We start from the raw sequence: 57,671 nt of genomic DNA, 5'->3' as shown, positions 1-57,671 counted from the left end.
CCTCCAGATGCTTCGGCCGCGTCACGGCCTTTTCCATCGCGCGCATGCACTGCGCGACGTTGGTCAGCGCGAGGATGCCGGTGATGCTCTGGTTGTCTTGAGTGTCGCCCTTGGCCATGCGGTGCTCCTATTCGGCGTGCGTGCCGGTGATGTCGTGCTGCGGGAGGCGGCCGAAGGCAAGGCGCACTTTCAGCTCGCCGCGGTATTCGGCGGTGCTCTGGTACCGGCGCAGCCACTGCGCGTCGGCGTCGTTGACGTCTTCATGCGCGGCGATGCGCGCCTCGATCTGCATCGCGCGGTCGAAGCGCGCGGCGATCTGTTCTTCGGTGCTCAGCGGCTGCGGGGCATGGACGCGCGGCGCGGCGGCGGGGCGCGTCTGCAGTTCGGCGAGGATCTCGGTCGCACGGCCGTCGAGCTGCGGCGCGGCGACGGTGATGCGCGGCGCGACCGGCGGCGGCAGCGAGTGGCCGACGGCGAGCGGCGACGGCTCGGCATGGCTCGGCAGTACCGAGCGTGCGCGGGCCTCGTTCTCAGCGAGCCGCAGCAATTCGCGTTTACGCTGGCCTTCGAGCCGCTTCTGCTGCGCCTCTTCGATACGGCTCGCTGGCAGCCACGCCTTCTTCTCGACGAGACGCGCGTCGCAAATGAAGCGGCCGGAGAGGTCGAAGCACGACACGCGCTCGTCGTCGTGCAGGCTGAACTCGACGATCACCTGCCGCGTCTCGTAGTCCGCGAGCGTCGGCTCGCGGTACCAGCGGTTATCCAGGCGCACGCCCCAGCGCTGCACGGTACAGGTCTTGCGCGGACGGATCACGGCTTCGGCCGGAATCTCCAGCGGCGTCTGCTGCAGCTCGGCCCACAGTTGGTCCGGCGTCAGACCGTCCGTGCCGCTGTGCGGCTCGTTGTTCCAGGCTTCGATGTAGGCGCGGATCGCCGCGATGTATTCCTGCAGCGTCGGCAGACGCAGCAGCTTGGCTTTGACCTTGGCGCGCAGCTGGCGCAGGTCATCGTCCGTGCGCACTTTGCTGGTGTGCGTGTCGAAGCGCTTGCCGCACCGTTCCTCGAACCAGCGAAACCAGCCCTCCTGTAGGCCCTTGCCCTTGGCGTTGCCGGCGATCGCCAGCTGCGGCTGGATCGAGAACTTGGCGAGGAAGCCGGTGACCTCATCGCTGATCAAACGCGCCTTGAAGCCGGAGCCCGGATCGGTGTGCACGATGGCCGGCACGTGGTTGTGCGCGACGAGCGCCTGGCTCAGCGAGAAGAGCGTGGTCTGCGTCGACTCGCTCTCGGAGATCCACCAGCTGACGATCTTCTGCGAGCGCACGTCGATCCACGTCGTCAGCTCCGGGCGGAACGGGTGGCCGGTGTTCGGGTGCGCGACGTAGACGTCGCAGCAGTGGCCGTCGCCCTCGTACACGAAGCCGACCGGCAGCACGCTGGCATCGCGGATGACGTGCGGCTTGATGTTCTGGTTGTAGTAGTGCTGGCCGACGCGCTTGCGGCCCGTCTCCGTGCAGCTGCTCGGCGCCTTCTTGAGGTAGCGGCGCACGAGATGCTCCTGCGCGCTGTCGAAGCCCTCTTGCCGCAGCCACCACGCGACGGTGGCGTACGCCGGCTTCGTCGGGCGGTTGTACAGCTCCAGCGCGCGCGCCTCCCAGCCGTAATCCTGGCGCACGCGGCCGGTGTACTTGGGCGCGAGCGCGACGATGTTGCTGCCGCCGGTCGTGTACTGCTCCAGCCAGCGGTCGATGGTCTTCCAGCTGGGCAGGCCCTCGGCCGTGCTCGCGAGCCACTGCGCCGCGCCGCGGCGCGACACGCCCTGCTGCATGCGCGCCAGCGCAGGGCGGATGATGGCGAGGCAGCGCTCGGCTTCCATGCGCGCCCAATCAGGCAGATCGCGCAGTTGCTGCGCGGCGCTCGGCACCGCCGGCAGCTGCGGCTCGGGCCGCAGCATCGGCAGCGGGCGCGAGAACTGGAGGACGGCGGCCATGCGTCACTGCCCGGGCGACTGTAGATCGAGCGGCTGCAGCCCGAGCGACTGCAGGTGCGCCGCTTGACGCTTCAGCTGATATTCCAGGCGCGCGCGGCGGGCTTCGTCGATTCGGCTCTGTTGGTAAAAGTGCCGACCCATCCGCTCCGCTGAGTCCGAGGCTAGACCGTCCTTGCGCTTCGCGCCTCGATGCTGCGAGAGCAGGCCGTTGAGCCCCAGTTTTTGTACCGCGCGCAGCCAGCGTTCCAACGTCGCCGCCTGTGGCGCATCGGGGGTGCAGGTATGCAGCCACTCCGCAGCGGCACGAACACTGCACCCTTGATCGATACGGATCAGCGCCGGCCTCAGCAACTGATTGCGGCGTGCAGCTGCGGCGAGCGCGAGATCGACAGTAGAGAGCGACATGTCAGGCCCCCTTGCGCTTCGCGCCGCGCTTGCCGGGCGTGGTGTTCTCGCGCTCGTCCTCGCGCTGCTTGGCCTTCGACTTCGCCACCGCCACGATGCGCTCGCGCCATTCATTGAGCAGCTGCAGCTCGGGTGGCGTGAGCTGATCGTCGAGCGTGATGGCGCCGGCGACTTCATCGCCGTACTGCTCGCGCACCGCGTTCATCAGCGCGAGCGCGCGGCTGACGACGGCGCCCACGGAGACGTAGACGTTCTTCGCGGCGATGGGTTGCCACTTCGAGGCCAGCGGATGCTTCACCTCGGCAAAGAGATGCTGGCCGGCAATGGCTTCGAGATTCTCAAGGCCGAACATCATTTCGTCGCTGATAGCGAGTGCTTCGTGGCGCACGGCGCGCGCGAAGGGCGGCAGGTCCGAGTCGATGAGCGCGCGTTCGGCTTGGCGGTCGAGCTGTTCGACGCGGCCCTTGAGCATGTCTACGCGGTTCTCGGCGTTGATCCGCTTATGCTCGGACGCTTTCAAGCGCTCCTTGAGCTGCCGCACCGAGAGGCCGACAAACTCCTCCGTCTCGCCTGACTCGATGATGTCCTCGACCACTTCCGGGTCCGCCTGTGCCAGCGCGAGCACTTTGGTGTACGGCTGCGCGGCCAGCTTCTTGGCTTCCGGCTCCGGCAGGCGGCCGAGGAATTCGGAGAGCTGCATGGCATACCGCACCGAGCGCTCTTCCAGCCCGGCCTTGCGGATCGCTTCCAGGAAGCCGCCGTGTCCGATCTTGTCCTTGGCGATCTGCCAGCAACGGCCGGCGCGGGCCATCTCCATGCCCGAGCGGGAGAATGAGCGGATACCCTCCTCGAAGTAGGCGCCCGCATCCGGCAGATCCGGAACGCGCAGCAGCGCGTCCACAAATTGGACAACGTTTTCCGATTTGACCTCTGCGACTGCGGTCGCTTTCTTCGTCATGGTTTCCTCTCGCTGTTCAGAAGGCCCCGGCGGCCGTCGCCGCCGGGGAGTTGCCCGGCCGCGGGGGTGCGGCCGGACGGGGGGAGCTGTTTGTGATTGGCGCGCTCAGTGACGACGGCGAGCGTCATTAGGGCCAGCGCCTCGGCGCCGTAGTCGTCGGCCTTGCGCAACTGCTCGATTGCGTTGAGCGCCGCCGCGCGCTGCTGGTGCTGTGCGTGCGCGGCGCGCTCGCGGAGCTGCTGGGGCGTGAGCCCGCGCAGCAGTGATCGTGTGGAGTAATCCCCCATGCCCCGTCGTCCTTATGTGTGTTGTCGAGTGAGTGCGCGTTCTTCGCGCTTGATCGCGGCGCCGGCGATGCGCAGCTCGCCGATGCGCTTTGCCGCGGCCTCGTGGGCATCCATCAGCACGCGCCCCAGCGGCTGCGCCATCACGCGCAGCGGCAGGTCGCACCGCGTCGCAGCGCAGAACGCGGGGATGAAACGCGCGGGGAATTCCTTGTATTCCTGGCTCGCGGCCGTCCAGGCGTCGAGCTGGCGATAGGTGATCTTCTTGCGCAGCTCCGGCATCAGCCGGTTCATCTCGTCGACGACGCGCGAGCGCGTCATGCCCCGCTCGCGGGCGAGCTTGAGCGCGGCGGTCAGCGCCGCGAGCAGCTCGTAGTGGATGTCGAGATCCGCCGGCAGCTGGGGCTCGTCTTCCAGTCGCTGGAAGAAATCCCCTTGAATGCCGGTGAAAAGATCTGCGGTCTCTACCCGTGACGCAGCGGCCGGCTTGTGGGACGATTTGTTCATGCGGATCTCAGCTCCGACCATTTCTGGCTTTCTTCGCCCGGTAGTAGCGCTGCCTCGCTGCGCGCTGGATGGCTTGCTGCATGTCGACGCGCAGGCGCTCCAGTACTTCGCTGGCACAGCGCCATTCGCGGACGCGATCAAGGAGGTGAGCTTTGGCGTGCGGGTCGGACTCTGCGAGCGCGCGGTCGATGAGCCGCCGCTCTTCACCACTAACAGCGGCATCAGCCATGTCGATCCGCTTGAGATCGGCCTTGGAGAAGCGGATCGCAGCTGTATAGAAGGTGTCGTCGGTCATACCGAAGCTCAGGCACGCCGAGTTACTGGACGCCCACGACCATGCTCACCACGGCCCGGGAAAACTTCCTGTACGTCTTTGCCGATGGTGTCGGCGACTACCACTGCGGCGCGCAAGGAGAAGCCGTGCCCGTTGACAGTGTTCTTCATGGAGCTGCTCGGCACGCCTTTCGCGCGAGCCAGCTCAATAACGGTGTAACCCTTACGGATTAACTCGATGCGAATTTGCAGTGGCGTCATAACCGGCAACCCAATTGGCCCTGTTGGCTCGTGTTGGGCTAATGATGGTGCAGAAATCTGCACCAGTCAAGTGTCATGAGTGCAGATATCCGCCCAACTGGGGAGCGGCTGCGCGAAGAGCGCACAAGGCTTGGCTTGAGCCAGCCGGCATTCGGGGAGATAGCGGGCGCTGCAAAGCGCACAGTTATCGATTGGGAGAAGGGTGTTTCTTCGCCGACAGTGATGCAGTTATCTGCACTTATGGCCGCAGGCGTTGATGCCCTTTATGTGCTCACTGGCGTTCGGGCCGAACTCGATAGCAACTTGCGGCCTGCCATCGATGCAGCCGAAGCGGTAGCGATAGTGGTAGAGCTACTGGATGAGTTCGACCTTCAAGGGAAGTTGGCTATCGATCAGATAAGGATTCTTGCGAATTGGATCGTGGAGCAACGCGCAACGAAGGACGAGGCAAGAGCATTTGTCGCGGGGGGGCGCGCGCTATCCATTGGCCAGCTGAACAGTGCACCGACAAAGGGTGGTAAATAGCGGCGCCAGCGGCTTGATGGACCTCACAGATGGCGAGGTATAGGCGGTGCATGCTGTAACGCTTGCGCGATGGTCAGTCACAAAGTGTCCGGGAGCACGCATGAAGATCGCGATCGCGGTAGTTGTCTCACTGGCCATCGGGCTGGCGATCGGCAGCACAGCGATGTTTGAATTCGCAAAGATGCCGTCGCGTCAGGACCAACCAGGCATGCCGCAGGCGGAGATGCATGCGGAGCCGGCAACGGAGCAGGCGTCGGTAGCGGCGCCCAAAACCCATGTATATGCAGTGCGTGAAAAGCTCGAATATGGCTACGAGCGTGCGCTGAGCCAGAACGATACATCTGCCGGTACTGCAGTCGCGCCCCTGGTCATGGCCCGCTATCTCGGGAAGCGGGGAAATATCCATCAAGTCCTTGTGGGCAAGGGGGTCGGTTCAATGCTCGTTCAATGCGAGACGCCTTGTGAGTACCTCAAGATCGCCACCTACTACAACGGTCGCTATCGAGACGCGACCTTCATACGCAATGAGCCGGGCATCGTTGCGAGCGGCATCATGGACGACGCCATGAGCGGAGAACTGGAGCCGTATTACGCGGAGAACTCCTATCCGACTTACACCGGCAGATACCGCAACAAGAAGGAGATCATCACCAAGACCACACAGCGATGGTCACTGTGGGTCGACGACGATGGCAACGTCGACCGCAAGGAAATCTCGAAAGAGGTTGTCGAGGTAGCAGAGCCGTAGACGAGTAGCGCTGCCGTGCAGAGTTCGCTGCAGGGGATTCGGTGAGCCAGCCGACGAACGGTAGTCACTGCGGCTTGCATCGTGACTAGTCCCGATTTATGATGGCCTCACGGTGATCAATCACCGCCGCCCACCGGGGGCGAGTTCCCGGGAGACCTCGAAAGGAGCGTTACCCATGAAGAAGTTCGTCAAGTTCCTCGGAAATGCCGCCATCGCGGGCAAGCAGGTTGCGGTCTACAAGACGGAGAGCGGCTATCAGCTGGAAGCGGAAACTGTTGGCGGCCACGCTGTCCGCTACGGCTACCGCGACGGCGAAGGCAAGATGCAGTACCGCACGGTCCCGTCGCTCACGCTGAGCGACGAGGGCTATGACGCGTTCTGCGATCGCATCGGCCACGGCTGCGCGTCCGCGCAGGATGTCCGCATCACGCAGCGCGCGCTCATCGCGATGGGCTTTCCGAGCGACGCTGAATGACGCAGTTCCAGCGTCGCACCCACCGCGCCCGCCGGCTCTTGGAGTCGGCGGGTAGCTTCTACCCGCAGGCCTGGCAGCAGTTCGACGCGTTCCGGCGCGACCGCGGCGCCGCGGCGGATTTCGACTGGCCAGACTGGTGCTACATGCCGATCGCCGCCGGCTACGCGATCGCGAGCGGCGGCGGCCGTCTGTCGCTCGATCGCGCATCTCACCCCGCGATCATCACTGCGCTGGCGACCTGGCGCATGACGCAGGGCATCTATCGCTACGATGCGACGCTGCGCGATGAAGTGCTGCGTACGCCGCTGGACGGCGACCTGCCGACGGCTCATCTGTACCGACTCCCGGAATGGTGTGTCTATATCGAGACCGACCCTGAAACGACTCGATGGAGCGAGCGCCCCCTGCATGGCTTTTTCGTGCACCTCGAATACGATATCGCGCGCAATGGCATGCCGGAGTTGCGGCTGCTGCTCGATTGCGCTGACGATCCGCGGCAGCCGTTTGCCGATGATTCGCTTGTGCCGATCCCTCTCATCATCACGGCCCCGGACCTGCAGACCGCTATCGGCATGACAGTCGCCAGCGGCTCGCGCCAGGCCGCGCAGCTCGGCATACAGCTCGGCGCCGCCGCCGATGATGTCGCCACGCAGACCGCGCCGACGATCGCGCCACTCGTCTCGCTGCTGCTGTACCTCTGCGCTGATCCCGACATCACACGTCGCGGCACGCCGGCGGTGCCGAGCAATCCGCAGCCCGTGCGGACCCGCCGCGACGGCTGGCGGCTGTTTCCCGCTGACGGCCCGGCCGAGTGGGACGTCGGCGTGCGCCTCGGCGCCGCGTTGCGCGCAGCCGCAGCGCGCGGCAGCGCCGGCGGTGACGAGACCGGCCGCCAGGTTCGCGCGCATGTCCGCCGCGCGCACTGGCACACGATCCTGAGCGGTCCACGGCTGCGCGATGACAAGACCGAGATCCCGGCCGCACAGCGGCGGCGCGATCTGCGCTGGCTGCCGCCGACGCCGGTCAACGTCGACGACTACAATGCGATGCCGGCTGTCGTGCGGCCCGTTAAGAGTTGATCATGCCGATGCGAAAGCAGCCCAAGACCGACGCCGAGCGCAAAGCACTGCAGCGCGAGCGCGGCCGGCAGGTAGCGATCATCTTGCGCGATGAGATTGCGATCGCCGAGCTTGACCGGCTCGCTGCACAGCACGGCTCGCAACGTGCCGCGCTGGAGCATCTGCTGATACGCTCCGCACGCCGCTGACCCTTCGCCCCGCTTCGCGCGGGGCGAAACGTTTCCCCGGCTGTTCGAAGTTCACGCGCGCGCGATGCTGCGCCGCATGGACGCCTACATCTCCGTCATCGCTCCCAAGTACCAGCTGCCGCCGCAGCTCGTCTCGGCCATTGTGCTCAAGGAGTCCGGCGGCGATCGCTTCGCAATGCGCGTCGAGCCGGCTTACCCGTATCTGTGGGACGTTGCGCGAAATCAGCCGTACAAAGTCAGCACATCGGTCGCGGCTGATCGCAACCCGGCGCCGCTGTTCAATGCGCCGCGCGGGCATTCGATCCGTACGGAGTGGATCGGCCAGCAGACGAGCTGGGGCTTGATGCAGATCATGGGCGCGGTCGCGCGCGAGCTGGGCTTCACCGGCTTTTTCCCCGCGTTGTGCGATCCGATGACCGGCCTCGACTACGGATGCCGGCACCTCGCTGCGCTCATCAAGCGCTTCTCCGCGACGCATGGGCTTCGCGGCGCGGTCGCCGCGTACAACGCCGGCTCTCCCCGCTACCAGGGCACCGCGGGGCGTTTCGAGAACCAGGACTACGTCGATGCCGTCGAGCGTCTCGGCGGCTTCAAGGGGCTTTGAATGGGCACTCTGAACCGTGCGGCGTTCACTGCCGCAGTCGTCATGGGCCTCGGTCTCGGGGCCGGGCTCCCGCTTTCGCAGGTGATGCTCAGCAAGCCGGCGATCATGCGCGGGCAGTCGATGCCGCGCATCTATCGCGGCGGCCTGCTCGGCGGCTTGCTGCTGCGCGACATGCGCGTGCACTACGGCTACCGCAAGAAGCCCTGGACCTGCACCGCGATCGAGAAGCGCAAGGCCGCGAAGCGCCGTAACGTCGCGCGCCACAAGCAGCGGGTGCGGTCGTGATGCCGCGCCTGGTGCCGGACTGGCGCGACGCGTGGCGCTGGTATTCCACGCATTGCCTGGCGATCGCTTTCGCAATGCAGGCCACGTGGCTGGAGCTACCGCCGGAGTTCAAGGCGCTGGCGCCGGACTGGCTGATCCATGCGATGACGATGCTGGCGCTCGTCTGCGGCTTCGTCGGTCGGCTGCTCGATCAGCCGCAGAAGGCGTCGCCGTGATCTGGGCCTGGCTCGTCGGCAAGGTCGGCAAGCTGGTGGCCGCGGCGATCGCGGCCGTCGTGCTTGTGCTGGCCGTCGTCGGTCCGTTCTGGCTCGCGTACCACATGGGCTGGACCGCGCGCGATGCGCAGGCGCTGCATGAGGCCAAGGACGCACGCATTGCCGCCCTGGCGCAGCTGCTCGCTTTCGGCGAGCAGGTCAACGGCATCGTCGGCGATTACGTGCTGCGCCGCGGCCAGGGCGAGATCGTCTATCGCACGCTGAAACAGGAGGTGCCCCGTGTCGTCACCGTTTACCGCACCGCGCCTGGCGCGGCACCTCAGCCGCTGCCTCAGTGCCTTTTCACTCGCGGCTTTCTGCGCGTGTGGGACGCAGCCCTCATGCCCCGTCCTGCCGACGGTGCCGGCGGAGCTGATCAAGCCGCTGAGCACACCGATCCCACTGACGGAGACGATCTCATCGCCGAAGGCCTCGATCAGCAAACCGTCCTCGTCAACCACGTCGAAAACGCCGAGCTGACGCACAACGATCGCCTGCAATGCGCGGCGGCGATCGAGTTTCTCAAAACGTTGCCGGGGGGCGCGCGATGAAATTTCTGACGCCGGAAGCGTTCGATACCCTGAAGTTCATCTGGGCGGTACTGCTGACGCTGCTGTCCGGCGCGGGAACCGTCTTGATGCTCTGGGCAAGCAAGAACTTCGTCCGACGCGACGAGTACACGCTTGCGCATGCGGAGAACAAGAAGGAACTGCACCAGCACGGCGACCGCCTCACACGCATCGAAACCGAGCTACAGCGCGCGCCGAAGCATTCCGATCTCGTGGCGCTGGCGCAGCAGGTGTCGGAAGTGGGCGGCCGTATCTCACGACTCGAAGGCCAGACGCAGCAGACCAACCACTTGCTTGCGGCCATTCACGAGCATCTGCTCAACGCCAAGGATTGAGCCATGTCTTATCGGGAAACCTTCGCGGAACACGTGCGACTGTGCATCCTGCGGCTGCTGTCGGAAGCGGTCGGCAGTTACGAGGCCAACAACTCGATCATCGCCGATGCGGTGTGTCACTTCGGCCTCAACGCGTCGCGCGACTTCGTCAACACGCAGCTGACCTGGCTGGATGAGCAGGGCCTGCTGAAACTGCGCACCGTCACGCCGCTGCTGAGCGTGGCCAAGCTGACGACGCGCGGCTTCGACGTGGCCGCTGGCCGCGCGCATGTGCCGGGCGTGAAGCATCGCGGACCGGGCGACTGAGATGCCGCGCAAGTCCAGCATCCGCGCTCAGGACAAGGATGTCCGCAAGCTGATCGACGAGCTGCTCGGCGACGGCGGCTACACGCTCGACGAGATCCGCGCGGAGCTGCGGACGCGCTTCCCGAAGATCAAGCCGCCCAGCCGCTCGGCGCTCGGCCGCTACAGCCAGAGCGTCGAGAAGATCGGCGAGCGCCTGCGGCAGTCCCGCGCTGTCGCGTCCGTGTGGGCCGAGCAGCTCGGCCGCGAGCCCGAGGGCGACATCGGCAAGATCGTGATGGAGCTGCTGCGCACGCTCGCGTTCGACGCGACCGAGGGCCTCGCGAACAGCGTCGGCACGCTCGACGAAGACGGCAATCCGGTGAAGCTGGACCCGAAGATCATTTCGACGTTGTCGCTTGCGATGCAGCGCCTTGAAGCGGCCGGCAAGTGGAGCCTGGAGCGCGAGAAGAAACTGCGGGAGGCGGTGCTTGCCGAGGCGGAGAAGAACGTCGAGAAGAAGCTCGCCGCGGGGCCGCGCAAGCTCGACGCCGAGGCGCTGAAACTGGTGCGCGAAGCGATCCGCGGTGAAGCATGAGCGCGCCGATCGTCCGGCTGCATCAACGCCAACGCGTGTGGGTCAAGGACCGCGCGCGCTTCAAGGCGATGATGATGTCCCGCCAGTCCGGCAAGACGTACAGCTCGACGCTGGAGCTGGTCGACGACTGTCTCGACCATGAGCTGAACGGTGGCAAGCGGCGCTGGGTGATCCTATCGCGCGGCGAGCGCCAGGCGCGCGAGGCAATCGAAGAGGGCGTGAAGGCCCATCTGTCGCAGTACGAAGCTGGCTTTAAGGCGCTTGAAATTCCCTATGAAGGGATGGAGGACAAGGCGCTTGAGGTGTTGCTGCCCGGCGGCTCGCGCATCACCGGCTTGCCCGCGAACCCTGACACGGCGCGCGGCTTCACCGCCAACGTGCTGCTCGACGAGTTCGGGTTTCACGTGGACAGCAAGAAGATCTGGGGCGCGCTGTTCCCGGTCATCTCGCGCAACGATCTTCTGCTGCGCGTGATCAGCACGCCGAACGGCAAGAGCAACAAGTTCTACGAGATCATGACGGCCGGCAACATGGAGGCCGAGCTACGCGCCTCCGGGCACGTGCAGGCCGGCGTCTGGAGCCTGCATTTCTGCGATATCTATCAGGCCGTCGCCGGCGGCCTTGATCGCAATATCGACGAGCTGCGCGCGGGCCTCAACGACGAGGATCTGTGGCGGCAGGAGTTCGAGCTGCAGTGGCTCGACGAGGCCAGCGCCTGGCTCGATTACGACCTGATCAATGCGGTCGAGAACGAGAAGGCCGGCGCGCGGGACGGCTACCAGGGCGGCATCTGCTATGTCGGCGTCGACATTGGCCGGCGCAATGACCTGTTCGTGATCTGGGTGGCAGAGCTGGTGGGTGACGTGTTCTGGACGCGCGAGATCATCGCGCGCAAGCGCATCAGCTTCGCCGAGCAGGACCATCTGCTGGACGATGTGCTTCGCCACTACCGCGTCGGCCGCGTATGCATGGACCAGACCGGCATGGGCGAGAAGCCGGTCGAAGATGCCAAGCGCCGCTACGGTGAGTATCTGATCGAGGGCGTGCTGTTCACCGGCGCCGCAAAGCAGATGCTGGCGACGCAGGGCAAGCAGAAGTTCGAGGATCGGAAGATCCGCATCCCGATGGGCGATCCGGCCGTACGCTCAGATCTGCACGCGCTGAAGAGGCTGACGACGCCGACTGGCGCGCCACGCTTCGACGCGGATCGTGACGACGGCGGCCATGCCGACCGCGCCTGGGCGTGCTTCCTCGCGCTACACGCCGGCTCCACGCCGTACCAGGAATACGCCTACCACTCGGCACGGCCCGGCGCCGAGCGGCGCAGCGGCGATCACTTCGACGACGACGACTTCGACGACGGCCGCGACATCCGCACGACGGCCGGCTTCAACGCACGCAGGGGGATCTGGTAATGGGCGTCATCGTGGACATGTACGGCGAGCCGTACGATCAGGCCGAGCTGACGCGCGAGCTGCCGCAGGCGTCGCTCACCGGCATCCGTCAGGTCTGGCAGGGCACCGTCGCCGGCGGCATGACTCCGGAGCAGCTGACGGCCGTGCTCGAATCGTCGATCGGCTGGGACCCGACGAACTATCTGCGGCTGGCCGAGGACATGGAGGAGCGCGAGGGGCACTACTACTCGGTGCTCGGCACGCGCAAGCTCGCGGTGGAATCGATCGACGTGATCGTCGAGGCCGCCAGCGACGACGCGGCCGACGTGAAGATCGCCGACGCCGTGCGCGAGATGATGGCGCTGGATTGCGTCGACCAGTCGCGCGCCGATCTGCTCGATGCGCTCGGCAAAAGCTACAGCGTAGGCGGCATCCGCTGGGACACATCTGAAAAGCAGTGGCAGCCGATGGCGATCGAGTACATGGACCCGACGTGGTTCATGTTCGATCGCGCGACGCTGCGCGAGCTGCGCCTGCGTGACGAGGCGGACCCGATCAATGGTCTGCAGCTCAAGCCGGCGCGCTACATCGTGCACCGTCCGCGCCTGAAGTCCGGCCTGCCGATCCGCAACGGCCTGGCGCGCATCGCCGCGTTCGCGTTCATCTGCAAGGCATATGCGCTGAAGGACTGGCTGGCGTTCTGCGAAGTGTTCGGCATGCCGGTGCGCGTGGGCAAGTACGGCGCGAACGCCTCCGCGAAGGATGTGGCCACGCTGCGCCGCGCGGTCGCGAACATCGGCACCGATGCGGCGTGCGTGATTCCGGAGTCGATGAAGATCGACTTCGTGGAATCCGCGAAGGGCAACGGCGGCGCGGACGTCTTCGAGCGGCTCTGCAATTACCTCGACCGGCAGATGAGCAAGATCGTGCTCGGCCAGACGATGACGGCCGACGCACAATCGACCGGGCTGGGCAGCAACAACGCCAGCGTGCACAACGAGGTGCGCGGCGACATTCGCGACGCGGACTGCAAGCAGCTCGCCACCACGTACCAGCATTATCTGGTCAAGCCGTTCGTGGATCTCAATTTCGGGCCGCAGAAGAAGTACCCGAAGATCATCATCAAGCAGCCGGACCCGGAAGATCTGAAGCAGCTGACGGACTCGCTGGCCGCGCTCGTGCCGCTCGGCCTCGAAGTCGAGCAGAGCGTGGTGCGCGACAAACTCGGCCTGCCGGACCCGGCCGTGGCGAAAGAAGGCGACGCACCGATCAAACTGCTGAAGCCGCAGACGACGGCGGCCATCCCGCCCGCCGACCGGCTCGATGAGCCGACCGATCCGGCGCAGGCGATCGGCGCGCCGCGCCGCGCGACCAACAGCCGGCAGCCGCAACTGGCCACGCAGGACGAGATCGACAACCTCGTCGATCTGGCGATGGACGGCTGGGAAGAGCAGATGTCGCCGATCGTCGGCGCCGTCGAGAAGCTGGCGCAGGAGAGCGCGGACGAGAAAGAGTTCTTGCAGAAGCTGCCGCTGCTGCTCGGCGAAGTCGAGCCATCCGCACTGGTCGCCGCGCTGGCGTCGGCGACGTTCAAGGCGCGCGGCCTGGGCGACGCGACGGACAAGACGCAGGTCTGACGTGGCCGCGACGCTCCAGTTCGACTTCCGCGCGGCGCACGAGGTCGAGGAATTCCTGCAGCAGCTGCGCGGCTTCGACCGTGCCGAGCTGCTCGATGGGGTGGGCGCGATCGTCGAAGTCCAGACGCAGCGCCGCATCAAGCACGAAAAGGAAAGCCCTGACGGCGAGAAATGGGCCGAGTGGAGCCCTGCGTACAAGGCTACGCGCCGAGGCAGTCAGGACTATCTGCAGGATACCGGCTCCCTGTTCACTTCGATTGCCTACTACGTCGAGGGCGATGCGGTGTTCGTCGGCGAGGGCATGGAGTACGCGAGCTTTCATCAGGACGGCACGCGCAAGATGCCGGCGCGCCCGTCGCTCGGCGTGTCCGACGCGAACGGCGAGGAGATCACTGAGGAGGTCGTCGCCTTCCTCGACGACGTAGTGCAGCACACGCGGCTGGCGCGCTGATGGCTGAGCCGAGCACGCCGCCGGTCGCGAAGGACGCGCTGGGGTATTTCCGCGCCAAGAAGCTGCGGCCGGCGTTCGACTACCGCGATGTCTGGCGCGACGAGCATGTCGCCGCTCTCACCGTCGCGAAGGTGACGCAGGCGGACGTGCTCGGCTCGATCAGCGATTCGCTCGACAAGGCGTTGGCCGATGGCCAGAGCTTCGACACGTGGCGCAAGCAGATCCGGCCCGAGCTGGAAAAGGCCGGCTGGTGGGGAAAGCGTGACGTGGTCGACGAGGCGACCGGCGAGATCCGCACGACGGAGATCGGCGCCCCGTCCCGGCTCCGGAAAATCTACGAGACCAACATGCGCATGGCGCGCGCGACTGGCCAGTGGGAGCGGATGCAGCGCAACAAGCGCGTGCTGCCGTACGTGCTGCGCGAACTCGGGCCGAGCGCCGAGCACCGGCCCGAGCATGTCGCGTGGCATGGGGTGCTGCTGCCGATTGACGATCCCTGGGTGCAATCGCACCCATGCCCCTGCGGCTGGGGCTGCAAATGTGGCTGGCGGCAGGTGGGCCGTGTCGAGTATCAGCGGCTCGTCAGGGATGGCGTGCCCGGCCCCGCTGTGCAGCAAGTGAATCCGGAGACCGGCCTGCCGACGGGCCATGTAACGCGTGAGCGCGTCGCCGCGAAGACGGTCGCGCCGCCAATCGAGCTGCGGCCGTGGAAGAACAAGCGCACCGGCCAGACCGAAATGGTGCCGAAGGGCGTAGATCCGGGCTTCGATTTCAACCCCGGTGCCGTCTACCGCGTCGACCAGCAGGCCCGCCAGGTTGCGCGCAAGCTTCCGGCGTTGCCTGCCGATATCGGGGCCGAGGTGTGGCAGCTGACGGAGGATCGCGTGCTGCCGGTGCTGCGGCGGGATTTCGAGCGTTCGCTGGGTTTGTCGGGCTCTCCGCCGATGGCCGACACGGTCGGCGCCGACAGCCCGGCGCTGACGATCGGCGCGGTCGATCCCGCGCTGGTGCGTAAGCTTGGGGAGCTTGGCGCCGCACCGGCCTCGGCCGAGATCGCGGTAGAGCGCACGGTCGCCGCAGCCGCGCGGTCCGGCACTGACGCGCTGAGCGCGGACGAGCTGCGAGCCGTTCCCCTGGCGTTGATGCAGCCCGAGCGCGTTCTGCTCGATCGCGAGACTGGCAGGCTGATCTACCTCTTCGCCGCAGAGGATGCGGGCCAGGTGCTGGCTGTCGACGTCGAGCTGGTGACCGAGCTTCCAAAGTCCGCCCTCAACTTGGTCCGCTCCGCCCGCCGCGCGCGGGCCGCCGACTTTTCTTCTCTGGCCCGATTCGTGGTGCTCCGCCGAGCTGATTGATGGTGCTTTGCGGCGCTTCCTTTACCACCGTTCAAGGAGTGGTTTACCGGTAATTCAGGCGCGCCACACCATCATCTCCCAAAAATTCGCCCCAAATCATGTGTCGGGCGGCTTCGCCGACTTTTCCCCTCAAGCCCTTGTCCCGCTTAGCTTTCCCGCTATTTCCCCATTCTTCCCGTCTTGTCCCATATCAAGTGTCGGGATGCACGGCCGCCACGCCGTCGTACAGCCGCTTCAATCCCGCTTCCGCATCCAGCAGCGCCTTCTGCGCGCGCCGCTGCCGGACTTCGTGATCCGACTGCGCCTGCACCTGCGCCACGCACTCCGACACGAGTGCTTCGATATGAGCCGGCGCCAATACACCATGGACCAGTGCATCGGTCACGGCCGTCTCGATCACCGGCTGCGGAACGCTCTTGCGGGTGCAGCTGTTCGCTCCCGTGCGCTTGCGGTTCGAGCAGATGTAATAGACGTAGCGCCCGTTCTTGCCCGTCATCTGCGTCATCGCCGCGCCGCAGTGCCCGCACTTCACGATGCCCGTCAGCAGCATCGGGCTGCTCGACAGCCGCGGCGCCATCTTTTTCGGCGCGCGGGCTTTCAGATTGCGGTTGACCGCCTCGAACGTCTCCCGCTCGATGATCGGCTCGCTCGACACCGTGATCCACTCCTCGCGCGGTCGCTCCTGATTCGTCCGCGAGGACTTGCGATTGAAATAGTGCTCGCCGATGTAAGTCGGGCTCGTCAGCAGCTTGTGGACCGTGCTGATGCCCCAGCGCCCGCCGGGGCGCGTGCGATGCCCGTGCGCGTTGAGCCACGTGGCGATGGCCTTCACGCCCATCGGCCCGTCGCCATCGCCCGACACCGCCAGCTCGAAAATCCTGGCGATCAGCGGCGCCCGCGCGGGATCGGGCTGCAGCACGTACCGCGTCTTGTCGCCGACGCGCGCCGCCGGCACCTTCCGATAGCCGTCCGGCGCATGCGAGCCCGGCCAGTAGCCGTCGCGCGCGCACTGGCACATCGCGCGATGCGTGTGCTTGGAGTTCTGCGCCGACTGGTACTCGTCGAAGGCCCCGAAGATCGAGCGCATCACCGCGCCCTCGGGAGAATCGTCCGCCGGCTGCGTGATCGCATCGAGCTTGACGCCGCAGGCCATCAGCTCGCGGTAGCGCCCCTGCAACACCATCCCATCACGCGCAAAGCGCGAGAACGAATGCACGAGAATCAAATCGTACGGCCGCTCCTCCGAGCAGGCCCGCGCCAGCATGCGCTGAAACTCCGCTCGCGACTCGTCGCGCCCCGACACACCCGGCTCGACGTACTCGTCGACGATCTCGACGCCCTGCGCCTCGCAGTATTCGCGCAACTGCCGCAACTGGTCCGGGATGGAGAGCTCGCGCTCCGCCTGCCGCACGGTGGAGACGCGCGCGTAGATCGCGGCGCGCCGGGCGATCCTGCGGTGAGCTTTCACGGCCATGGGGTTCGTTCCTTCGAGAGGACAAGAGTTACGGCGCCAGCAATTCGTCGATCAGATCGCGCGCATGGCACAGGAGCACGGAGACTTCCTCGCGCGTCACGGGCAGCGCTGCGGGCAGGTCCGATCTTATCGAGCCCGTCCACGCGGCGGTAGCGCTTTTCCTGCGGCGGCGAACGCCGGGTCCGGAACGGCGCGCACGGGCCATCCCCGGCCTGCGGTGGGCCGGACCGGACAGCGGCCCGAAATCTGGCGGCATGACGGATTCCCGATGGGAGGTACAGCCGCTCCAGGTGCCGGCACCGGGTCAATGCGTGTCGAACGTCACGTCTTCCCGATGCAGGTCATCGTCGCGCCGCTGTCCAGCCGTTCGATCTCCTGCCTGATCCGGCTCTCCGCGATCCTGAAATACCCCGGATCGATCTCCGCCCCGACGTAGTGGATACCCCGCCGCAGGCAGGCGATGCCGAGCGTGCCCGATCCCATGTACGGATCGAACACGGTTGCTCCCGCCCGCACCTCGGCGACCGTCAAGCACCAGTCCATCAGCGCGACGGGTTTCTGGTTCGGGTGCAGTTTTCTCCCCCCTTTGGCGATGTTTTCCTCGCCTCGGCGGATCAGCCCCATCCACAGATGGCTGTAGACCCGCGCCGGCTCGTCGAGATTGGTCCACGCCAGCTCCGCATCGGCCTGCTGATTGCTGGTCGCTCCCTCGCGCTTGTCCCAGACCAGCCAGCAGCGGGCGCCCGGCAGGCGGTTGGCGTAGTAGTTCGCGCCCCAGAGAATCAGCTTTCGTCCCGACCTGGAAAAGGCCAGCCACGGCTTCGGGTCGAACGGCCGGTCGTCGCCGGCAATCGGACGAAAATTCTCGCCGTACGTGTACTTGCCCCAGGGCCCGCCGGTGTCCTCGCGGTGATGGCTGCGATAGCCCTGGCCGTAAGGCGGATCGGTGATGACCGCATCCACGACTCTCTTTGAGCGGTGGAGCTGCTTGAGCACGTCGAGTGCGTCACCGGCGTACAGCGTCGCCGTGGCCGGCGGCGGCAAAGGATGCCGGATCGTCTCGCCCGGCGTGCGGCGGTGCTTCCGGCGCGGCCCGATGCGCGCTTCCAGCAGCTCGACCATGCGCTGCCGCCAGTCCTCGCCGAGCGCCTGCCAGGCCCGCAGGTCGCGCGGATCGAGACGCAGGCTGACGACGGCGCGCGGATGGCGCGAGCGGGGACGGCCGGGACCGGGCATGAGGGGCGGGATGGAATATTCGTACACGGAATCTACCATCCCGGCCCCGAGGGTCCCCGCGACCGTCGGGGTCAAGGCCGGCGGCACCGGCTCGTCGGTTGCGCAGCAGCCGTCGAACGGAGCGCAAGCCGCCCGCGCTTGTCGCGGGTCGCCTTGACGCGGACGGTCGCGATCACAGCCTGACGGCGAGCCGGTGCGGGGAGGTTGTTGACTCCCCGCACCGGACGAGCCTGCCCGGCGGCGAGGGCGCAGAGCGGGTGCGTTCCTTCGGCCGGCAGCGTGCCGCGCTGCGGCGACAGCGAAGTCTCCGAGGCGCCGACGCCGGGCAGCGCCGGACGCGAAGGCCGTGCGCGCGGTCGAGCAGCTGCGCCCGGCCGCAGGCACGCAGGGTCTCCGCGCGCCACGGCGCGCTGCCGCGGGGCGTGGCCCCGCACCCCGTTCCGCATGGAACGCGACAGTGTCGAGCCGAAAACCACGGCTGACTAGCTGACCCAACGGTGGCCGGGGTAATACAGGGTCTCCAGATCGGCGGCGACGTGGATCTGCAGCAGCGGTTCCATCCGGTCGCGCCAGGGACCGGTGCCGTCGCGGCCGCCGGCGTGGTAGCGCCGGCCATCGCCGCGACCTTCGGCCGAAACGCTCGGCAGGCGCCCGCACCAGCGTGCCTGGTACGGTTCGAGCACTGTGCGCCGCGTCCCGAAGTACAGGATGCCATTGAGACGCCGCCGCTGCCGTTCGGCATCGTCGTGCCCGATCGTCAGCGCCTCGGCGTACCAGCTCAGCTTGCGCTCCGGCGGCGAGGACCAGCGCTGCTGCGGTGACGACCAGGTTTCGTCGCTCTGCTGCACTTCGATGGCGATGCGCAGCTCGTCCTCGCGGTCGCCCACCCAGAGGGGCATGATCAGCAGGCCGTCCGGCGCCTGTCCGGCCGGGCGCAGATGCAGGCCGCGCTCGCCGAGGTAGCGCGTCGGGTAGAGCTTGAGCTGCTGCGCGATGTCGTTGTCGGACCACTGGCTCAGGTCAACGCTCGCTGCCGCCGCCGCGGCACGGATCAGGCCGTGTGCGATGCCGCCCGCCCGCTCGATGCGCAGCGCGCAGTGCTGCAACAGCAGCTCATGGATCGCACGCTGCCCGCTGACTTCGCCGCGCCGCGTGACCGCGCCGACCGCACGCGAGATCGGGTCCATGTGCTCGGCGATCAGCTCGGCACCGGCGGCGGTCAGGACGTGGCACGCCGCCCGCGTCGGCGCGGCGATCGCCTGGATCAGTTTCTTCTCGCGCGCCCGGGCGATCAGACCCTGCGCGGTCCGGTCCTTCATGTCGAGGAGGCATGCGGCGATGTGCCAGTCGACCACCCGCCATTTCCACGTCCACTTGAGCAGCTCGCGCAGGTGCCGCCGCCCGGTCTCCGAGTCGCCCGCTTGCCACTTGCGCCGCAGTATCGGACCGATGATCGTGCTGCTGCAGGTTTTTGCATCATGCTTGCTGTGCGTCATGCGGTGATCTCGCGCGATGGACCCGATTGGTCCTGACACCTCCAGGTGCGTGCCTCGTCTACGGCCCGGAACCACCCCATTTCATGGGGACCCTGAACCCGGGCCTGCGCGGACTTGCCGTAGGCAAGTCCTTGCCTGCGCGAGGCTTTCGCCTCGCTGCGCGCACAGCGTCCACCCCGGCGGGGCACGCCGGGGCCCCGGTCCGCTGCGCTTGCCTACGGTGCTGCGCACCTGCGCGGCCTTCGGCCTTGCGCGCGCCCGCCCGCTCCGCGGACGGAGCCCGCCTTCGGCGGTTCCCGGCGGGACTCGTGCGCGATGCGCACTCGACCCCGATGCGCCGTCGTCCGCTGCGCGTCCGCCGCCGCATCGGGGCAACCCTTGGGACCTCGACTCATGCGTCGTCCGCTGCCGCGTCCGCCGCACAAGCCGAGGCTTCGCACTGCGCGTCCGCTGCCGCGGCCGCACAGCGCTCGACCTTGAACGCGGGCTCCGTCCGCGTCGGGTTTTTCTGCGCGCCAGCGCGCAGAAAATCGCCGTCTGCAGTCCGCCCCCAACTGCGGCTGCGCCGCAGCCGGGGACCCCGCGGCGGACTGCGCGGCGACCCCCTCGCTGCCGGGCGCGCGCGTGCTCCGAGCGCGTGATGTTTCGCGGCCTCCATGCGTCGCTTTCAGCGACCGCGCTGCGCGCTCGCATGGAGCCTCCTCGCCGCGAAACATGCGCTCTACGCACGAAGGACTCGACATGTCTGCAGCTTCGCTGCGCATTTCGAGAACAGCGCGCTCGTGGCGCTGCCGAATAGGCATCGATCCTCATGCGCGCGCCGCAGGAGGCGATGGCCGAGCGCGTGCGTTGCCGCTCGAAGCTCAAACAAAAACCCGGCCATATGGCCGGGTTCGTGTGTGCTCACCGCCAGTACGTTTTGCCGTCGTCGCACCGGTACGCAATCTTGTCCGGCTCGAACATCGTGCCGGTGCTGAGCTTGCCGTCGGAGGTCACGGACACGATGGGAACGGCACTGCCAGAGAACTCGCCGATGACCTTGCAGTGAATGTCGGCCCACGCGTGCCAGCGGCGGTTCTTGACGATGGCTGCTGCAACGGCCGCTGCCATGACCCCGGCAACGACCAGCACCATCGCGATCACGGCGATCTTCTGTCGAGAGAGCGTCATCGCGACGCTCCGGTTCCGGCTTCGGGCCGCATCCGTTTCGCCGCCGCCAGCGCGCTGTCGACGGCGATCCGCAGCGCCGTCTGCGGCCAGCGGCAGCCCCACAGGGCGGCGAGCTCATGGACGGATCGCGCGATCGGCGCGGTCAGGCTGAGCTCGTCCTCGAAGTACGGCACGGACTCGGGATGTTCGCGCTCGAAGGCGATCATCTCCGCGTGCATCTTCTGGAATTCGGGCAGGTCCCAGAGCGTCTTCCAGCCCGGCTCCGGGCCGAAGGATGCCGGCGTCGCGTCGCCGCCGAACAGGGCGTCCGGCCAGTATTCCGGGTCGCGGTGCACGTCGTCGAGCGTGTCTTCGACGGCGGCGGCCAGCGCAGCTTGCGGGGATACGCCCCAGTGCTCGGCGAGGTGCCGAATCCGGGCGAGGGTTGCGTCCGGGATGGTCAGATCGTTCATCACTGTCTCCTGATGGATATGGCTCCGCTGGCACCGTCGACGACGGTGTTGGAGCCATGAGGACAGCGATGAAGCTTGGTTACCTATGAAGCATGAAGCACAGCGGTCACTAGCATCATCGAACGGTCATTGATCTGAATCCCGCAGCGATGGACGGACCACCAGCGCGAGCATATCGCGCGCGATCGCTTTCGAGCGCGTCACGCCGGCGGGAACAGGTCCCTTCGATCGCGCCTTGACCCACTCGCGGGCTTCCTGCTCGCCGCCCACGAGTCGGCAAAAGTATTTCCACAGGTCGCCGTCGATGGACACCGTGCTTCGCCCTTCCGGTGTCCACACGCGCACCCGCGCGGTTCCGTAATCGTCTGGGGAAATGGGCACTTGAGGACGAGGCACCCGGCCACTATAGTAGCCGTTAATGGTATGAAAGTACCATTAGAGATGCAAGCGACCGACAAGGAAAAGGGGGCGGAGATGATCCGGGTATTCGTGTTCTTGGGATTGGCGCTGATGGCGGGCGATGCGATGGCGGCGAAGGCGATCCAGCACACGCTCGACGTGGGGCCGGCGTCCGTTACAGATGCGGTGAGCGCTGAAACCGCGCCGGACGTTTTCTGGAAGATCAGCCAGTATCGGCGGCTGCAGGGGCAACTCTTCACGACGGATGAAATCGTTGTCCGCGTATCAAGCCATTGCGGGCCGGCCGACGCTTATTGCGTGGACCTCATCAACCAGGAGACGAACGCCCCCTTGGTATTCCACCTGCGCGACGGAATGAAGGTCACGCATATACCGGCGGATAACCTCGCCTCATACGAGGGGAAGAAGCCCGGTTCGCTGTGCGAATGGCGAGCGACGACCAAGACAGGCAATATCTACAAGACCGGATTCTTTGGTGGCGACTGCGCCAGCTTCTTCGTCTACATGGATGTGGCCACGTATTCGGAGCATACGAGCTATCACTACGAGCCCGTGCCTTTCAGGCCCGCGCACCGCAGTCTGTACGATGTCGATACCTTCAGCCCCGGCAACATGCCTTTCACGTTGCAGGCCGTGACGCAGGCGGAGTACCAAGCTTTTCTCGCGTCGAATGCGCAGGAATTACGAACGGGGGCTGAGCTGGCGCAGAAGCGTGCCGACAACGCCTTGCGGGCGGCACAGATTGAAGCTGAGAGAGAAGCCACGGCGGCAGAAGCGCGCGACAAGCAGCTCGCTATCGCGAAACAGCGTTACGCAAGGTTCCCGGCCGGCTTCAAGTTCTCGTGCGACGGGCCTTCGCAGTACAGACAGCCGCCGACCGCGGATGCAGGCACGATACTCAGTTGCCCGTTAAACGGCGAAATGGCAGAGGTGCCCTACGGAATATTCTTCGACGGCAGCGTCGGGGACTGGGAGGTGACGAATACCCAGGTGCTCAGCAACGTGGGCAGGCTCTTCTTCCGGTACGAGCTGTTCAAGGTGCGGTAGACCGCAGAGCGAAACGCCGAAGTGCTCCGGGCGGCTGGTAAAAATACGAGAAAATGATGTAAGAAATTCTGATCAGCGATATCCCTCAGCCGAAGCTCAGGTTCTGAGCCCGATAGCTGAGAGGCTGACGTCATGGTTTGATCTGGAGAGGAAGGCCATGGCGATGAATCGCGTGCAGTTTCAAGCGGGACTCTCGATGGTGGAATTTCTTCAGCAGTACGGCAGCCAGCGGCAATGCGAGCAGGCACTCGAAACCGCGCGCTGGCCGGAAGGTTTTCCGCTCCACGAAGGTACCGCCGACGAGCTGGTTTCTGGCCATGCACCTTCTGAGCCAGTCGAAGAACAACGTCTCGGCACTGGAACTCAAGCGCCATCTGGGCGTGTCCTACCCGACGGCCTGGCTGCTCAAGCACAAGCTGATGGAAGTGATGACGCAACGCGAGCAAGGCCGTATTCTCAAAGGCTGCGTCGAGATCGACGACGCTTATCTGGGTGGGGAGAAGCCCGGCACGCGCGGGCGCGGCTCGGAGAACAAAGTCCCTTTCGTCGTGGCCGTCGAGACGAGTCCCGACGGCCAGCCGCAGCGCGTCTGTCTGCTTTGAAGCCATGCGCTTCATCAAGGGCGACATCCAGACCTGGGCCAACCGCAGACTTGCCGCCGATGCTCTCGTCTACAGTGATGCCCTGCCAAGTATGAAGGCCGGGCTGGCACTCGAAATCACGAACTACCACACCATCCGTTGCGGCGGTGGCCGGGCCTCGGCCCTGCATCCCCAATGTAGGGCCGTCAACACCATGCTCGGCAATCTCAAGACCGCCATCAGCGGCACGTACCACGCCTTCGACTTCGCCAAATACGCGCCCCGCTATCTCGCCGAAGTGGCTTATCGCTTCAATCGCCGCTTCGACCTCAAGACCATTCTCCGCCGCCTGATCACCGCATCGGTGCAAACCAGGCCCTCTCCGTTGCCGTACATCAGAATGGCTGAGGGATATTGCTAATCAAGAAGAATTTTCTTATCACGAGAAATTCTTATGGAATTTTCCTTTTGTGATTTTTGTCACGCAGCTGAAATAGCTGGTTGTCTAGTCTCAAATAACAGATCGATAGTCGGGGGACGGGGGAATGCGATCGTTATCTATGGTGCTACTGCTGTTGCTCTGCCGCGTTTCCTACGCTGGATCGGTCAGCTACACATACGATGACATAGGGCGGCTCAGGGTCTCAAGCGGTCCAACGGGAACTGTAACCTACACGCTGGATGCTGCAGGCAATCGGACGACCGTAAGCGGCGCTACGGAAATCAGCAGCGCGTCGACCGACGCAGCAATTGCTGCTGCCGCTTCGGAATCTGATCACCAGGTCAAGGCCAATAAATCGGTTTCGTTGGAGCTCGCGGCGCCTGCACCACGCTGATGGTGGTCTCACTGCTGGCTTTTGATTTGCAGCAGTCGGTCGCAAATATGTTGGGGTCACGCTGTAAGGCGCACAGAGCTTGTGGGTCTCTTATCGCTCTACGCCTTAAAAAAGCATAAAGGGAATGACAATGATGAAGGGAATCTGCAACTTGCTATGGTCAGGTTTTGCTGCATCACTGATCTGCATCGCAACACTGTATCCCCTCGCAACGCCGGCGCAGACTGCAGCGGACGTTCCGGCAGTGAAACTACTCAAAGCGCCGCTGACATCTCCGAGCGATGCATGGGACTACTACGGCAATAGCACAGTTCATACGAATGGAGTGGCATACAGTGCAACGCGTGCGCCTGAGATTCGGGAGATAGCTAAGGCTCTCGGTGCAGGCCGCCTGGCAACGGACGAATATACGAGCGCCGTTTATAAGTACGTGCGCGACAATATCAAGCCGGACTTTCGTTTTGGGCTCTCAAAGGGAGCATCTGGCGCTATCATCGATCAGTCAGGTACTGCGTTCGACCAAGCACAGCTAATGGTCGAACTGCTGCGCGAAGGAGGCGTCACTGCAGGGTACGTGATTGGCACGATTGGACTATCCAATGCAGAGTTCACAGCTTGGAGTGGGGTCAGTGGAGCGAAGGCGGTCTGCCAGTTTCTTGCTGATGGCGGTATTCCAGCGGAGATTAACTCCTCGACCAACTGCGAAAATCTCGGAACAGGGAATTTTTTAACGTTGAGAATGGCCCACATTTGGGTTTCGGCGAATAGCAAGAAGTACGATCCGGCTTATAAGGAACAGATTCAAAAGTCGGGGATCGACCTAGCAGCGGCGATGGGCTGCGGCACGCAAACATCGCCGACCTGCGGAAGCGCCATCCTCAACTCGGTTCCTGCCGTGGGAATATATCCAGGAACAACGAATGTAACGTATGTTCAGAACGCAAATTCCACCTCGATTGATGCACAATTGAAGGCATATGCGACGAATTTAGAGAGCCGGATCAAGAGCGACAGCGTCACTACTAAGAACAATTTACAGATAGAAGACATCGTCGGTGGATTGAAAATTGACGCGTCGGCGGCGGAGAGCCTGTCAGGATTTTTGTGTGTTGAGCCATACACTGCCCTCCGGGCAAGGAAGGACGTATGGCAAAGAAAGACACGGGGCCGTTTTCGGCCGAGCTGCTGGACTCGCTGCTGGCGGGGCGTGACCCCAAGACGATTCTCGATTCAGGCGGCCTGATTGGCGACCTGAAGAAGGCATTGGCCGAGCGCATGCTCAATGCCGAGATGGACGTTCATCTGGAAGGCGAAGCCGAGGCGGGCCTGTCGAATCACCGCAACGGCAGCAGCCCGAAGACGGTACTGACGCCGGATGGCGCGATCGAGCTGTCGATTCCGCGTGACCGCCATGGCCGCTTCGATCCGGCGCTGATCGCCAAGTACCGGCGCCGCTTTCCGGGTTTCGACGACAAGATCATCGCGCTCTACGCCCGCGGCGTGAGCACGCGCGACATCCAGGGGCACGTTCGCGAGCTGTACGGCATCGAGGTCTCACCGGACCTGGTCTCGGCCGTCACCGATTCGGTGATCGACGAGGTCACGGCGTGGCAGTCCCGGCCGCTGGAGCCGACCTACGCGATCGTCTTCTTCGACGCCTTGCGCGTCAAAATCCGCGATGAAGGCCTGGTCCGCAACAAGGCCGTGTACCTCGCCATCGGCATGCGCCCGTCCGGGCACAAGGAAGTGCTGGGCCTGTGGATCGAGCAGACCGAAGGCGCCAAGTTCTGGCTGCGCGTGATGAACGAGATCAAGGCGCGCGGGACAAACGATATCCTGATCGCCGTCGTTGACGGCCTGAAGGGGTTTCCCGAAGCGATCACCGCCGTCTTTCCCGATACCGTCGTCCAGACCTGCATCGTGCATCTGATCCGCTATTCGATGCAGTTCGCGTCCTGGAAGGAGCGCAAGGCCATCACCGCGGCGCTCAAGCCGATCTACCGGGCGGATAACGCCGAAGCGGCAGCTCGCGAGCTGGAAGCCTTCGATCAGGGCGAATGGGGCCGCAAATACCCGGTCATCGCCCAGAGCTGGCGGCGCAACTGGGAGGCCGTGATTCCGTTTTTCGCGTTCGCGGCCGACGTCCGGAAAATCATCTATACGACCAACGCGATCGAGAGCCTCAACGCATCGGTACGCAAGGCGATCCGCAACAAAGGGCATTTTCCGAACGATCAGGCCGCCACCAAGCTGATCTGGCTGGCACTGCGCTACATCACCGAGAACTGGAAGAATCCTCCCATCACATGGCACTCTGCCAGAGCGCAACTCGCCATCCAGTTCGGCGAACGTTTCGCGCTGACCGATTGATTACACCAACCGGCTCACACACAAAATTTCTGACAGCCCCGCAGACCCGAGCTGATCCGCGAGCTGCCGGAGCTGCAGCGCTGGGTTCGCGCCAGCGGCAAGTCCGTCGAGATCATCGCGCGCGACTATGGGCTGATCGTGCAGCGCGATCAGCAGCAGCGCTGGTAGCAGCAAACAGCACAGCGGCTAAAGGAAGGAGCCCGGCGATCAGGCCGGGCCTCTTTCATACAGCTATTAGCCGAGAGAGAGCTTCGTTCAAGAAAGCTTCCTTCTCTGCTGCACTGAGGCCATCCCACTTCTTATGCGTCACCGCAGCCAGTTCCTTCTCGACAAGCTGCGGCGGTTCGGTTGCCTCCCAATGAGATATCTGAGTCGCGCCACAGTAGGGGCACGCCGGCAATCTCCCGATCCGAAATTCAGATCCATCGCTATCTTCATCACATAGTGATGAAAAGATGGCTTGGACTACCTCGGCTTGCTTACGCGCTTTTAGTCTGGCTACTGCAGAGTGTCGCCGGATGGCTTCGCTGATCTCCGAATAGGTCAAATCTTGCGATGCGTTTAAGTACGCTTCCGCGCCCCGCTCACTCCGCATGAGAAACTCGCCGTACGAGCTATGCAAGGCCGCAGGTGCCTGAAAACTCTTTCCGCAGTTCCCACATGTGTAGTTGAAAATATGAAGGATGGCTTTCATTTGATCGGAGAAACCCCGTAAGCCCTCAGGACTTCGTTGGGTTCTACCCCGTAATCACGGACGGTTTGGAAAGAGCTGAAAACTTCTGATCCCTCTTGGCGACTCTACGCCGCATCCTCGGGTTGTGGAATCGCTCGATGTAGTCGAACAGATCGGCCCTGGCGATGTCGAGCGTCGCGTATCGAGTCCGATTGACGCGCTCACGCTTGAGCATGCCGAAGAAGCCCTCGCAGGCTGCGTTGTCCCCGCAGTGACCGACCGCACTCATTGAGCACAGCAGCGTATTTCTCGTCAGATAGCGCTGATAGTCACTACTGCGAAACTGGCTGCCACGATCCGAGTGCAGGATTACGGACCAGCCACCCTGACGCTGCCCGATCGCCGTCTCGACGGCGCGGATTACCATCTGACGATCCTGCCGATGGTGCATCGACCAGCCGATCACCAGCTTGCTGAACAGATCGAGCACGACGCACAGATACAGCTTGCCTTCGGCAGTCGGGATCTCGGTGATGTCTGTCACCCACTTGGTCTCGGGCTCCAGGGCGTTGAAGTCCCGCTCCAGCAGATTGCGCACCCCGGCCGGTGGCAGGCCAGGCCGGGCACGCTGGCCCCGGCGCTTCTTCCGGGGCCAGCCTTGCAAGCCGTTGCATGCCATCAGCCGGGCGACGCGATTCAGGCTGGCTGTTTCGCCTAGCTCGACAAGGTCTTCGTGCATCCGCGGCGCACCCAGCACGCCGCGACTGTCCTCGTGAAGCTCACGGATGCGCTCAAGCAGCCGATCGTTATCGACTTGACGCTCGCTCGGCTGGCGGCCGCTCCAGTCGTAGTAACCGCTCGGCGAGACCCGCAGGCAGCGACACATCAGACGAACCGGGAATTCATTGCGGCAACGCTCGATCGCCTGGTATCTCAGGACGACCCCTTGGCAAAGAACGTTGCCGCTGCGCGCAAAAAATCCCGCTCCTTGGTCACCCGGTTCAACTCGCGCTTCAGGCGGGCGACTTCCTCGTCGCGCGCCGTGCCGGTGCCGACGAAAGCGCTCTTTCCCGAGCCCTCCAGCTCACGCTTCCAGCGCGTCAGCAGGCTGTCCCGGATGCCCAGCTCCCGGGCGACCTGAGCGCAACTGACGCCCGGCTGGCGCGTCTGCTCAACAGCACCCCGCTTGAACTCCGGACTGAACTTCCTTCGCTTCGACATGAACACTCCTTTTGGCCAGTATCGGCCTTCTCGAAAGTGTCCGTGCTATCGGGGTAGAACCCGTTGAAGTTATCAAGCACCGCGTAATTCGCCCCTGATCCTCGCAGAGAGTTGTACTTGATGGCGTTAAAGCCTTCATCAAGAGCACGCGCACCAATCGCCTGAGTCTCAGATGAGATCGGCCCACCACGATACCCGTAGGCTTCTGCCACCTCAGGTACCGTCAAATCCAAAGTCCTCGCGGCATCGGAGTTCAACTCAAATCGAATCCCGGTAGTAGGCGCGGCCCCATGATGAGCAAGTTCTGCGAGAGCCGTTTCAGGTGCCTCAGCCACATAGAACGCTGGTCCAAAGCGACTATCCGGATTTAGGAAAGCGGGGTCTATGCCTTTCGTCAGAATGCTGTCAGCAGCACGCGGGCTCGTCGTGGCGTGGAATACATTTGTTGCCTCTCCGACCGTTGCACCTTCAGCAGCGAGACTGAATGCCTTCGCTGCGCCAAACCCACTGAGGACCTCCAGTGTCACTCCGAAAGCCGGCGTGTCATACGGCAATCGCAGGTTCTGCATGAATGGCACGTAGTCCGGGAATCCCGGCAGCGCACCACTCAGCAAGTTCGGCACACCTTCCACCACATCAATGCCGGCGTTGACGACCGCTCGACCAGTATCGCGTAGCGCGCTTCCAAGCGTGGTGTTGTCGACAGGTGGATTGACTCCTACCGAGGCTCCGGCATATCCAGTGTTGCCGATATACGCATCAAACTCCGCTTGCGAGGCTGCGACTCTGCCGCCCGTGACGGTGATGCTCAGAGAGCCCGGATTCGCCGAATTCCGATTCAGGTAAAACGGCACATCTCCAGCCGCCTGCGTGGCATCGGGCGCGTTCACCGTTGCGGATACGGGTACGAGCCAACCCGTTGTGCCGGCTGCTCGCTCCGATTCCTCCGCAGCCATCTCCGCGCGCATCTGTGCCTCGGCCTCTCGATCGAGGCCGGCAGCGGACGGCATCGGCTTCAGTTCCCCGACAATGTAGTTCCCGAGTGCAGTGCCAAACGCATCCGCCGCAATGTTCGCGAAGTTCAGCTTGCCGTGCCCATCCAGTGCGATCTGCACGCTGCGGTTCAGGGTGCCGGCGACGATATTGTTGAAAGTGTCCGTCAGGATGTTGCCCGAGTTCGGCAGCCCGAGCATCGTGTCCATCTCGCCCATGCCGGACCGGCCCAGAAGGCCCGTCGTCAGCGCCGCACCGGCCACCGCGCTCCACTGGAAGTGGGTGTGATCGTTGAGCGCCACGTTGATGCCTTGCCCTGCCGCTGCGCTGAGTACCGTGCGCGCCACCAAGCCGGCGGTAGGGCCGCCGAACGCACTGTTGAATGCCGCGGTGCTGCCCGGCGAGCTCAGACCCATCGTCACGCCGCCGGTCAGGCCGGCTTGCGCGACGGCGCGCCATGAGAAGCTGTCCTGCTGGTCCGTGGCGACCGCTACGGTCTGACCTGCGATACTGCCCGCCGCACCGCCTACTACACCGGCCGTCACGGCGGTCGCCGTGGTGCTGCCCGCGACGGCAGCTGTCGCTACGAAGCCAGTACCTTCTACATAGGTGGTCAGCCCTAGGGCGTAGGGCGCATAGATCGCCACGATGATCGTCACCACCACGATCAAAATCTGCGCGATCGGATTGCAGGACTTGGCCGGCGGCGCCGGCGGCTGCGGCGTGACGTCGCCGATGATCTCGGCGGCGTTGTACGGCTTGAACGTCTCGCTGTTGTTGTGGACGTTGCTGACCCGGTTCGGAATGATCAGCGACAGCCCGTCCGGCAATGCTTCGGAGCCGCTCAGCCCGTTGGCATCCGCGATCAGGTACCACAGGTCAGCATCGCCCCATACCGTCAGCGCAACCTTGCGCAGCGTGTCGCCTTCCGACGTCACGTAGCGGCCCGGCGCCGAGGCCGGATATTGATCCGAGACCGGCGTGTAGTTGAAGTCGAAGTCGACCGGCGCCTTGGTACCGGATCTATCGGGAGCTGGCGAGCAGGTGCAGGACAAGGCCACGCGCTGGCTCTGGACTTACAACCATGAGCGCCCGAACATGGCGCTTGGCGGCATCACACCAATGCAGAAACTTGCCTTGGCCGCTTAGCTCCACTTTTGGCGACCGCTGAAAGCGGGGGGATTACCGATGGTAAATCGGGTGAGTGCGGCGCGCGCTTCCCCGCAAAGAAAACGTAACAATTTGTCGTTGCAATTCTATTCTTGTCGTCGACCGGGGAGGGCAGCAGACATGGGCGTGGCGCCGATTGGCCTCAACGGCTTGCGCTCGACGGCGAAAATCCTACTAATCGATGACGACGCGAAGCTCTGTCGTCTGCTCGCTGGCCACCTGGAGCCGTTGGGCTACGCGGTAACCACGGTGTCCGACGGCTGGCTGGGGATTGGCCGCGTCAGCGCGGAGCCCTGGGATTTGGTCATCCTGGACATCATGTTGCCGCGCATGGACGGCTTCGAGGTGCTCAAGCGCATTCGTGCGCAATCCTCGGTGCCGGTGCTGATGCTGACGGCACGCGGCGACGAATTCGACCGCATCGTCGGTCTTGAAATTGGCGCGGACGATTACGTCCCGAAGACCTTCTCGTCGCGCGAACTGCTGGCGCGAATAAAGGCCCTGCTGCGCCGCGCACAGTCGAGCATCTCGCATGACGGCTGGCAGGCCGACGGCTCACTCGTTGCCGGGGAACTGAGACTGCAGCCGCATTCGCACGAAGCCTTCGTTGGCGGCACGACGGTACCCTTGACTCCGGTGGAGTTCGGCATCCTCCTATGCTTGGCGCGCACACGCGGCGCCGTGAAGCCGCGCGAGGAACTGATCGACGATGTTCGTGCGCTCGGGCGTTTCCAACTGCATGACCGCTCGCTGGACGTCCACATTTCCACACTGCGCAAAAAGCTGGGCGACCATGCCGAGGAACCGCGGTTCATCCGGACGGTTCGCGGCATCGGCTACATGCTGGTGGCGTCGCAGCGACCGTTGTCGTGAAGCGCATTGTTCCGCTCTACGGAAAATTCGTCGTCTGGCTGATCGCCAACCTGCTCCTGGTTTGCTGGGCCGCGTTCTTCTTTTTTCCAGAGCGCTACGGACTGGGCTGGAGCGTGCTGCTAACCCACTCGACGCGCGAACGTCTGCAAGACATCGCCGACGATCTGGTCGCCGAAGTAGGCCCCGTCGTCAGCCGCGAGATCAAAGTCGGCTTGCAGCGCTACGACGACGCCCATCATCTGCAGTTCTGCATTTTCGACGCCGCCGGACGCCAGTTGGCTGGTGATGAGCTTGATCCGCCTCGCGAAGTCGAGCAAGAGCTGGCGCGCACGGAGATTCTCGTTTTCTCGACGATTCCGGGCCCTCTGCTCGGCAATCTTGCGGCGCTGATGCCAGAGGATCGCGGCCGTATCGACCTGCCGCCTTGGCCGCCGCTCGACAGACGGGAATTGCAGCGCCAGCACTTTCTGCTGCATGTCGGCGATCGCTACTGGATCGGCGTTCGCGCGGCGATGCCGGACCTCAACGGCCGGTTGGCGCCCGTCACTGTACTGGCCAGCACACGGAGTTTCAGCCGCTTGCTGTTTTTTCTCGACACGACGCCTTGGCTTGGTGCAGCCCTACTGCTGATCGTGCTGTCGATTCTGTTATGGACGCCGCTGCTGTGGTCATTGGCGGACGCCATATCAAGTCTGCTGCGTGCCACTGAACGTATTGCCAACGGGCAATTCAACGCGCGTACCGGCATCGAACGGCAGGACGAGCTCGGCCGTCTCGCGCAGGCCGTCGATAACGTTGGCAGCCGTCTCGAAGGATTCGTCAGTAGCCAGAAGAACTTTCTCGCCGATATTGCGCACGAGGTATCGTCACCGCTCGGCCGGCTGCAGCTGAGCCTCGGATTGCTCGAGAATCTCATCGACGAGCGTGCACGGCCGGCATTCGGGGACGTGCACGAGGAGGTGCAGCTGATGTCCGAGCTGCTTGGCGAACTGCTCGCCTTCTCGCGTGCCAGCGTGGTCGGCGATGCGCGCCAACCGCCCCTGCCGTATTCGCTACAGGGTTTCGTGCTGGACGTCCTGCGCCGCGAAAGTGCTCGCGACCACGTGCTGGTCAACGTGCCGGACTCCATCCAGGTGCACGTCAATGCGTCGCTGCTTGGACGCGCGCTCGGCAATCTCGTGCGCAACGCCTTGCGCTACGCGGGCACAGAACGGGGTCCGATCGAAATCGTCGCGCACGGATCACAGCAGCACGTCTCGCTGCGCGTGATGGATCGTGGACCCGGTGTTCCGGAGCTGGCGTTGCTCAAGCTCGGCGATCCCTTCTATCGGCCGGAAGCGGCACGCAGTCGATCGAGCGGCGGCATCGGCCTGGGCTTGGCGACGGTTCGCAACTGCGTGACCGCTTGCGGCGGCAGCGTTAGCTTCCGTAATCGCCAAGGCGGTGGTTTCGAGGCGGATATCCATCTACCGCTGCCGCGGTTCTGACGCCGGCTTTTGCGCAACAGCACGCCGAACCTTAAGGAAACGTAAAGATAGCGACCGCCCGTACGTCGCAGCTCGGACTGTAAATCAATAGCTTGGCAGAGTAATGCGGGACCGGCTTAGGTATCTGTGAAGCGCGGCGAGTACGCAACAGAACTGTAAAAGAGCCGGCCTAGGGTCCCGAACGAGAAAGCAAACCGTGCTTTCGCGATTGGGAAATCCATGAGGGAGTTCACGCGTCATTTGCGGCCGCGTATGGCCGCATTTTTTGTGTATGCGGCTGTGAGCTGCGCGCCAGGCGTGCCATTCGTGCGAGCCGCCGAATCCGGCACAAGCGGTGGCACCGCCAGACTTGATGTCTGGGAGTACTACGTCAGCGGTAATACGGTGCTCGATGATAGCGCGATCGCCGAAGCGCTGGCCCCTTATCTCGGCCCGTCTCGCTCTCCGGACGACGTCGACCAGGCGCGCGCTGCACTCGAAGCCGCTTACCGGCAACGCGGCTACAAGACCGTCGGCGTGGCGATTCCGCAGCAGACCGTCCACGATGGCGTCGTGCGTCTCGATGTGGTGGAAGCGAGCGTTGGGCATCTCAACGTGATCGGTTCCAAATATCACTCCATCGAGCGGATCAAGGAGCAGGTACCTTCGCTCGCCGAAGGAAAGGTCCCTGACTTCGACGAGGTGCAGACGGACATCGTCGCCGTCAATCAGCAGTCGGATCGTCGCGTCACGCCGGCGCTGAAGGCCGGTTCGGCACCAGGCACAGTGGATGTCGACCTCGTGGTCGACGACGACCTGCCATTGCACGGCTCGTTCGAGCTCAACAATCGCAAGAGCCAGGACACCAGTTCACTGCGGGCGCTCGCCAGCGTGTCGTACGACAACCTCTGGCAGCGCGGTCACAGCCTGAATCTCTCGTATCAGACTGCACCGGAGAACGTCGAAGATGCGCGCGTCTTCTACGGCTCCTACCTTGCACGATTCGGGTCGAGTCCGTTCAGCCTGCTGCTGAGCGGCCTGCGCTCGGACAGCAATGTGTCGACGGTCGGTGGCACCGACGTGGTTGGCAACGGCACGGTCATCGGCGTACGCGGTGTCTGGGCTTTTCCGGCGACGGAAACCTTCTACAGCTCCATCAGCTTCGGCGTCGACTACAAGCGCTTCCGCAACCGCGTTTCGCTCAAGGGCGACAGCTTCGTCACGCCCATCGAGTACTACCCCTTCGCGCTGGGTTACAGCGGCGTGCTCCGTCAAGGTAGCGCGACGACGCAATTCGACATTGGCGCGCGTTTCGCGATGCGCGATTGGGGCAGCGACAGCGAGGTATTCATGCTCAATCGCTCGTATGCGCGCGGCCAGCAGTTCTCGGTTCGCGCCTCGCTGCAACAAAGCCTATCGCTGCCGGCCGGCTTCGAGTTGCGTGCGCGGCTCGGCGGGCAAATCACGGACGAGGCGCTGATCAGCAACGAACAGTTCAGCGCAGGTGGCCTCGACAGCGTGCGCGGCTATCTGGAAGCCGAGGTGCTCGGGGACCAGGGCGTCGACGCTTCGCTCGAGCTCCATGGTCCTTCACTGTTTTCCAAGAGCGGCTTCATCAAGCAGTTTGCCGTGTATGCCTTTGTCGACGGCGCACAGCTCAATCTGCGCGACGCGACACCCGATCAGGACGCGGAAGTGTCGATCGCCAGTAGCGGCATCGGGCTTGATCTGCAGCTCTGGAGCGCGTTGCACGGAGCACTGACATGGGCGGCGCCGTTCAAGGACGGGCCGGCAACGCAGGCCTGGGACAGTCGCGCGCTGTTCCGCGTATGGACCGATTTTTAGTGGCGAGGGAGTGGCAATGAAAGCAAGAACCATCTCGACAGCCTTGCGCGTGGCGCTGCTGCTGGCCTGCGGCGCGCTGCTGGCGCCGACCGCGTCCTGGGCGTGGTGGAACCAGGACTGGTCGTTTCGCAAGGAGATCGTCGTCGATCCGAGCGCCGAAGGCGCCGAAGTGCAGGCGAGCGAGAACGGCATACCGGTGCTGATCCGCCTGCACGAGGGTGTGTTCCGCTTCGAGGACGCTGCGCCGGGTGGCGCCGATCTGCGCTTCATCGCCGAGGACGACAAGACGCCGCTCAAGTATCACATCGAAAAATTCGACGCGGTCTTCAATCTCGCCTTCGTCTGGGTGCAGCTGCCGCAGCTCAAGGCCGGCGCGCCGACCAGGCTCTGGATGTACTACGGCAACGCGAAGGCGAGCGACGGCAGCGATGCGCGCGCGAGCTACGATCCCGATCAGGTTCTCGTCTATCACTTCGCCGAGCGCGGTACGCCGGCCCAGGATGCGACCGGCTACGCGAATCATTCGGCCTCGATCGCCACGCCCGACGACGCTGCATTGATCGGCACCGGCGCACGCTTCGACGGCCGCGCCAGCGTCGCGCTGCCGGCCTCGGCGGCACTGGCGTTCGCCGGCGGCGGTCATCTCACCTGGTCGGCCTGGGTCAATCCGGCGTCGGCGAACAGCGACGGCGTGATCTATGCGCGCCGTGACGGTGCTGCCGCATTCGTGGTCGGCCTGTCCGGCGGTGCGCCATATCTGCTGATCAGCGACGTCGCCGGCGGTGCGCGGCAGACGCCGGCCACGCAGCCGCTGACGGCGAAGAGCTGGCATCACCTTGCGGTCGTGGCGGGCGGCGATCGCGCGACGCTGTATGTCGATGGCCGTGCCGGACCGGAGCTCGCCGCGTCGCTGCCGGCGCTCGGCGGCAGCGCGACGCTGGGCGGCGACGCGCAGAACGCCGCGGCAGGTTTCATCGGCAGCATTGACGAGCTCGGCATCGCACGCGTGGCGCGCGACGCGGGCTGGTTGCGCATCGCCGCGCTGAACCAGGGGCCGAACGACAGCCTGCTGCGCTACGGCGCCGACGAACAGCTTTCATCCTGGGGATCGGGCTACGTCGGCGTGATCCTGCGCTCGGTGACGGTCGATGGCTGGGTGATCATCGCGCTGCTCGGCGTGATGGCGCTGATCAGCTGGATCGTCATGGTGCGCAAGACGCGCCAGGTGCACGCCGCCGTGCGCGCCAATCGTTCCTTCCTGGAGCTGTTCCGCGCCGTGGCCAGCGATTTCAGCGCGCTGAGCCATCAGCTCGCCGGCGGCATGTCGGTCGGCGGCGAGCTCGACGACGCGCGCCGCCGCGTGATCCTGCAGGCCCCGCTGTTCCGCATGTTCAACACCGGCGTCACCGAGCTGCGTCAGCGGCTGGCGGGCGACAACAGCAGTGACGGCCGCAAGTCCGCGTACCTGTCGGCACAGTCGATCGAGGCGATTCGCGCCGAGCTGGACCAGTCCCTCGTACAGGAAACCCAGCAGCTGAACCGCTCGATGGTACTGCTGACCATCGCCATCAGCGGCGGTCCGTTTCTCGGCCTGCTCGGCACGGTCATCGGCGTGATGATCACCTTCGCCGCGATCGCCATGGCCGGCGACGTCAACGTCAACTCGATCGCACCCGGCATCGCCGCGGCGCTGGTCGCCACGGTCGCCGGCCTCGCCGTCGCCATACCGGCACTGTTCGGCTACAACTACCTGCTGACGCGCATCAAGGACACCACGGCGCAGATGCAGGTGTTCGTCGACGCGTTCATCACGCGCATGGCCGAAAGCTACAAGGAGCCGCGCGCGCGGCGTGCGCTCGCCGCCGAGGACTAGCGCCATGCAGCTGCAATCCGACGACAAGCCGTACGACGACATCAACATCACGCCGATGCTCGATCTGGCGTATGTCCTGCTGATCATCTTCATCGTCATGACCACGGCGGCGGTGCAGGGCATCAAGGTCAACCTGCCCAAGGCCAGCGATACGCCCAGTCTTGCCAAGCCGAAGACGGTCGCGATCACCATCACCGACGGCGGCAAGATCTTCCTCGATGCCGTGCCGGTGACGCTCGACGAACTGGCGGAGCGGCTGCGCCAGAAGAAGGCGGTCGATCCCGAGCTGCCGGTCGTGGTGCGCGGCGACGGCACCACGCAGTATCAGAACGTGGTGGACGTACTGGCGCTGCTGGCCCAGCTCAACATCACGCAGCTCGGCCTCGTCACGCAGAAGCTCGTCAAGTAGGCCGCATGAATCGCGCATCTGCGCCACGCCTGACTCGCTACGCCGGCTACGGCTTTGGCGCGCTTGTCGTCATTGCGCTGATCGGCTCGTGCGTCTATCTGCTCGGCCGCGGTTCGGCTGTGCCGCGCAAGGCGGAACCGCAGGTCGTGCAGATGCGCGTCATCGAGCTGCCACCACCGCCGCCGCCGCCACCGCCGCCCGAGACCAGGATGGTCGAGGAAAAGCCGCAGCCGCAGTTCACCGAGCAAGCGCCGCAGGAACAGACGACGCCGCAGCCGAGCGACGAGCCGCCGGGCCCGCCGGCGCTCGATGTGCAGGGGCAGGGCGCCGCCGACGGCTTCGGTCTCGCCGGACGTCCGGGCGGCGGCGACTTCGTCGGTGGCGGCGGAGGTGGCGGCAGTCGTTTCGGGTGGTACTCGGCCCTGCTGCAGGGGCGCATCAGTCAGGCGCTGCAGAAGCAGCGCCGCCTTTACGACGCACGCTGGGAGATTCCGGCGCTGATCTGGCTCGACGAGACGGGCGCCGTGCAGCGCGTCGAACTGCTCGAGTCGTCGGGGAAGCCGGAAATCGACCGGCTGATCGTCAGCACCATCGAAGCGATGCCGCAGCTGCCGCAGCCGCCGCCCAAGGACATGCCGCAACCGATCGCGACGCGCATCAGCGCCTCGTGATCCATCGAGAAGCTCACAGGGAGTAAAGACCATGACTTTCGCTGCCGACCCCATCCGCCACGCGGCGCGTGCGCTGGCCGGATTTCGCATCGGTGTCGCCGGGCTGCTGCTCGGTCTGCCGATGCTGGCGGCCGCCGCCGACGCCGGCAATGCCGGCGCGGGTTCCGATGGCATCACCGAAGAACTGATCCGCCTGCTCGTCAAGCACAACGCGCTGCCGCGGGAGGATGCCGAGGCCTTGATCCGCAAGCTGCAGGCGCAGGAACAGGCAAAGGGTGCCGCCGGGAGCGGGACGCCGGCACAGACGACGGAGCCGGCAAAGCCGAGAGGCGGCGACGTGCGCGTGATTTACGTGCCGGAAGCCGAGAAGCAGAAGATGCAGGCCGAGATTCAGCAGAAAGTGCTGGAGACGGCGAAGAACGAGAACTGGGCGGAGCCGAACGCCTATCCCGGCTGGCTCAAGCGCATCAGCCTCGACGGCGATCTGCGCCTGCGCTACGAACTCGACGCCTTCGATTCGGGCAACTCGCCCTTCTTCGTCAACTACCAGGCCATCAACAGCGGCGCACCGTACGACGTCAATCCGGACACGAATCAGACGCTGCCGCCGCTGTTCAATACGACCGACGACCGCAACATGATGCGCGCGCGTGCGCGCGTCGGCCTGAAGGCCAAGGTGTCCGACGATCTCACCGTCGGCATGCGCTTCGCCAGCGGCAATACGACCAATCCGGTTTCCACCAATCAGACGCTCGGCACCGACTTCAACAAGCTGAGCTTTGTCGTCGACCGCGCGTATCTGAACTACAAGCCGTCGAAAAGCTGGTCGATCTGGGGCGGGCGCATGCCGAATCCCTGGCTGTCGACCGAGCTGATCTGGGACGACGATCTGAACTTCGACGGCGTCGCCCTGCAATACAAGTACGACGGCGACGTGCTGTCGCCGTTCGCCACGCTCGGCGCTTTTCCGGTGGAGAACACGGCCTTCGATTTTCCGTCGACCAGCGCCGTCAAGGCCGGCAGCCGCGACAAATGGCTGTACGGCGTACAGCTCGGGACCGGATGGCGCATCGCGCCGCGCGTCGAGGCGCGCGGCGGTTTCGCCTACTACTACTTCGACAAGATGCGCGGCAAGCGTTCGTCGCCGCTGTGCCCGGCCTATACCAGCGCGTCGCCATGCGACACCGACAGTTCGCGGGCCGGCTTTCTGCAGAAAGGCAACACGCTGTTCGCGCTGCGCGACCTCGGCGCCAATCCGAACGATCCGGACGGCCCGCAGTACCAGTACTTCGGCCTGGCCCCGTCGTTCCACATCGTCGATTTCACGGCCAAGCTCGATATCGCGCTGAACGGCCCGTGGCGGCTGCTGATCGACGGCGAGTACCTCGCCAATCTCGGCTATCACCGCAGCGACATGCGGGAACTCAAACCGATTCTGGCGACAAACTACGACCCCCTTACCGGCATTCTCAACGGCGGCAACCGTGCCTTCACCGGCCAGTTCACGGTCGGCTATCCGAAAGTCCGAGAACCCGGACAGTGGAACGTGACCGGCGGCTATCGCTATCTCGAGTCCGACGCCGCGCTCGACGCCTTCACCGATTCGGACTTCCATCTCGGCGGTACGAACGCCAAGGGTTTCTACATCGGCGGCAGCTTCGGGTTCACGCAAAACGCCTGGCTCAGCCTGCGCTGGCTCAGCGCGACCGAAATCAGCGGTCAGCCGCTGGCGATCGATGTCCTGCAGTTCGACGTCAACGCGCGCTTCTGACCATGACGAGCCGGATCGCCTACATGACCGTCGCCGCCGCCGTCGCGCTGGCCGCTGCGTCGATCGCGCATGCGCAAGGCAGCGAGGCCGAAAAGCGCCTGCGCGACATGCTGCGCCAGACGGCCGTCGAGCTGCGCGACGCGCAAACCCAGAACGCCCAGTTGCGTGCGCAGCTCGCCGAACTGCAGGAGCGGCTCGCCGCGAAAAGCGAAGCAGGACCGGCTGCACCACGAACGGACGATGCCGCGCTGCGCAGCGCGCGCAAGGAGTCGGCCGGCCTGCGCCGGACGCTCGAGGAGCGCGATCGAGCGCTCGAACAAGGGAAGCAGGCCTACGAGAAGGCCGCTCAGCTTCTGCAGCTGCGGGAAGCTCAGGCGAAACAGCTCGATCAGCAACAGCAGACGCTCGTCACGCGCGCCGAAACCTGCGAGCGCGACAACGCCGAACTCGTCGGCATCGGCCAGGACCTGCTGATGCGCTACCGCGACAAGGGAGTCTGGGACGCGCTTCGCGATGCGGAGCCCGTCACCGGCATTCATCGCGTGCGACTCGAAGCGCTCGCCCAGCAGTACCACGCCAGACTGGTCGATCTGCGCGCCGACGATCCGGGCAGCGGCTCTGCGCCTGACCAGCACTGAGGAGAAGAGACATGAGTACAGGCAAGAACGGCAGCAGCGAAACGAATGCGGATGTGGGCAGGCCGACGCTGTTGCCCGCGGTCGCGCCGTCGGACGTGGTCGCTGCGCTGCAGGCCGCCGGCTTCCGGGCCGAACTGGCCGACGACGCCAAGCGTCCGCGCGTGCGCAGCGCCGTGCAGGGGCTGGTGTTCTCAATCGAGTTCGTCAGCCAGCCGAACGAGCAGCAGCAATATCTTGATTTCAGCTTCCACGCTTCGATCCGCATCGAAGGCGCGCTGCCGGACAGCGTACTCAACCGCTGGAATCACGCCAAACGTTTCGTACGCCTAGTACGCAACGAGCGCTTCCTGCACGTGACCATGGACGTACTCGTTGCCGGCGGCGTCAGCGCGCAGCACCTCCGCGCGCAGTGCGAGCTCTGGGATCACCTGATCCGCGAGTTGGTGCTGCATTTGCGGCAGCCGGCGGTCGCCGAGGAGGCTTGAGATGCGCAAGGTCTGCGTCGCCTCTGGTATTGCGCTGCTGCTCATCGCAGCAGCGAGCAGCGCCGACGATGCCGTTCCGGAAGTGGTGGTGAAAGCGCGGCCGTCGGCGGGTAGTTGCGTCGCGCCGGGCGTGGACAACTATGCCTGCGTCAACGCCGACTTGACCGCGCTCGTCGCTCGTCAGCAAACCGAGCATGAGCTGATGGACGGCATCGTCGCCGGCGGCCTGCCGCAGAGCGCGCCGGGCCAGGGCCTCTACAACCAGACCGCCATGCGCATTCGCATGGGCGGCAACTTCGGACGTTCCGTCTATCCGCAGCGCCCACCGCAGCCGAGCTATCGGCCGCCGCTGATTCACTGAGCTTGGAGACGATCATGCCCCGCACTCCGTCGCGTCAACGAAAAGCCACTGTCGCAGCTCCGTCATCACCGCTTTCCGCGCAAGGCCGACTGCGCCGCTTCGCACTTTACAGCGGCATGGGCCTGACCATGCTCTCCAGCGGCGCCTGGGGCGCGCAGTTCGGTTCGCCGGCATGGTTCGCGGCCCAGCAGAACGCTGCGCCGGCGCCCGGCCGCGCCAGCGGCGCCCCGCCGGCGGCCGGCTCCATGAATAATCTCGCAGGCCGCGTCGTCACGCCGGATCAGGCGCTGGTGCGCGCGCAGCGCTCCATCACCAACCTGAGCCGCGCGGCCGAGATGCTGGCAAATGGTCAGGCGGCGCAGAACGCCGCGCGCCAGCTGGCCCTCAGCGGGCCGAGCACGGTGCCCAACGGCCTGCAGGCCGGCGGCTTGCAGGTCGCGGCCGGCGCCGACAGCGATCCGACGCTCTGGCAGGGCGCCGAGCGTCCGACACAGACGGCGAGCGACGGCAAGATTACGGTCACGGTCGAGCAGACCGCGAACAAGGCGATCCTCAACTGGGAGACCTTCAACGTCGGCCGCGAAACCACGCTGCACTTCGATCAGAGCGCCGGCACCCAGAGCGACGGCAGCAACACCTGGGTCGCGCTCAACCGCGTGCTCGATCCGAGCGCGCGACCGAGCCAGATTCTCGGTTCGATCAAGGCCGAAGGCTCGGTCTACGTCATCAACAACAACGGCATCATCTTCGGCGGCGCCAGCCAGGTGAACGTGCATTCGTTCCTGGCGTCGTCGCTGAATCTGTTCAGCAACGACCGGGCGGTCAGCGATGCGAAGTTGCTGAACAGCGGCATCGGCAGTGAACACAACGTCCTCGTCAGTCCGGGTGGAGAGCTTGACGATGCTTCGACACGGATCACCACGAACACTCCCGAGATGCCGTTATCCGGGGACGTCGTGTTTGAAGCCGGAGCTTCGATCCACGCCGGGAAACTCGGCTACGTCCTCGTTGCGGCTCCGGACGTAGAAAACGCCGGCACGATCGTCGCGGACGATGGACAAGTCTATCTTGCATCGGCGCTTGCGCTCAGATCAGGCGTTGTCGCGGCAGGAAACCGGCTCTTGGATTTCGATCTGCTCAATGAGGTCTATTCCAACGCTTCAGGCAGCAACTACTTTGTCACGACGGATCTCACGAATACGGGCCTGATTCAGGCTCGACGCGGCGACGTCAGCCTGTTCGGGAGCGACGTCACCCAGGCCGGCGTGGTGGCCAGCTCGACGAGCGTCAGCCAGCCGGGAAGCATTCATATCGGCGCGTTCATGGGCGAGACCAGCAATCCCAGCAGCGTCGCCAAGATGGTGGGCTCAATCGTTTTTTCCGCCGATTCGCTCACGGCGATGTTGCCCGACAGCAATGGTGCGACCACGACGTCTTCAGCGTCCGCCGACGCGGCCTTTCAGACCGGTTCGATTTTGTTGAAAGGCGGATCAGTGACGTTCCAGGGCGGGTCTTTGTTGGAAGCGCCCGGCGCGAACGTGACGGTGACTGCCGTCGTTCCGCCGGGGTATACCGATGACCCCGGCGATTCCTTCGTGCTGGGCCGGATATACGCCGATGACGGCGCAACGATCGATGTTTCCGGTCTCGCCGACGTGCGACTGGCGATGACCGCGAATGCCGTTACTGTCCCGCGTCTCGGCCTGAATGAGCTGGCCGATTCGCCGCTGCAGCGCGATGGCGTGCTGTACACGCAGCCCATCGTCATCGATGCGCGCGAATCCGGCACGCGCGCTGATGGGCTGGCCTGGATCGGCACGCCGCTGGCGAATGTCGGCGGTTACGCCGAGCTCGTGCCGCGGACCGTCGACCAGCTGTTGGTCAACGGCGGGACGCTGAACCTCACCGGGCGCGAGGTCCTGACGGCGAGCGGCTCGCTGCTCAATCTCGACGGCGGCTACGTGCACTATCTGGGCGGCACCGTGCAGACGACGCGCCTGCTGGGCGCCGACGGCCGCATTTACGATATCGCCAGCGCCGATCCCAACATGACGTACATCGGTATCGCCGGGCAGTACGTACGCAGCCAGCCGCGCTGGAACATCACCGACACGTACACGGATCCCTTGCTCAGCGGCCGCCTCGGCCATTACGAAAGCGACTACATCGTCGGCGGCGACGGTGGCACGCTGAACATCAGGGCCGGCACGGCGATTCTCGACGGTTCGGTATCGGCCGCTGCTTTCGCTGGCCGGTATCAGGTACAGAGCGGGCTGTTGCCCGATGGCGGAACGCTCGCGATCAACGGTGCCGGACAAGTCGGTACCGTCGGTTACGGACCAAACAACGAAATACTTGATACGTATCTGCAGACGCAGACCAACGGCAATTACCTCATCAGCGACGAAGCGCCGCACCTGAACGACATCGCGGCGAATTTCGATGCCTCCACCTCGCTCGATACGCCGGAGATGCTCGCCAGGGATCCGAACGATCCGCACAACGTCCGCTACTGGACCACGCTGTCCGCCTCGCAGCTGAGCGAGGCCGGCTTCTCGAAGATCGGCGTCTCGCAGCAGAACGGACAGGTCGAAGTCGCCGAGAATGCACATCTCAGCGTGCAGCCTGGCGGCACGATTTCCCTGACCGGCGCCAGGGTCACGATCGACGGCGATCTCTCCGCAGCGTCCGGCCACATCAACGTCGTGGCCACCGGCTTGACGTCCACCGCGCCGAATACGCTGCCGGCCGATGCGTCCGGCCTGCACGGTAACGGCGATCTGGTCGTCGGCGCCGGCGCCGTCCTCGATGCGAGCGGCGAGTGGGTGAACGACGCATACCGCGAGATCGACGAACGCAGCGGTACCGCGACCCTCAACGGCGGCAGCATTGCGCTGACCACGCAGCGCGCGCTGAGCGCGCAGAACATCGACACCTCGGGTTCGCTCGTGCTGGAAGCGGGCAGCGTGCTCGACGCGTCGAGCGGCGGCTATGTCCGGCCCGACGGCAAGCTTGCGGTGAACGGCGACGGCGTCGCGCAGGGCGCAGGCGGCAGCATCCGTCTCGCCGTGTACACAGGCAGTTCCGCCAACTCTGCCGTGGAACTCGTGCCGGGCAGCCAACCAGTGCAAAGCAGGCTGCAGCTCGACGGAACACTCCGTGCCTACGGTTTCTCGCAGGGCGGCACGCTGAGCTTGCGCGCGCTGGGCATCCAGATCGGCGGCGATCCCGCCGATGCGGCACCGTACGCGCTGTGGCTGGATCCGCAGTTCTTCAACGGGAACGGCTTCGCCAGCTATGACCTCGGCGCGTACTACGACGCGACGGTCGCCGACGGCACGCAGCTGCACGTGACGCAGCAGAACTGGCTGCCGAACTACGCGTCCATCCTGCAAGCGCCCAGCGGCGCCGATCTGACGGGCGGCGCCTATGCGAGCGTCGGCACGCTCGATGCCTATCGCCGCACGTCGACGAATTTTTCCCTGTGGTCCGGCGGCTACCTGAACTGGCGTACCGAAGGCTCGCAGTCTTCGCCGCAGCCGAGTTACGACGGCGTCAGCGGCACGACGCTGCTCGGCAAGGGCGCGAGCATCGTGGCGGAGAGCGGCGGCGCCGGCAGCGGGCCGAGCGTGACGCTGGGCGGCGGCCAGGTGACGGTGCGCGGCAGCATCGTTGCACGCGGCGGCACGATCGCGCTGTCGGGCAGCGGCAGCGACGGCTCGCTCGTCGATCCGGTGCTGGCGGTGAATCCCACCACCGGCAGCAATCGTTCGGTCTGGCTCGGCGCCGACAGCCTGCTCGATGTCTCCGGCATCTCGCTGATCGATCCGCTGGCGTCCCCGGTCGCCACCGCCGACGGCCTCGTCGTGCCGCGCACCGGCGAAGTGCTCGACGGCGGCGCCGTGATCCTCGACAACAATCAGGGCTATGTCGTTGCCGAAGAAGGGGCACGCATCGACGTGTCGGGCAGCAGCGATCGTTACGATCTGGTCCAGCGCGGGCGCACCGGCGCGGTGTTGAGCACGCAGGACATCTGGAGCGACGCCGGCAGCATCACCATCGGTGCGCGCGACGGCCTGTACCTCGACGCGACGATCGGCGCGCACGGCGGCAGCGAGCAGGCGAGAGGCGGCACGCTCAGCATCATTCCCGAAAAGGGCGGCAGCACGCCGCAGCCGGGCAGCCCGGTCATCGTGCTGCAGCAGAGCGGCCGGCTGCTGCCCGACGGCCTGCAGCCGGGCGACGACGTCGAACCCGATCAGGAGCAGGCATCGGGCGCTCTGCATCTGGCCGTCGATCGGCTCGCCGGCTCCGGCATCGAGAATCTGCATCTCGGCGGCGACAGCACCGGCGTCGGCACGCTGAACTGGCAACTGCTGACGCCCGTCGCGTTCTCCGGCGACGTGCATCTGGCGCTGGATCGTTCGCTGACGATCAACGCCTCATCACTCGTCGCACTGCCGGAAGGCAGCAGCGACGTCGGCGCCGCGCCCGCGGTCGATACGCAGGTCGTGCTCGACGCGCCGTACGTGGAAATCTACGGGGCCAACAACCGGACGGCCTTGTCCGGCACCTTGCCCGCGCCGGCCGGCGCGACGCTGGAAGTGTCGGGCGACTTCGTCGACATCGGCGGCCGCCTCACGCTGCGCAACTTCACCGACGCCGAATTCCGCAGCAGCGGCGACATCCGTTTCCGTACCGACGCCGACGACGCCTACAGCGGCACGACGGCGCTGAGCGGCCAGTTGCTGACGGCCGGCGATCTCACTTTCAGCGCCGCGCAGATCTATCCGGCGACCGACAACGCTTTCGCGATCGTCGCCAGCGGCGCGGTCGATCCGCTGACCGGACAGAGAGCGGACACCACGATCACGATCGAAGGCAAGGGCGCGGACGCGCAGACGCCCCTGTCGGCGAACGGCCGGCTGCTGCTCGACGCCACGCACATCGAGCAGGGCGGCACGCTGCGCGCGCCGGCCGGCAGCATCGTGCTCGGCGTCGACGATGCGGACGACGCCGGCCTGCGCGCGGCCTTCGGCAACGCGCCGTACGTGGCGACGCAATCGGTGCATCTGGCGGACGGCAGTCTCACCTCGGTCTCGCTCGACGGGCAGACGGTGCCTTGGGGCGTGACGGTCGATCAGGTCGACTGGCAGGACCACGGCAGCCCCGGCCAGACGAGCTATCCCAACCTCGGCGCGCCGCCGGAGAAGCAGATCACCATCGCCGGCACCGACGTGGCGCTCGATGCCGGGGCGACCGTCGATCTCGAGGGCGGCGGCGATCTGTACGCGACGGAGTGGATCCCCGGTGCCGGCGGATCGCGCGATGTGCTGTCGCGCACCAATACCGTGTACTCCGGCACCACGCCGACCGCAGTGCCGCTGTATGCGGACGGCCGTGCCGTCTACGCGCTCGTGCCCGGCAGCCAGGCGTCCGTCGCGCCTTACGATCCTTCGCTGGACAGCGGCGACGTGCGGGTCGGCCAGGCCGTCTATCTGTCCGGCGCCGCCGGCATCCCGGCCGGCGTCTACACGCTGATGCCGGCGCGGTATGCGACGCTGCCCGGCGCCTATCGCGTCGTGCAGGACACCGGCGCGCTCGATGTGACGGGCAGCACGCGGCTCGCCGACGGCACGCTGCGCGTTTCCGGTTACTACGCCGACACGTTGACGGGTGCCCGCGACGCGCGCAGCACGGCGTTCCTCGTGCAGTCGCGCGAGGTCTGGGGCCAGTACTCCGAGTACGCCGTCACCAGCGCGAACGCTTACTTCGCCAAGCTTGCGCAGGACAAGGGCACCGCCGTGCCGCGCCTGCCGGTCGACGCCGGCAGACTCACGCTCGCCGCGTCGGATTCGCTGAGTCTCGGTGCGAGCCTGCAGACGGCGGCGGGCGAGGGCGGCGCCGGCGCGCAGGTCGACATCGCCTCGGCGCGCATTCAGATCAGCGGCGGCGGTGCTGGCGCGCGCGACGGCTATCTGCAGCTCGACGTCGCCGATCTCAACGCGCTCGGCGCCGAAAGCCTGCTGATCGGCGGTGCACGCAGCCAGGACAGCAGCGGCGTGACGATCGATGCGCAGGCGAGCAGCGTCGTCGTCAGCAACGATCAGAACTCGGCGCTCGGCGCGCCGGAAATCCTGCTGGTGACGAATGGCGGCAGCGGCGCCGAGGGCGACGGCCTGCACATCGAAAGCGGCAGTGTGATCCGCGCCGAAGGCAAGGTGCCGGAAACGTCGAGCGTGCCGATTCGCATCGGCCGCGATGAGGACAGCAGCGGCAACGCCGGCATCTCTGGCGACGGCGCGCTGCTGCGCCTCTCCAACGGTGCGCCGGTGCTCGTCGACCGCCGCAACATCAGCGGCGACGGCGGCCTTCTGCAGATCGGTGCCGGCGCCACGCTGGACGGCGGCGCGGCGCTGTCGCTCGACGCCACCGGCGACACGCGGCTCGATGCCACGGCGCTCCTGCAGGCCAAGGCGATCGACGCCAACGGTTCACTGGTCAGCATCGTCGCCACCGCGGCCGACGCCGAGGGCCGCAGCGGTCTGGTCATCGGCCCTGAAACGCTCGCGCAGTTCGGCAACGCGGAAAGCATCACCCTGCGCAGCCGCGGCGCGATGGATTTCGTCGGCGCGCTCGATCTGGCGTTGGACGAAACCGATCTCGGCCTCAGCGCCGCGCGCTTCGTCGGCGACGGCCATGACGTGCATCTCGCCGCACGGACACTGACGCTGGGCAACGAGCTGAACGGCAGTGCCGCCGCTCCGGCGATGACGTCGGCCGCCGCCCTGCATCTCGACGCCGGCGTGCTGAACGTCGGTGCCGGCGATGCGCAGTTCGCCGGCTTCGCCAGCGTCGATGCGCGGGCAACGCAGATGATTTCCGGCCGCGGCACCGGCAGTCTCGATTTCGGCGACGCCGCCGTGACGCTGGCTGCGCCGGCGCTGGTCGCGGGCGGTGGCGCCGATTCGACGGTGAGAACCGCCGGCGCCCTGCATCTGGCCAGCGCGGAGGGAACCCTGCCGGACGATCTGCCGGTCGGCGGCGCACTGACGCTGGTCGGCGACAGCGTCGACGGCAACGCGCGCCTCGTCGCGCCGGCCGGAAACGTCACGCTGCATGCCACGCAGGGCGACGTTGCGCTTGCTGCGGGCGCGGTGGTCGACGTTTCCGGTGTGGCGAAGGACTTCTTCGACGTCAAGCGCTATGCCGATGGCGGTGCGATCAGTCTGGTCGCCGATCACGGCAATGTGACGGTCGCGCAGGGCGCGACGCTCGACTTCGCCGCCGATGAAGGCGGCGGCGACGCCGGCAGCCTCAGCGTGCACGCCGCCGAAGGCAGCGTGCAGCTCGACGGCGAGCTGCGCGGCAACGCGGCGGAAGGCCAGACCGGCGGCGCGTTCACGCTCGAAAGCGGCAGCGCCGTCGCGCTCGATGCGATCGCCGACCGCCTGCTGAGCGGCGGCATCGATCGTGCGATCCGCGTGCAGTCGCACAACGGTGATCTGCAATTGAGCGCCGGGCACACGCTGCAGGCGCAGGAAGTGACGCTGGTCGCAGACGCCGGCGAAGGCGGCAACGATGCCGCGCAGGGCCGCGTCATCGTCGGCGGCACGATCGACGCATCCGGCGAGAAAGGCGGAGACATCGCGCTCTACGGCAAGAGCGGTGTGGACGTGCAGGGCACGCTGCGCGCCAGCGCGTCGGGCAGCGAGGAGCGCGGCGGGACCGTCAAGCTCTACACCACGGGCATCACCGACGGCAGCTACGACGCCGAATACGGCTACCAGAACGTCCGCCATGAAGGCTCGGGCACGATCACGATCGGCAGCGCGGCGCTGATCGACGTCAGCGGCGGCAGCGAAGGTGGCAGCGTACAGATCCGCGCGCCGCTGCTCGACGACGGCGACGTCAATGTGTTCGTACAGAACGGCGCGCAGATCAAGGGCGCACGCGAAGTCGGCCTCGAAGCCTACGCCGTGTGGAGCACGACCGACGCCACCGCCGGCGCTCAGCACTTCGACGGGGTCATCGATCCTGCCGGCTGGTACGACGCCGGCGGTCAGCTGCTGCCGGGCACGTTCACCGATGCGGACGGCAAGGCGCTCGGCACGAGCGGAGACTTGAGCAAGGACTTCTATACGCCCGACCAGGCCAACGCCGACCACGTCGGCTTCTACCAGGACACGCTCGCCGACTTCGTGCAGCAGCCGGGCTTTACCTTCGAAGACCGCTTCGCGCAGATCGATCACTTCGTCGCGCGCCCCGGCATCGAGCTGCGCAATCCGAGCCCCAACGTCAACGGCGGCAAGATTGCCGTGCTCACCAACTGGAATCTCGGCGCGACGGACGTCAGCGGCAACTACGTCTACCGTTACGGCGGCGCCGCGCCGGTGCTGACGGTGCGGGCGGCGGGCGATCTGCAGGTGAAGGCGAGCATTACCGACGGGTTCCGGCAGTATTTCAACTCCGCCGGGTCGCCGCCGACCAGCACACTGGGCGAAGCGCAGGCAGCTTTGGATCAGTACCTCGCGGATGGATTGCCCGCAAGCTACATCGTGTCGCCGGCCACTTTCGATTCCGGAGATCCGGCATCGATCGGCTACTACTACACGCTGTACGAGCAGTATGCGTCGTTCCTCCGGAATCCCGCGTACGAGGACATTCAAGCGCCTTTCTACTACGACGCATTTCCAGCAGGCACGACAGGCGAAGTTCCCGGTGCGCCGACGGAGGCGCCGGTCGCGCCAACCGATCCGCGCGAATATGCAAGCTATCTGACCGCGTATGCGGATTATTTCGCGCAGATCGTCTCTGCGTGGAGCGCCAGCGGTTATGGCGTGTTCCCGAACTACGAGCAGGTCGCCGCCCCGCCGACGATTCTGGTGCCGCTTCGCGGACCGGTCGACAACACGCCATCGCCAATCGTTACCGCATCCAACCCGCTGCCGCTGCTGACAAGCAATCTCGCCGGCACGGACAGCAGCTCGTATCGCTTCGCCGCCGGCGCGAATTTCGCCAGCAGCGATCCGCTGGCGCTGCACGGCACGGGCGGCGATCTGACGCTGGACGGCCATACGACGTTCAATAGGACCGACGACAACTATGGCGTCACGACCGTCTATCTCTCACCGACACTGATCCGCACCGGCACCGGCTCGATCGAGCTGGCCGCCGCACACGACATCGCCCTGCTCGATGAGCAAGCCCCCGGCGCCATCTATGCGGCGGGCCGGCAGTCGGCGGCCACCGCCGTCGGCACCGAGAGCGCGCTGGTGATTACTGGCGACGCGCTGCTTGCGCCGGGCATCGTCGTCAGTGGCGTCAATACGCCGGAGGATGGCGGCAAGGTGAGCCTGCATGCGCAGAACGATATTCTCGGCCTGCAGCAGGTGTACGACGTGGACGGCAGCATCACCGGTCAGGCGGGCAATCTCATCGCCCAGTACTGGACGCCGTGGATGCAGACCGCCAACACGGCGACGCAATCCTCGATCAACTTCGGTGCCTTCGATCAGGGCGTGATGAGCGTCGGCGGCGACGTCGAGATTTCCGCGGGCCGCGACATCAGCCAGCTGCAGGTGTCGCTGCCGACGACCTGGTATCTCGGCGAAGGCGTCCACGGCGAACCGGTGGTCAATACCGTCGGCGGCGGTGACCTCGCGGTGTCGGCGGGCCGCGACATCCTCAGCGGCAGCTACTTCGTTGCAAAAGGCGAGGGCAACATCAATGCCGGTCGCAGCATCGCGGCCGGCTTCGCGATGCCGACCGACAACGATTCCAGCAATGGCGCCATATCGCCGGCCGTGGCGACACTGTTCGCCCTGCAGGACGCTCGGCTCGAGGTGAATGCCCGGCAATCGATCGACATCGGCGGCGTCTACAACCCTTCCTATGTCGCCAGCAGCCTTGCCTTGTCCCTGGGCACGCTATTGGATTCGCAGGCATACAGCGCGGACTCCGCGATCAAGGTCAGTTCGCTCGGCGGCGATGTGTCGTTCGACACCTTGAAGCTCGCCAACACCTTGTTCTCGTATGGGCTGAAGGGCAATCGCATCGAAGGCTTCGCCAACAACAATGGTTTTGCCGCGGGCTATCTGTTGCCCGCGACGCTCGATCTGATGGCTTTCGACGGCAATATTTCGATGCAGGGCGCGGGCGCGCTGTATCCCTCGCAAACCGGAAATCTCGCGCTCGTCGCCGACGGTTCGGTAACGCTCTACAACGATGCGATAGGAGCACCGAGCAGTGCGCAAGGCCTCGGGCTCGGGCTTATCGATGTAACCGGCGCGTTGCCGTCGCCGCTCGAGCGCATGGCGGCGGGTGGCCTTTCAAATACGCAGCTCGGGCTTCTCACCAGCAGCAACAGCAATGCCGGCTATGGCCAGCACGAATCGGCGCCGCTGCACGGCACCAGTCGCGAGCCGGTGCGCATCTATGCACTCAACGGCGACATCATCGACGGCACGTCGCAGTTGCTCGGCCTGCCTTACGCGCAACTCGTGATTACGCCGAACAAGCCGGCGCAGCTTCAAGCCGGGCGCGACATCGTCAATCTTGCCTTCGTGGGTCAGAACTTTTCGGATTCTGATGTGACGAGAATCGTCGCCGGCCGAGATCTGTATACGACGCCAATCGCATCGGCCATCGACGTGGCGCAGAACGAAACTTATGTCGTCACGCCTTCCCTCGAACTGGGCGGTCCGGGCCTGTTCGACATCGAAGCGGGCCGCAATCTCGGCCCACTGACGCCGGCCAATCTGCCGAGCGCACCCGGCATCCGCACGGTCGGCAATCTCTACAACCCGTACCTGCCGCGCGAAGGCGCCAGCGTCATGGCCTTGTACGGCGTCGCGCCCGGAGTCGACGTCGCGAGCTTCGCGGCACGCTACATCGATCCATCGGCGCCGCAAGTCGATGGCGTGCCGGACTACGGCGAAGCGCTGATCGCCTTCATGGAGCAGTACGGGGCGGGGCAGTCGGATGGCAACGATGCAGCTGCCGCCGGCGGGCTGACGGTCGACGAGGCCTGGGTCGCCTTCGAACAGTTGCCGGCCTGGCGCCAGCAGATCTTCGTGCAGCAAGTTTTCTTCGACATCCTCGACCGCACGGGTCGCGACTACAACGATCCAGAAAGCCTCTATCACGGTCAATACGCGCGTGGCTACGCGGCCATCAATACGCTGTTCCCAGCGGCCTGGGGCTACACCGCGAACGAACTCGGCGGCGGCATCAACGGTGCAACGGCGCCGGTGCAGACGGGCAATCTCGACCTGCGGCGCAGCACCATCCAGACGCAGCAGGGCGGCAACGTCTCGCTGCTCGGCCCCGGCGGCGACGCGCTGGTCGGCAGCTCCTCGGCGCCGCCGGTGATCACCGACAGCGGCGGCAAGGTGCTCGCCGGCCCGAACGCTCTGGGCATCCTCACCCTGGAGACGGGCAACGTCGACATCTTCACCGACCGCAGCCTGCTGCTCGCGCAGAGCCGCATCTTCACGGAGCAGGGCGGCGACATCCTGATCTGGAGTTCGAACGGCGACGTCAATGCCGGCAAGGGTGCCAAGACGACGTCGGAAATCCCGCCGCCGAGCTATCTCTGCGACCCGGATCATTACTGCTACGTCGATGCCAAGTCGCAGGTCAGCGGCGCCGGCATCGCCACGCTGGCGACCAAACCGGACACGCCGCCGGGCGATGCCGTGCTGGTCGCGCCGCGCGGCACCGTCGATGCCGGCGATGCCGGCATCCGCTCGTCCGGCAATCTCGTCGTCGCGGCGTTCGCCGTGGCCAATGCCGACAACATCCAGGTGCAGGGCGAGACGGTCGGCGTGCCGACCGGCCTCGTCAACGTCGGCGCCCTCAACACCGCCAACAGCGCCGCCGCCGCCGCGCAGGCCTCCGCCGACGCGCTCGCCAACCAACGCCCGCCGGAGCGCGCGGCGTCGATGATCACCGTGGAAGTCGTCGGCTTCGGTCAGCCGGACGCCGAGCAGAAACGCAAGCTGCGCGAGCAATAGCGCGTCAGGGATCAGAGTCGGGTCTTCCGGCATGCATGACGGCATCGCGCCGTCAGGCATGCCTATCTCTGCGTCCGCGATCCGTGCAGAGCATGCGATCGTCTCGCGAACCTTAGCCCGCTCTTTAGACTGCCTTAACGTTGCCCGGCTTTGTGCCGGAAGAAAATTGCGATTCGCGTCGCAGGCTTGCACGGGAAGGAGCGTTTATTTCAGCCGCCGTCCTTGAGCGTCACATGGAGCGCCACGCGGGCTACCTAGCGTGCACGGGCCGATGCGATGTCCGGCTTCGGCACCCACCCCAGGTTCCATGTTTCTTCGCAAGGAGAGTTTGCATGTCCATGATGCTCAAGAAGGCGCTTTGCGCTGCGGCCCTCGCCGCATCGCTGCCGATGGCGGCGATGGCGGCGGATCTGTATGGCGGCGGCGCGACGCTGCCGGCGATCGGCTACGTCGGCGTGACGGAAGCCACGACCGTCAATCCGTCGACCAATCCCGGCACGGGCAGCGCGTTCCGCCAGTTCCTCAACAGCTCGCCGAGCTTCGTCTCCGGCATTTCGTACTGCCAGACGGGCAGCGGCTTCGGCAAGCGCGTGCTGATCGGCACCAACAACGCCAGCCTGACCTGCGCGGCGCTCGGCACGTCTTCGGTCGATGGCACCAACGGCTTCGCCGCCTCGGGCCAGACCTACGCCGATTTCGTCGGCTCCGATTCGCCGCTCAGCCTCACCGAGTATCAGACCTTCGCGACCAACCAGGGCAGCGGCGGCACGACGTACATCGACGGCCGCAGCGAGCCGGTGCAAGTGCCGGTGGTCGTCGGCGCCGTGGCGCTGCTTTACCGCAACGCCGATGTGACGACGCAGCTGAGCCTGACCAACGCGCAGGTCTGCGACATCTTCCGCGGCAACATCACCAACTGGAATCAGATCAGCGCCTCGTATCCGAGCAAGGCGATCAAGGTGATCTACCGCAGCGACGGCAGCGGCACGACGTTCTCGTTCGCCAACTACCTCAACGGCCGCTGCTCGTTCAGCACCTACGGCTTCAGCGTCGACCAGGCGTTCACGACCGTGTTTCCGGGCAATGAGCCGTCGAACTTCATCGGCGCCAGCGGCAATCCGGGCGTGACCAGCACGGTCGTCAACACGGATGGCGCGATCGGCTACGTGGAAGCAGCCAACGCGAAGAACGCGGTGACCAGCAGCATCAACTTCGCCAAGGTGGCCGGCAAGGATCCGATCGCCGATCTGCCGACGTCCGCCAACTCGATCACCAGCACGGCGCTGCTGACCAACAAGGCGATCGGTGCGATCAACGGTTCGACGGGCCGTCCGGCCATCGTCGACCTGGCGTCGCCGACACCGTCGGGCAGCTGCGTTCTGCTGGTGAATCCGGACGCCTACGACACCGAGCCGACCGGCTATCCGATCATCGCCTTCTCGTACTTCCTGTTCTCGAAGGCGGGCAACGGTTCGAAGACCTCCGACCTGCAGAAGCTCGTCACGGTCATGACGACGGCCTCCAACTACAGCGGCACGACCCCGCCGATCACGACGATCAACCCGGCCGGCACCGGCACGGGCACGACGGGCTACGCCTCGCTGCGTCTCAGCGGCCTGAACGCGATGGGCAGCACGGTCCAGTCGACCGCGAACGCCTGCATCGGCATGTAAGCAAGTGGGTTCAGGGAGCCGGCCCGGCGGCTCCTGAATCTGGTGCTTCGGGGCCGCCGCCGCCAAGCGGCGGCCCTTTCTCGCCGGCGCAGATTTTCCGCATGGTCCGTGTCGCACCAAGCTCCCATTTTGTGGTGCGCAGAGCCGGCACGGGACCCTTACGTCTATATGGGGATTGATCATGAATCATATGTCTTTAAGGCAGAGCGCGATCGCAGCGCTTGCTGCGGCCGGTACGCTGTGTGCCGCTGCGGCACAAGCCGGCGAAGCGAAGAAGGCTGAAGCACAGGGGCCGGTGTACTTCGGCGGTGGCGCCGTGTTACCGGCGGCCGGCTTGATCGGCAAGGCGCAGGCGTCCGGCGCCAATCCGACAACGGCGCCGGCCTACAGCACGAGCGGCGGCGAAGTCAGCGCCTTTGGATTCTTCGCGAAGCAACTGGCAACGCCGCAAAGCGTCGTGTCCTATTGCCGCGGCGGCTCGGGCTTTGCGCTCGATGTGATCGTCGGCAACAGCGATGCGAGCCAGGACTGCTCGCCAGTTCCGGGTCTGGAATCCTTCTTCCCGCAGGATTTTGGTTTCGGTGCGGCACCGCAGCCCTACGCTGATTTCGCGGCTTCCGACCTACCGCTCGACGCCTCGCGCTACGCGGCATTTGTCTCGCATACAGCAGATGCAGGCTCCGCTTTGCATGGGCGTGGCGAGCCGGTGCAGCTGCCGGCGGTCGTGTCGTCGATCGCCGTGCTGTACAACAACGGCGACGCCACGGCACGGCTGAATCTCGACAGTGAGCAACTCTGCGGCATCTTCGACGGCTACATCAGGGATTGGAACGAGCTCGACGCGTCGCTGCCGAGCAAGCCGATCAAGGTGCTCTATCCGGCAGAGAAGAGCCCGGTGACGTTCGCGCTCGCCAATCACCTCAGCCAGGTGTGCTCGGCATACGGACACACGTTCGCGCTCGACGCGCAGTTCAAGAAGATTCTGCCGAATCCACTGCCCGATACGGCGTCGACGGCGCAGTTTTACCCTCAGCTCGGCAATGTCGTCACCGCTGCAGCGATCAGCCTCGTCGATGGCGCGATCGGCTACGTGCCGACGGCGAATTCGGCCGGCTTTGTGTCCGACCCTGTGCAGTTTGCCAAGATCAATGGCCTTGATCCGATCGTCAATCTACCCGAGGCCAGCCGCTCGCTGTCGGTGAGCGCGATCGCCGCGGACAAGGTGCTAGGCGCCTACGTGCAGAACGGCCGGCCCGCGTTGGAGCCGCTATCGCCGGCGGCGCAGGGTTGCGTGCTGCTAGTCGATCCGTCGGCGTATGCGTTGCCCGTGGACGGCTATCCGATCCTCAGCGTTTCATATCTGTTGCTCTCGTCGAGTGGAAACGGCGTCAAGCTGGCCGACGTGCGCAGGCTCGGTGCATTTCTGCAGCAGGCTGGAAGCTACCCTGCGGCCGGCGTGACGACGCCGCGGATCAATGCGATCGACGTCGCTTCGTCGAGCCCGGATACGGGCGCAAAGGGCATTGCTTCGTTCCGCCTCGACAGCGATCTCGCGAGCACGGTCGTTGCGGCTGCACAGAGCTGCATTGCTAACTAGAATGGAGCGTTGCTGAATCGGACCCACCAAGCGGTGGGTCCGATTCACTACTCGCTGTCTGTGACACGTCGCCACGCCCGTGAACACTCTGTCATCAAATGTGGCGTAGCATCAGCCGGCACAGAAGTGGTCCCGCCAAATCGGACAGCCGGATAAGTGATGTTCTGCTCTAGTCAGGCGGCGCTCGTGGCGCCCAAGGAAGAGCAGATGAGAAGGCCCAGAAGGAATCACACCCCGGCGTTCAAGGCCAAGGTGGCACTGGCAGCGGTCAAGGGCGAAAAGACTCTGGCGCAGCTGGCCGAGCAGTTCGACGTGCACCCCAACCAGATCACGCAGTGGAAAACGCAGCTGCTGCAGAAGGCGGCGGAATCGTTCATGACGCCGGCCGAGCGCACGGTGACGCAGGGGCCGAGCGTGACGGACCTGCAGGCCAAGATCGGGCAGCTGACGATGGAGAACGATTTTTTAGAGCGCGCGCTCGATCGAGTCCACGGTCCGAGCGCCAAGCGATGATCGACCGGACAGCGGCGCTGCCGGTGACGCAGCAGTGCCGGATTCTGCAGCTGTCGCGATCGACGGTGTATCGGCCAGAGCCGGGGCCGCCCGACGCCGATCTGGCGCTGATGCGCCGGATCGACGCGCTGCATCTGGAATATCCGTTCCTGGGCAGCCGGCAGCTGCGCGACTGTCTGCGTCTGGAGGGACACCGGATCGGCCGCAAGCGCGTCCGCCGCCTGATGCGGATCATGGGCATCGAGGCGATCTACCGCCGGAAGAACACCAGCAAGCGCCACCCGCAGCACCCGGTGTTCCCGTACCTGCTGCGCGGGCTGACCATTGACCGGCCCAACCAGGTCTGGGCGATGGACATCACGTACTTGCCCATGAAGCGCGGCTTCGTCTACCTCGCCGTCGTGCTCGACTGGGCCACGCGCAGAGTCCTGTCGTTCCGGCTGTCGAACAGCCTGACGACGGATTTCTGTGTCGAGGCCGTTGAAGAAGCCATCGCCAGGCACGGGTGCCCGGAGATTTTCAACACCGACCAGGGCAGTCAATTCACCAGCTTCGAGTTCGTCAGCCTGCTCCAGGGTCATGGCATCCGGGTCAGCATGGACGGCAAGGGCTGCTGGCGCGACAACGTCTTCGTCGAGCGGCTATGGAAGACGATCAAGTACGAGGAGGTCTACCTTCACGCCTACGAGTCCGTGTCCGAGGCGCGGCAGCAGCTGACTCGCTACATCACGTTCTACAACACCCGACGACCGCACTCCGCGCTTGACGGAAAGACGCCCGACACCGTGTACTTCAACGCGCTGCCAGCACGGCTGGTGGCTTAACCCGGCAGAGCATCACTTATAAATCCGGGAAAGCTGCCCGACAAAGCGGGGCCACTTCT

General features: G+C 65.3%; 50 protein-coding genes and 2 pseudogenes (1 of these 52 running past the window's edge). 34 read left to right on the top strand and 18 right to left on the bottom strand.

Going from position 1 to position 57,671, the window contains the following annotated elements; genetic code table 11:
- The 8 genes in view from K343_RS0114315 to K343_RS25315 are tightly spaced (at most 12 nt apart) and all read right to left on the bottom strand, a layout consistent with a single transcriptional unit that may run on beyond the window.
- A protein-coding gene (locus K343_RS0114315; protein WP_028008665.1) for an AAA family ATPase crosses the window boundary here: on the bottom strand, window positions 1–118 show its 5' portion. The gene continues 650 nt to the left of window position 1, outside the view; 118 of the gene's 768 nt are visible here — the first part of the coding sequence; the start codon lies at window positions 116–118; the stop codon falls past the left edge of the window.
- Between the two features lie 9 nt (window positions 119–127).
- Complete coding sequence (locus K343_RS22255) at window positions 128–1,990, bottom strand: Mu transposase C-terminal domain-containing protein (RefSeq protein ID WP_051278447.1); 1,863 nt, start codon at window positions 1,988–1,990, stop codon at window positions 128–130.
- A gap of 3 nt (window positions 1,991–1,993) precedes the next feature.
- Complete coding sequence (locus K343_RS0114305; protein ID WP_028008664.1) at window positions 1,994–2,395, bottom strand: hypothetical protein; 402 nt, start codon at window positions 2,393–2,395, stop codon at window positions 1,994–1,996.
- A 1-nt stretch (window position 2,396) separates the two neighbouring features.
- Entirely contained in the window at window positions 2,397–3,353 is a 957-nt protein-coding gene (locus K343_RS0114300) for a hypothetical protein (RefSeq protein WP_154662586.1), read from the bottom strand.
- A complete protein-coding gene (locus K343_RS0114295; RefSeq protein WP_028008662.1) occupies window positions 3,350–3,640 on the bottom strand; it encodes a hypothetical protein in 291 nt (96 codons plus the stop codon). The genes K343_RS0114300 and K343_RS0114295 overlap by 4 nt, the downstream gene beginning before the upstream one ends.
- 12 nt (window positions 3,641–3,652) lie before the next feature.
- Window positions 3,653–4,144 (bottom strand): hypothetical protein, encoded by a 492-nt coding sequence (locus K343_RS0114290; protein WP_028008661.1) that lies wholly within the window; start codon window positions 4,142–4,144, stop codon window positions 3,653–3,655.
- A gap of 7 nt (window positions 4,145–4,151) precedes the next feature.
- Window positions 4,152–4,439: a hypothetical protein gene (locus tag K343_RS0114285; protein WP_028008660.1), complete on the bottom strand. Its 288-nt coding sequence runs from the start codon at window positions 4,437–4,439 to the stop codon at window positions 4,152–4,154.
- An 8-nt stretch (window positions 4,440–4,447) separates the two neighbouring features.
- Window positions 4,448–4,678: a helix-turn-helix domain-containing protein gene (locus K343_RS25315; protein WP_084615905.1), complete on the bottom strand. Its 231-nt coding sequence runs from the start codon at window positions 4,676–4,678 to the stop codon at window positions 4,448–4,450.
- A 75-nt stretch (window positions 4,679–4,753) separates the two neighbouring features.
- On the opposite strand from K343_RS25315, the gene K343_RS24605 reads away from it, so the two are divergent.
- From K343_RS24605 to K343_RS24115, 16 genes are all read left to right on the top strand, one after another.
- A complete protein-coding gene (locus K343_RS24605) occupies window positions 4,754–5,203 on the top strand; it encodes a helix-turn-helix domain-containing protein (protein WP_154662585.1) in 450 nt (149 codons plus the stop codon).
- 100 nt (window positions 5,204–5,303) lie between these two features.
- Window positions 5,304–5,951, top strand: a complete 648-nt coding sequence (locus tag K343_RS0114270; RefSeq protein WP_028008659.1) for a hypothetical protein — start codon at window positions 5,304–5,306, stop codon at window positions 5,949–5,951.
- Window positions 5,952–6,126: 175 nt separating this feature from the next.
- Window positions 6,127–6,426 carry a hypothetical protein gene (locus K343_RS0114265; RefSeq protein WP_028008658.1) on the top strand — a complete coding sequence of 100 codons (300 nt, stop codon included), beginning with the start codon at window positions 6,127–6,129 and terminating at the stop codon, window positions 6,424–6,426.
- The gene (locus K343_RS0114260; protein WP_028008657.1) at window positions 6,423–7,505 is read left to right on the top strand and encodes an AcrVA2 family anti-CRISPR protein; all 1,083 of its coding nucleotides are present in this window, start codon (window positions 6,423–6,425) and stop codon (window positions 7,503–7,505) included. The genes K343_RS0114265 and K343_RS0114260 overlap by 4 nt, the downstream gene beginning before the upstream one ends.
- Before the next feature lie 2 nt (window positions 7,506–7,507).
- A complete protein-coding gene (locus K343_RS0114255; RefSeq protein WP_043112812.1) occupies window positions 7,508–7,693 on the top strand; it encodes a hypothetical protein in 186 nt (61 codons plus the stop codon).
- 76 nt (window positions 7,694–7,769) lie between these two features.
- On the top strand, window positions 7,770–8,297 hold the full coding sequence (locus K343_RS22245; protein WP_161628899.1) for a lytic transglycosylase domain-containing protein: 528 nt from the start codon (window positions 7,770–7,772) through the stop codon (window positions 8,295–8,297).
- A gap of 42 nt (window positions 8,298–8,339) precedes the next feature.
- A complete protein-coding gene (locus tag K343_RS0114245) occupies window positions 8,340–8,582 on the top strand; it encodes a hypothetical protein (protein WP_154662584.1) in 243 nt (80 codons plus the stop codon).
- Window positions 8,582–8,797, top strand: a complete 216-nt coding sequence (locus K343_RS0114240; protein ID WP_043112811.1) for a DUF7940 domain-containing protein — start codon at window positions 8,582–8,584, stop codon at window positions 8,795–8,797. The genes K343_RS0114245 and K343_RS0114240 overlap by 1 nt, the downstream gene beginning before the upstream one ends.
- A complete protein-coding gene (locus K343_RS23530; protein WP_028008653.1) occupies window positions 8,794–9,387 on the top strand; it encodes a hypothetical protein in 594 nt (197 codons plus the stop codon). The genes K343_RS0114240 and K343_RS23530 overlap by 4 nt, the downstream gene beginning before the upstream one ends.
- Entirely contained in the window at window positions 9,384–9,740 is a 357-nt protein-coding gene (locus K343_RS0114230) for a DUF2730 family protein (protein ID WP_028008652.1), read from the top strand. Before K343_RS23530 ends, K343_RS0114230 begins: the two co-directional genes overlap by 4 nt.
- A gap of 3 nt (window positions 9,741–9,743) precedes the next feature.
- Entirely contained in the window at window positions 9,744–10,046 is a 303-nt protein-coding gene (locus K343_RS0114225) for a VpaChn25_0724 family phage protein (RefSeq protein ID WP_028008651.1), read from the top strand.
- A gap of 1 nt (window position 10,047) precedes the next feature.
- Window positions 10,048–10,620 (top strand): DUF3486 family protein, encoded by a 573-nt coding sequence (locus tag K343_RS22235; protein ID WP_051278443.1) that lies wholly within the window; start codon window positions 10,048–10,050, stop codon window positions 10,618–10,620.
- Window positions 10,617–12,035: a phage terminase large subunit family protein gene (locus tag K343_RS22230; protein ID WP_084615903.1), complete on the top strand. Its 1,419-nt coding sequence runs from the start codon at window positions 10,617–10,619 to the stop codon at window positions 12,033–12,035. Before K343_RS22235 ends, K343_RS22230 begins: the two co-directional genes overlap by 4 nt.
- Window positions 12,035–13,651 (top strand): DUF935 domain-containing protein, encoded by a 1,617-nt coding sequence (locus K343_RS24600; protein WP_028008650.1) that lies wholly within the window; start codon window positions 12,035–12,037, stop codon window positions 13,649–13,651. The genes K343_RS22230 and K343_RS24600 overlap by 1 nt, the downstream gene beginning before the upstream one ends.
- 1 nt (window position 13,652) lies before the next feature.
- The gene (locus tag K343_RS24595) at window positions 13,653–14,102 is read left to right on the top strand and encodes a phage virion morphogenesis protein (protein ID WP_051278441.1); all 450 of its coding nucleotides are present in this window, start codon (window positions 13,653–13,655) and stop codon (window positions 14,100–14,102) included.
- Complete coding sequence (locus K343_RS24115) at window positions 14,102–15,457, top strand: phage head morphogenesis protein (RefSeq protein WP_084615901.1); 1,356 nt, start codon at window positions 14,102–14,104, stop codon at window positions 15,455–15,457. Before K343_RS24595 ends, K343_RS24115 begins: the two co-directional genes overlap by 1 nt.
- A gap of 190 nt (window positions 15,458–15,647) precedes the next feature.
- On the opposite strand, the gene K343_RS22215 is transcribed toward K343_RS24115, so the two are convergent.
- The 7 genes from K343_RS22215 to K343_RS24585 form a co-directional block, all read right to left on the bottom strand.
- The gene (locus K343_RS22215; RefSeq protein ID WP_051278439.1) at window positions 15,648–16,931 is read right to left on the bottom strand and encodes a recombinase family protein; all 1,284 of its coding nucleotides are present in this window, start codon (window positions 16,929–16,931) and stop codon (window positions 15,648–15,650) included.
- Window positions 16,932–16,959: 28 nt separating this feature from the next.
- Window positions 16,960–17,187 (bottom strand): hypothetical protein, encoded by a 228-nt coding sequence (locus K343_RS24590; RefSeq protein ID WP_154662583.1) that lies wholly within the window; start codon window positions 17,185–17,187, stop codon window positions 16,960–16,962.
- Between the two features lie 65 nt (window positions 17,188–17,252).
- Window positions 17,253–18,194, bottom strand: coding sequence for a DNA methyltransferase (locus tag K343_RS22210; protein WP_161628898.1), 942 nt, complete (start codon window positions 18,192–18,194; stop codon window positions 17,253–17,255).
- A gap of 455 nt (window positions 18,195–18,649) precedes the next feature.
- The gene (locus K343_RS0114185; RefSeq protein WP_028008649.1) at window positions 18,650–19,663 is read right to left on the bottom strand and encodes a hypothetical protein; all 1,014 of its coding nucleotides are present in this window, start codon (window positions 19,661–19,663) and stop codon (window positions 18,650–18,652) included.
- Between the two features lie 903 nt (window positions 19,664–20,566).
- Window positions 20,567–20,833 (bottom strand): hypothetical protein, encoded by a 267-nt coding sequence (locus tag K343_RS22205; RefSeq protein ID WP_028008648.1) that lies wholly within the window; start codon window positions 20,831–20,833, stop codon window positions 20,567–20,569.
- Window positions 20,830–21,285 carry a hypothetical protein gene (locus K343_RS0114175; RefSeq protein ID WP_028008647.1) on the bottom strand — a complete coding sequence of 152 codons (456 nt, stop codon included), beginning with the start codon at window positions 21,283–21,285 and terminating at the stop codon, window positions 20,830–20,832. The genes K343_RS22205 and K343_RS0114175 overlap by 4 nt, the downstream gene beginning before the upstream one ends.
- A gap of 126 nt (window positions 21,286–21,411) precedes the next feature.
- Window positions 21,412–21,597: a hypothetical protein gene (locus K343_RS24585; protein WP_154662581.1), complete on the bottom strand. Its 186-nt coding sequence runs from the start codon at window positions 21,595–21,597 to the stop codon at window positions 21,412–21,414.
- Between the two features lie 129 nt (window positions 21,598–21,726).
- Here K343_RS24585 and K343_RS0114170 point away from each other — a divergent pair, with 129 nt between their 5' ends.
- The 4 genes and pseudogenes from K343_RS0114170 to K343_RS0114160 all read left to right on the top strand — a co-directional run bounded on the left by K343_RS0114170 (window position 21,727) and on the right by K343_RS0114160 (window position 26,539).
- Complete coding sequence (locus K343_RS0114170) at window positions 21,727–22,752, top strand: hypothetical protein (protein WP_028008646.1); 1,026 nt, start codon at window positions 21,727–21,729, stop codon at window positions 22,750–22,752.
- Between the two features lie 157 nt (window positions 22,753–22,909).
- A pseudogene (locus tag K343_RS24110) lies at window positions 22,910–23,754 on the top strand (IS1595 family transposase).
- Window positions 23,755–24,299: 545 nt separating this feature from the next.
- Window positions 24,300–25,412 (top strand): transglutaminase-like domain-containing protein, encoded by a 1,113-nt coding sequence (locus tag K343_RS24105; protein ID WP_161628897.1) that lies wholly within the window; start codon window positions 24,300–24,302, stop codon window positions 25,410–25,412.
- Window positions 25,316–26,539 carry an IS256 family transposase gene (locus tag K343_RS0114160; RefSeq protein WP_028008645.1) on the top strand — a complete coding sequence of 408 codons (1,224 nt, stop codon included), beginning with the start codon at window positions 25,316–25,318 and terminating at the stop codon, window positions 26,537–26,539. The genes K343_RS24105 and K343_RS0114160 overlap by 97 nt, the downstream gene beginning before the upstream one ends.
- Before the next feature lie 223 nt (window positions 26,540–26,762).
- On the opposite strand, the gene K343_RS24575 is transcribed toward K343_RS0114160, so the two are convergent.
- The 3 genes and pseudogenes from K343_RS24575 to K343_RS25065 form a co-directional block, all read right to left on the bottom strand.
- A complete protein-coding gene (locus K343_RS24575) occupies window positions 26,763–27,233 on the bottom strand; it encodes a hypothetical protein (protein ID WP_154662579.1) in 471 nt (156 codons plus the stop codon).
- A 43-nt stretch (window positions 27,234–27,276) separates the two neighbouring features.
- Window positions 27,277–28,433 (bottom strand): IS3 family transposase gene (locus K343_RS0114150; RefSeq protein WP_154662578.1). Its coding sequence is split into 2 segments (ribosomal slippage): window positions 27,277–28,193 and window positions 28,193–28,433, totalling 1,158 coding nucleotides; the frame shifts between segments, so codons are not numbered across the junction.
- Window positions 28,434–28,516: 83 nt separating this feature from the next.
- Window positions 28,517–29,002 (bottom strand): annotated as a pseudogene (locus tag K343_RS25065) (RES family NAD+ phosphorylase); the annotation flags it as partial.
- Window positions 29,003–30,716: 1,714 nt separating this feature from the next.
- Here K343_RS25065 and K343_RS0114130 point away from each other — a divergent pair.
- The 14 genes from K343_RS0114130 to K343_RS0114060 all read left to right on the top strand — a co-directional run bounded on the left by K343_RS0114130 (window position 30,717) and on the right by K343_RS0114060 (window position 57,612).
- Window positions 30,717–31,469, top strand: a complete 753-nt coding sequence (locus K343_RS0114130; RefSeq protein ID WP_043112807.1) for a response regulator transcription factor — start codon at window positions 30,717–30,719, stop codon at window positions 31,467–31,469.
- On the top strand, window positions 31,466–32,956 hold the full coding sequence (locus tag K343_RS22190) for a sensor histidine kinase (RefSeq protein WP_028008639.1): 1,491 nt from the start codon (window positions 31,466–31,468) through the stop codon (window positions 32,954–32,956). Before K343_RS0114130 ends, K343_RS22190 begins: the two co-directional genes overlap by 4 nt.
- Before the next feature lie 219 nt (window positions 32,957–33,175).
- Window positions 33,176–34,780: a ShlB/FhaC/HecB family hemolysin secretion/activation protein gene (locus K343_RS0114120; RefSeq protein WP_084615898.1), complete on the top strand. Its 1,605-nt coding sequence runs from the start codon at window positions 33,176–33,178 to the stop codon at window positions 34,778–34,780.
- 16 nt (window positions 34,781–34,796) lie between these two features.
- On the top strand, window positions 34,797–36,653 hold the full coding sequence (locus tag K343_RS0114115) for a DUF2341 domain-containing protein (RefSeq protein ID WP_028008637.1): 1,857 nt from the start codon (window positions 34,797–34,799) through the stop codon (window positions 36,651–36,653).
- Window positions 36,654–36,657: 4 nt separating this feature from the next.
- Entirely contained in the window at window positions 36,658–37,062 is a 405-nt protein-coding gene (locus tag K343_RS0114110) for an ExbD/TolR family protein (RefSeq protein WP_028008636.1), read from the top strand.
- Window positions 37,063–37,067: 5 nt separating this feature from the next.
- Window positions 37,068–37,733, top strand: a complete 666-nt coding sequence (locus K343_RS22185; RefSeq protein ID WP_051278431.1) for an energy transducer TonB family protein — start codon at window positions 37,068–37,070, stop codon at window positions 37,731–37,733.
- Between the two features lie 31 nt (window positions 37,734–37,764).
- Window positions 37,765–39,504 carry a putative porin gene (locus K343_RS0114100; RefSeq protein WP_051278429.1) on the top strand — a complete coding sequence of 580 codons (1,740 nt, stop codon included), beginning with the start codon at window positions 37,765–37,767 and terminating at the stop codon, window positions 39,502–39,504.
- A gap of 23 nt (window positions 39,505–39,527) precedes the next feature.
- Complete coding sequence (locus tag K343_RS22180; RefSeq protein ID WP_154662576.1) at window positions 39,528–40,142, top strand: hypothetical protein; 615 nt, start codon at window positions 39,528–39,530, stop codon at window positions 40,140–40,142.
- Between the two features lie 11 nt (window positions 40,143–40,153).
- Window positions 40,154–40,627, top strand: a complete 474-nt coding sequence (locus K343_RS22175; RefSeq protein WP_051278428.1) for a YbjN domain-containing protein — start codon at window positions 40,154–40,156, stop codon at window positions 40,625–40,627.
- A 1-nt stretch (window position 40,628) separates the two neighbouring features.
- The gene (locus K343_RS0114085) at window positions 40,629–40,988 is read left to right on the top strand and encodes a hypothetical protein (protein WP_028008634.1); all 360 of its coding nucleotides are present in this window, start codon (window positions 40,629–40,631) and stop codon (window positions 40,986–40,988) included.
- Window positions 40,989–41,104: 116 nt separating this feature from the next.
- A complete protein-coding gene (locus K343_RS22170) occupies window positions 41,105–53,005 on the top strand; it encodes a filamentous hemagglutinin family protein (RefSeq protein WP_051278426.1) in 11,901 nt (3,966 codons plus the stop codon).
- A 332-nt stretch (window positions 53,006–53,337) separates the two neighbouring features.
- Window positions 53,338–54,678 (top strand): PstS family phosphate ABC transporter substrate-binding protein, encoded by a 1,341-nt coding sequence (locus K343_RS0114075; protein ID WP_161628896.1) that lies wholly within the window; start codon window positions 53,338–53,340, stop codon window positions 54,676–54,678.
- Between the two features lie 181 nt (window positions 54,679–54,859).
- Complete coding sequence (locus K343_RS0114070; protein WP_084615895.1) at window positions 54,860–56,275, top strand: PstS family phosphate ABC transporter substrate-binding protein; 1,416 nt, start codon at window positions 54,860–54,862, stop codon at window positions 56,273–56,275.
- Between the two features lie 207 nt (window positions 56,276–56,482).
- Window positions 56,483–57,612, top strand: a protein-coding gene (locus tag K343_RS0114060; protein ID WP_154662593.1) for an IS3 family transposase whose coding sequence is annotated in 2 segments (ribosomal slippage) — window positions 56,483–56,750 and window positions 56,750–57,612 — 1,131 coding nt in all. Because the reading frame shifts where the segments join, the coding sequence is not laid out codon by codon here.
- The last annotated feature ends 59 nt before the right edge of the window (window positions 57,613–57,671 follow it).

It is taken from the genome of Solimonas flava DSM 18980 (genome assembly GCF_000426685.1).
Taxonomy (GTDB): Bacteria; Pseudomonadota; Gammaproteobacteria; order Nevskiales; family Nevskiaceae; genus Solimonas; species Solimonas flava.
The sequence above is the reverse complement of the archived record's forward strand: the minus strand, read 5'-3'. Positions and strand labels throughout refer to the sequence as shown.

What these genes read in the sequence shown, in the direction of transcription:
- K343_RS0114175 (WP_028008647.1), bottom strand. Translation starts at nt 21,285, where the DNA reads ATGAACGATCTGACCATCCCGGACGCAACCCTCGCCCGGATTCGGCAC.
- K343_RS0114240 (WP_043112811.1), top strand. Translation starts at nt 8,582, where the DNA reads ATGCCGCGCCTGGTGCCGGACTGGCGCGACGCGTGGCGCTGGTATTCC.
- K343_RS24600 (WP_028008650.1), top strand. Translation starts at nt 12,035, where the DNA reads ATGGGCGTCATCGTGGACATGTACGGCGAGCCGTACGATCAGGCCGAG.
- K343_RS24575 (WP_154662579.1), bottom strand. Translation starts at nt 27,233, where the DNA reads ATGAAAGCCATCCTTCATATTTTCAACTACACATGTGGGAACTGCGGA.
- K343_RS22235 (WP_051278443.1), top strand. Translation starts at nt 10,048, where the DNA reads ATGCCGCGCAAGTCCAGCATCCGCGCTCAGGACAAGGATGTCCGCAAG.
- K343_RS22170 (WP_051278426.1), top strand. Translation starts at nt 41,105, where the DNA reads ATGGGCCTGACCATGCTCTCCAGCGGCGCCTGGGGCGCGCAGTTCGGT.
- K343_RS0114265 (WP_028008658.1), top strand. Translation starts at nt 6,127, where the DNA reads ATGAAGAAGTTCGTCAAGTTCCTCGGAAATGCCGCCATCGCGGGCAAG.
- K343_RS0114115 (WP_028008637.1), top strand. Translation starts at nt 34,797, where the DNA reads ATGAAAGCAAGAACCATCTCGACAGCCTTGCGCGTGGCGCTGCTGCTG.
- K343_RS0114290 (WP_028008661.1), bottom strand. Translation starts at nt 4,144, where the DNA reads ATGAACAAATCGTCCCACAAGCCGGCCGCTGCGTCACGGGTAGAGACC.
- K343_RS0114185 (WP_028008649.1), bottom strand. Translation starts at nt 19,663, where the DNA reads ATGACGCACAGCAAGCATGATGCAAAAACCTGCAGCAGCACGATCATC.
- K343_RS0114100 (WP_051278429.1), top strand. Translation starts at nt 37,765, where the DNA reads ATGACTTTCGCTGCCGACCCCATCCGCCACGCGGCGCGTGCGCTGGCC.
- K343_RS22180 (WP_154662576.1), top strand. Translation starts at nt 39,528, where the DNA reads ATGACCGTCGCCGCCGCCGTCGCGCTGGCCGCTGCGTCGATCGCGCAT.
- K343_RS0114170 (WP_028008646.1), top strand. Translation starts at nt 21,727, where the DNA reads ATGCAAGCGACCGACAAGGAAAAGGGGGCGGAGATGATCCGGGTATTC.
- K343_RS0114225 (WP_028008651.1), top strand. Translation starts at nt 9,744, where the DNA reads ATGTCTTATCGGGAAACCTTCGCGGAACACGTGCGACTGTGCATCCTG.
- K343_RS0114130 (WP_043112807.1), top strand. Translation starts at nt 30,717, where the DNA reads ATGGGCGTGGCGCCGATTGGCCTCAACGGCTTGCGCTCGACGGCGAAA.
- K343_RS0114305 (WP_028008664.1), bottom strand. Translation starts at nt 2,395, where the DNA reads ATGTCGCTCTCTACTGTCGATCTCGCGCTCGCCGCAGCTGCACGCCGC.
- K343_RS22185 (WP_051278431.1), top strand. Translation starts at nt 37,068, where the DNA reads ATGAATCGCGCATCTGCGCCACGCCTGACTCGCTACGCCGGCTACGGC.
- K343_RS0114120 (WP_084615898.1), top strand. Translation starts at nt 33,176, where the DNA reads ATGAGGGAGTTCACGCGTCATTTGCGGCCGCGTATGGCCGCATTTTTT.
- K343_RS0114160 (WP_028008645.1), top strand. Translation starts at nt 25,316, where the DNA reads ATGGCAAAGAAAGACACGGGGCCGTTTTCGGCCGAGCTGCTGGACTCG.
- K343_RS0114300 (WP_154662586.1), bottom strand. Translation starts at nt 3,353, where the DNA reads ATGACGAAGAAAGCGACCGCAGTCGCAGAGGTCAAATCGGAAAACGTT.
- K343_RS24115 (WP_084615901.1), top strand. Translation starts at nt 14,102, where the DNA reads ATGGCTGAGCCGAGCACGCCGCCGGTCGCGAAGGACGCGCTGGGGTAT.
- K343_RS0114255 (WP_043112812.1), top strand. Translation starts at nt 7,508, where the DNA reads ATGCCGATGCGAAAGCAGCCCAAGACCGACGCCGAGCGCAAAGCACTG.
- K343_RS0114245 (WP_154662584.1), top strand. Translation starts at nt 8,340, where the DNA reads ATGGGCCTCGGTCTCGGGGCCGGGCTCCCGCTTTCGCAGGTGATGCTC.
- K343_RS24105 (WP_161628897.1), top strand. Translation starts at nt 24,300, where the DNA reads ATGATGAAGGGAATCTGCAACTTGCTATGGTCAGGTTTTGCTGCATCA.
- K343_RS0114260 (WP_028008657.1), top strand. Translation starts at nt 6,423, where the DNA reads ATGACGCAGTTCCAGCGTCGCACCCACCGCGCCCGCCGGCTCTTGGAG.
- K343_RS22230 (WP_084615903.1), top strand. Translation starts at nt 10,617, where the DNA reads ATGAGCGCGCCGATCGTCCGGCTGCATCAACGCCAACGCGTGTGGGTC.
- K343_RS24590 (WP_154662583.1), bottom strand. Translation starts at nt 17,187, where the DNA reads ATGCCGCCAGATTTCGGGCCGCTGTCCGGTCCGGCCCACCGCAGGCCG.
- K343_RS0114295 (WP_028008662.1), bottom strand. Translation starts at nt 3,640, where the DNA reads ATGGGGGATTACTCCACACGATCACTGCTGCGCGGGCTCACGCCCCAG.
- K343_RS0114075 (WP_161628896.1), top strand. Translation starts at nt 53,338, where the DNA reads ATGTCCATGATGCTCAAGAAGGCGCTTTGCGCTGCGGCCCTCGCCGCA.
- K343_RS22245 (WP_161628899.1), top strand. Translation starts at nt 7,770, where the DNA reads ATGGACGCCTACATCTCCGTCATCGCTCCCAAGTACCAGCTGCCGCCG.
- K343_RS22215 (WP_051278439.1), bottom strand. Translation starts at nt 16,931, where the DNA reads ATGGCCGTGAAAGCTCACCGCAGGATCGCCCGGCGCGCCGCGATCTAC.
- K343_RS0114070 (WP_084615895.1), top strand. Translation starts at nt 54,860, where the DNA reads ATGAATCATATGTCTTTAAGGCAGAGCGCGATCGCAGCGCTTGCTGCG.
- K343_RS22175 (WP_051278428.1), top strand. Translation starts at nt 40,154, where the DNA reads ATGAGTACAGGCAAGAACGGCAGCAGCGAAACGAATGCGGATGTGGGC.
- K343_RS0114270 (WP_028008659.1), top strand. Translation starts at nt 5,304, where the DNA reads ATGAAGATCGCGATCGCGGTAGTTGTCTCACTGGCCATCGGGCTGGCG.
- K343_RS0114285 (WP_028008660.1), bottom strand. Translation starts at nt 4,439, where the DNA reads ATGACCGACGACACCTTCTATACAGCTGCGATCCGCTTCTCCAAGGCC.
- K343_RS0114230 (WP_028008652.1), top strand. Translation starts at nt 9,384, where the DNA reads ATGAAATTTCTGACGCCGGAAGCGTTCGATACCCTGAAGTTCATCTGG.
- K343_RS24605 (WP_154662585.1), top strand. Translation starts at nt 4,754, where the DNA reads ATGAGTGCAGATATCCGCCCAACTGGGGAGCGGCTGCGCGAAGAGCGC.
- K343_RS22255 (WP_051278447.1), bottom strand. Translation starts at nt 1,990, where the DNA reads ATGGCCGCCGTCCTCCAGTTCTCGCGCCCGCTGCCGATGCTGCGGCCC.
- K343_RS25315 (WP_084615905.1), bottom strand. Translation starts at nt 4,678, where the DNA reads ATGACGCCACTGCAAATTCGCATCGAGTTAATCCGTAAGGGTTACACC.
- K343_RS0114110 (WP_028008636.1), top strand. Translation starts at nt 36,658, where the DNA reads ATGCAGCTGCAATCCGACGACAAGCCGTACGACGACATCAACATCACG.
- K343_RS0114085 (WP_028008634.1), top strand. Translation starts at nt 40,629, where the DNA reads ATGCGCAAGGTCTGCGTCGCCTCTGGTATTGCGCTGCTGCTCATCGCA.
- K343_RS22205 (WP_028008648.1), bottom strand. Translation starts at nt 20,833, where the DNA reads ATGACGCTCTCTCGACAGAAGATCGCCGTGATCGCGATGGTGCTGGTC.